The organism is Erwinia sp. ErVv1 (assembly GCF_900068895.1).
Taxonomy (GTDB): Bacteria; Pseudomonadota; Gammaproteobacteria; order Enterobacterales; family Enterobacteriaceae; genus Erwinia.
The window spans coordinates 1-57,671 of the sequence record NZ_CDPK01000014.1 but is presented as its reverse complement, the minus strand read 5'-3'; the positions used below and the strand labels follow the sequence as shown (position 1 = coordinate 57,671).

The window sequence follows — 57,671 nt, the reverse complement described above, 5'->3', positions numbered from 1 at the left end:
GCAGGCTATTTTTTATTTAATGCCAGTTATTCCTGTAATATCTGGCTTTATTATTTCTCCCTCCGCCGTAAAGTAATAGCGAAATTCTCAAAAAAAATGAGGCTATTTACTGTCACCTGAACCTCTCATACGCTGTCAGCTGAAGCCTCCTGAGGCTGCGTTCTTTCTAATCAATATGACTGAATGACTTTACTGATTCGTGTCACGAATGAGCAGTTAATAGTATTTATTTTTAGGGTAGTATATTGAAAATCAACAATAAAAGTATAGTAAGGGAGAGCGGCGCTGCGCTGGTTCCCTCTTACCCGATCCTGGGTTTATCCCTGCGATGGACACCACTGAGTTATTACCAGCGGCTATTTCTGTTGGTCACGCTGGTCAATACCTTTTTTTTAATTTACGGGGTGACCTCAGGTCACTGGTGGTCTGAAAAAGGGATACAGCTGGTCGATATCAGTAATATGGTATTGGTTAATTTGGCCATCGCCGTACTGATCCGTCAGCAATATATTATCAATTTTCTCTTTCGTCTGGTGTGGCAGGTTCCGCTGAGCTGGCCGTTATTTGTCCGACGTCGTCTGGCTAAAGTATATCATTTTGGTGGCCTGCATTCCGGCTGTGCACTCTTTGCCTGTCTGTGGCTTATCGTATTCAGTGCTGCGGTTTATTATCATCATTGCCACGCCTTGCCCAATGTCTCTGCTGCGCTGGTAACGATCAATGCCCTGCTGGCCGCGCTGCTGGCAATCATTACAATAATGGCGCATCCGGCGATCCGCAGGCGATACCACAATCTGTTTGAGCACGTACATCGGTATGTCGGCTGGGCCGCGCTGCTGCTCTCCTGGGGGCAGGCGGTCTGTTTTACCCGCGACTGCAACGGCGGCCTGTGGTCGTTACTGACGCTTGCGAAAACGCCGGCCTTCTGGACGCTTTTGGCGATTACCGGCAGTATTATTTTGCCGTGGCTGCGCCTGAGAAAAGTGCCGGTCACCATTGAGCGCCCGTCAGAACACGCCGCGATTGTGAGCTTTGATTTGCCGCGGGATCCTTTTGCCGGATCCTCTTTTGCCATCAGTCGCTCCCCGCTATCGGAGTGGCACGCTTTTGCTAATATCCCGTTCAGCGATCGTAGCGGCTGTCGTATGTTGATATCGCGGGCCGGAGACTGGACCAGCCGCTTTATCGACTCGCCTCCTTCCCATGTCTGGTTCAAAGGCCTCCCCACCCCGGGGGTCGGCAGCGTCGGGAAAATTTTTCATTCGGTAATTTATGTCGCCACCGGTAGCGGCATCGGACCACTGTTGCCCCACCTGATGACCCTTAACCGACCCCGGCGCTTAATCTGGTCGACGCGCAACCCGCGACTGACCTATGGCGACGAAATGGTGGACGAAATAATCCGGCTACAACCCGATGTGTTGATCTGGGATACCGATGCGCACGGCAAGCCGGATTTATTACAGCTGGCATTACAACTGGCAGACGAGAGCGGGGCGGAAGCGGTGATTTGCATCGCCAACCGTAAGTTAACCGATTATGTGGTAGAGGGATGTGAAGCGCATGGTGTAGCGGCCTATGGCGCAATCTGGGATTCCTGAACGGCTCACCAGATGACAGGCAAAAAAAAACCGGCTAAGCCGGTTTTTTTTTTCAAAGCCAGATAACAGCGTGGCGATTAAGCCAGTTTGTTGATCTGTGCAGCCAGGTTTGCTTTATGACGTGCAGCTTTGTTTTTGTGGATCAGGCCTTTAGCTGCCTGACGGTCCACAAGAGGCTGCATTTCATTAAATGCATTCTGCGCAGCTGCTTTATCGCCAGTAGCGATAGCCGCGTATACTTTCTTAATAAAAGTACGCATCATTGAACGACGGCTAGCGTTGTGCTTACGACGCTTCTCAGACGTTACAGCGCGTTTCTTAGCTGATTTGATATTAGCCAAGGTCCAACTCCCAAATAGTTCTATGAGGACAATTCAAAGGCCGAGGAATATGCCTCTTTCGCCCATGGTTGTCAATGGATTTGTGCAAATAAGCGCCGCTAAAAAAACGACGCCTGGTTACGTTTCGATGGCGCAAGATTCTACCAGCTTCGGCCAGATGAATACAGCTTAATCACAAGAAAAATAAGAATGACGGGCGCAGACCGCTTTGGGCAGGGAAAATGGCGGTAAGAAAGCGCTAAAGGGGCATTACCGGGTTAACCTTCATCGCTGTACAAGGTATAATCCGCCGATTTCCACCCATTTGAGTCAGCCATGAAGTTTATCCGCGGCATACATAACCTCAGGGAGCAGCATCGCGGCTGCGTACTGACTATCGGTAACTTCGATGGCGTACACCGGGGACATCAGGCATTGCTGGCACGACTCTGTGAAGAGGGGCGTCAGCGTCATCTGCCGGTGGTGGTCATGTTGTTTGAACCGCAGCCCCTGGAGCTGTTTGCGCCCGATAAAGCCCCGGCTCGCCTGACCCGGCTGCGCGAGAAGCTTCGCTACCTCAGCGAGGCGGGCGTAGACGCCGTACTGTGCGTGCGCTTCGACCCTTTGTTTGCGGGGCTGACGGCGCAGAGTTTCGTTGCCGATCTGCTGGTGAAAAAACTCGGCGTTAAATTTCTGGCGGTCGGGGATGATTTCCGCTTTGGCGCTGGTCGCCGGGGGGATTTCCTGTTATTACAGAAAGCGGGTGTCGACTATGGCTTCGATGTTGTCGGTACACAGACATTTTGTGATAACGGCAGGCGAATTAGCAGCACCGCCGTTCGACAGGCGCTGGCAGAGGATAATCTGCCGCTTGCCGCCTCACTATTGGGACATCCCTTCAGTATTTCAGGCCGGGTGGTGCACGGTGATGCGCTGGGCCGGACGATAGGCTTCCCCACGGCTAACCTGCCTCTCCGACGCTTTGTGTCGCCGGTCAAAGGGGTGTATGCCGTTGAGGTCCATGGCATCAGCGAACGACCGTTGCCTGGCGTGGCGAATATCGGCACGCGGCCTACGGTGGCAGGAGTGCGTCAGCAGCTGGAAGTTCACCTGCTGGACGTTGCAATCGACCTGTACGGGCGACATATAGATGTGGTGCTGTGCGAAAAAATACGTAACGAGCAGCGTTTTGCTTCACTTGACGCGCTGAAAGAGCAAATTGCTAACGATGTGGTGAGCGCCCGAAGGTTTTTTGGGCTGAAAACACCGGATTAACCAGAACCGAAACACGGAACCGAGAATCTGATGAGTGACTATAAATCTACCCTGAACTTGCCGGAAACGGGGTTCCCGATGCGTGGCGATCTGGCCAAACGCGAACCGGGAATGCTGCAACGCTGGTATGATGATAATTTGTACGGCATCATCCGCGAAGCCAAAAAAGGGAAAAAAACCTTTATTCTGCACGACGGCCCTCCCTATGCGAACGGCAGCATTCATATTGGTCACTCAGTCAACAAGATTCTGAAAGACATTATCGTGAAGTCCAAAGGCCTGGCGGGTTTTGATGCGCCCTACGTGCCGGGCTGGGACTGCCATGGCCTGCCCATCGAGCATAAAGTCGAGCAGATGATCGGTAAGCCCGGCGAGAAAGTTACCGCCGCGGAGTTTCGTGCCGCCTGTCGGCAGTATGCCGCTGAGCAGGTAGAAGGGCAGAAAAAAGACTTTATCCGCCTTGGCGTGCTGGGAGACTGGGATCGCCCCTATCTGACGATGGACTTCAAAACCGAAGCAAACATCATCCGTGCGCTGGGCAAAATCATTGGTAATGGCCATCTGCACAAAGGTGCGAAGCCGGTGCACTGGTGTATGGATTGCCGCTCCGCACTGGCTGAGGCTGAAGTTGAATATTACGATAAAACCTCCCCCTCCATTGACGTGCTGTTTAACGCCGTGGATGCCGATGCGGTGCAGGCCAAATTTGGTGTTAGCAGCGTAACCGGTCCCGTCTCGCTGGTTATCTGGACCACCACGCCGTGGACCATGCCTGCTAACCGCGCGATCTCTCTGCACCCTGAGTTTGACTATCAGCTGGTGCAGATCGAAGGCCGTGCGCTGATTCTGGCGAAAGAGCTGGTTGAAAGCGTCATGAAACGCATTGGCGTAGCAGAGTGGCAGGTGCTGGGCGAAGTGAAAGGTGCGGCGCTGGAGCTGATGACTTTCCAGCACCCCTTCCTGGCATTAACGTCGCCTGTGGTTCTGGGTGAGCACGTGACGGTCGAAGCCGGTACCGGGGCGGTCCATACCGCCCCAGGCCACGGCCCGGATGACTATGTGATCGGCCAGAAATACGGTATCGAAGTCGCTAACCCGGTCGGTCCGGATGGCCGCTATCTGCCGGGCACTTACCCTGGGCTGGACGGTGTTAACGTCTTCAAGGCCAACGATCTGGTGGTCGAGCTGCTACGCGAAAAGGGCGCACTGCTGCACGTCGAAAAGCTGCTGCACAGCTATCCGCACTGCTGGCGTCACAAAACGCCGATCATCTTCCGTGCAACACCGCAGTGGTTTATCAGCATGGATCAGAAAGGCCTGCGTGCGCAGTCGCTGTCTGAGATTAAAGGTGTGCAGTGGATCCCTGACTGGGGTCAGGCGCGTATCGAATCCATGGTGGCGAACCGCCCGGACTGGTGTATTTCACGTCAGCGTACCTGGGGCGTACCGATGGCGCTGTTTGTGCATAAAGATACCGAACAGCTACACCCTGACACCCTCGCGCTGATGGAGAAAGTGGCTGAACGCGTTGAGCAGGATGGCATTCAGGCCTGGTGGGATCTCGATGCGCACGAACTGATGGGCGCAGACGCCGACAGCTACGTGAAGGTGCCTGATACGCTCGACGTCTGGTTTGACTCAGGATCGACCAGCTACTCCGTTGTTGATGCGCGTCCGGAATTTGAGGGACATTCGCCTGACCTCTATCTGGAGGGATCGGATCAGCACCGCGGCTGGTTTATGTCCTCGCTGATGATCTCGACGGCGATGAAGGGCAAAGCGCCTTACCGTCAGGTACTGACTCACGGCTTTACCGTGGATGGTCAGGGCCGCAAAATGTCGAAATCCATCGGTAATACCGTGTCGCCCCAGGATGTCATGAACAAGCTGGGCGGCGATATTCTGCNCGCGTTGAGCCGGAAGAGATGGTGGTACTGGATCGCTGGGCAGTGGGACGCGCCAGAGCGGCACAGGAGGACATCATCGCCTCTTACGCGCGCTATGACTTCCACGAGGTGGTCCAGCGTCTGATGCAGTTCTGCTCCATCGAGATGGGGTCCTTCTATCTGGACATCATCAAGGACCGTCAGTACACCGCCCGGGCGGATGGCCTGGCACGTCGCAGCTGTCAGACCGCGCTGTACTATATTGCAGAGGCACTGGTGCGCTGGATGGCGCCAATCATGTCCTTTACCGCTGACGAAATCTGGAATGAGCTGCCGGGCAAGCGTGAAAAGTATGTCTTTACCGGCGAGTGGTTCAACGGGCTGTTTGGCCTCGCGGACGATGAGTCAATGAACGATAGCTTCTGGGCTGAGCTGCTGAAAGTGCGCGGCGAAGTGAACAAAGTTATCGAACAGGCGCGTGCCGACAAGCGTGTAGGCGGGTCGCTGGAGGCGAGCGTTACGCTCTATGCCGATACGGCGCTGGCTGAAAAGCTGCTGAGTCTGGAGACGGAGCTGCGCTTTGTGTTACTGACCTCCTCGGTACAGGTAGCCGATTACGCGCTGGCCCCTGAAGAGGCTCAGCAGAGCGATCTGGTAAAAGGTCTTAAAATTGCTCTGCATAAGGCGGAAGGTGAGAAATGTCAGCGCTGCTGGCACTACACTACCGATGTTGGACAAAATGCTGCCTGGCCGGAAATCTGCGGGCGCTGCGTCACTAACGTAGCCGGTGACGGCGAACAGCGTAAGTTTGCATAATGCATAAATCAATTTTCTCGACCGGACTGCGCTGGCTGTGGCTGGTGGTGGTCGTTATCGCCATCGATTTTGCCAGTAAGCAGTGGATTATGAATACGCTGATGCTGCATGAGTCGATGCATGTGATGCCATTCTTCAACTTTTTCTATGCGCATAACTACGGGGCGGCCTTTAGCTTCCTGGCCGACAAAGGGGGCTGGCAGCGCTGGTTCTTTGCCGGTATCGCCACGGCGATTGTTATTGCGCTACTGGTGATGATGTACCGTACCGCAGCCAGTAATAAGCTGAATAATATCGCTTATGCACTGATTATTGGCGGTGCGGCAGGCAATTTGTTTGACCGCGCGTATCACGGCTTTGTGGTGGATTTTATCGACTTTTATGTTGGCGACTGGCACTTTGCGACCTTCAACATTGCCGACTCCGCTATCTGTATCGGTGCCGCACTGATCGTACTGGAGGGTTTTTTCAGCCCGGCCAGCAAACGTGCTAAAAGCTAAGGGCAGGGCATGACTGATTCTGTACAGCGTGATAGCGCGGTGCTGGTGCATTTCACGTTAAAACTGGCCGACGGTTCCACCGCGGAATCCACGCGGGATAACGGAAAACCGGCGCTGTTTAGTCTGGGAGACGGTAGCCTGTCAGAGCAGCTTGAAGATGAGCTGCTCGGCCTGCACCCGGGTGATAAAAAAGCGTTCTCGCTGCAGCCTGAGGCCGCATTTGGCTCCGCCAGTCCGGATTTAATTCAGTACTTCTCCCGCCGGGATTTTACCCAGGCGGGAGAGCCTGAAGTGGGGGCGATTATGCTGTTCAGCGGGATGGACGGGAATGAGATGCCGGGTGTTATCCGCGAAATTTCCGGCGACTCGATTACCGTGGACTTTAACCATCCATTAGCCGGGCAGGTCATCCATTTTGATGTTGAGGTGCTGGAGATCAATCCGGTACGGGAGGCGACAAATGCAAATCCTGTTGGCTAATCCTCGTGGATTCTGTGCGGGCGTTGATCGCGCGATCAGTATTGTGGAGCGCGCGCTGGAGATGTATGGCGCGCCTATTTACGTGCGGCATGAGGTAGTACACAACCGCTACGTGGTGAATAGCCTGCGCGAGCGCGGGGCTATTTTCATTGAGGAGATCGGGGAAGTGCCGGACGGTTCGATTCTGATCTTCTCCGCTCATGGCGTATCCCAGGCCGTTCGCGCAGAAGCCAGGGCGCGCAGCCTGACCATGCTGTTTGACGCCACCTGTCCGCTGGTCACAAAAGTGCATATGGAAGTGGCGCGCGCCAGCCGTAAGGGGACGGAGGCGATACTGATTGGTCATGCCGGCCACCCTGAGGTGGAAGGCACGATGGGCCAGTACAGCAACCCTGAGGGCGGAATGTACCTTGTGGAATCTCCGGCGGATGTCCTGAAGCTTGAGGTGAAAAACGATCAGAATCTGTGCTTTATGACCCAGACGACGCTGTCAGTTGATGATACGTCAGAGGTGATTGATGCACTTCGCGCGCGTTTTCCGAAAATCATCGGGCCGCGTAAGGATGATATCTGCTATGCCACCACCAATCGGCAGGAAGCGGTACGCACGCTGGCAAAGGATGCCGAAGTGGTGCTGGTGGTTGGGTCACGCAACTCCTCTAACTCTAATCGTCTGGCCGAACTGGCACAGCGGGCGGGCAAGCTTGCCCGTCTTATTGATTCTGCCGATGATATACAGGAAGAGTGGATTAAAGGCGTAAGCTGCGTTGGCGTGACGGCGGGTGCCTCGGCACCGGATATTCTGGTGCAGGAGGTTATTCAGCGCCTGCGCGAGTTTGGTGGCGAAGCCGCCATTGAGCTAATTGGCCGCGAAGAAAATATTGTTTTCGAGGTGCCGAAAGAATTGCGCGTAGATATCCGGGAAGTTAACTAATATCGAACAGCTCGCTTTAATTCGCGACGTCTGAATAATTGGGCCAGAATCTGGAATAGCGGTAATGTTATCTTCCCTGGTGTGCTCAATAATGGCGTCAGAGCGCGCTACAGGGCGAGCCAGGGTGATAAGCAGAGCGTTGGCGCATGGATGCGCAAGCCGATGATCCATTCTTATAGCAGTAGCAATATATTTAAACCAGGCTCAGGCTATTATAAAACTGTTTCACTTCATTGAAGTGTCCTGCCGCTTGCGTTATGGTTATTCTGTCCCCGATAAGGGGATGGGAAAATATTGAATACACGCTTCTTTAAGGTGATTAATCACCACAGGATGATTTTAAATAAATTTAAATGGAGTTAATAATGAGAGAACTCACGCTTTCGGAAATCAATAACGTTGGGGGAGGATCATTAAGCGGCCCTGAGTTGCTGGGTATAGGCGGTGCTGGCCTGATCGTAGGAATACCCATCATCGTCGGCGGGGCAATTCTGGGCGTACCCACTCTGGGATTGGGCTTTGTAGGAATGACCGCGGGCATAGTGCTGACGGCCCTTTCCGGCGCAATGATGATAGTGGGCATCGTGAAGACTGCTATTAGTTGTAAGCCTCACCCGATCAAGCCCGAACCCGAACCTGCTGCTTTCTAATCCCAACCTAAGCTTATAAAGTTTATGGCGCGCTATAACACTTATATAGCGCGCGACGTCTTAAAGGGGTTTCACCCTTATCCTGCCAGTTAAGTCTCTGTGTGCCGGTGTTGCACCCTGTCACCCGTTTTCACGCCCTGATATTCTGATTATGCCGTTTCGGCTCTGGCTTCTGCCCCTGAGGCTGGTTAATCTGAAAGAGAGTTCAACGAATCAACCTTCGTCAGGAATGAAAAAATTATGAGTAGTGATATTCGCATTGCCGTTGTCGGCGCGTCGGGACGCATGGGGCGTCAGCTGATCCAGGCCGTGCATGAGGCTGAGGGCGCCTCCCTGGGCGCCGCACTGGTACGCAAAGGTTCATCGCTGGTAGGGAGTGACGCCGGTGAAATGGCAGGCGCAGGCACGCTGGGCGTCACTATAGTCGACGATCTTACGGCCGTGGTAGATGACTTTGACATACTTATCGATTTCACCCGGCCTGAAGCCACGCTGGAGTATCTGAAATTTTGCCGTGAGCAGCATAAGGCGATAGTGATCGGCACCACCGGATTTGACCAGGCGGGTAAGGCAGCCATCAGCGAGGCGGCTCAGGATATTGGCATTGTGTTTGCCGCCAACTTTAGCGTTGGCGTTAACCTGGTCTTAAAGCTGCTGGAAAAGGCGGCAAAAGTGATGGGCGACTATGCCGACATTGAGATTGTGGAAGCCCACCACCGGCACAAAGTGGATGCCCCATCAGGGACAGCGCTGGCGATGGGTGAGGCGATCGCCGATGCCATGGAGTGGGATTTAGACCAGCACGCCGTTTATGCCCGGGAAGGGCACACCGGAGAGCGTAAGGCTCAAACGATTGGCTTCGCCACCGTACGCGCCGGTGACATTGTAGGTGAGCATACGGCGATGTTTGCCGATATCGGCGAACGCGTGGAGATAACCCATAAGGCTTCAAGCCGGATGACCTTTGCTAAAGGCGCAGTACGTGCTTCTATCTGGTTAAGTTCGCAGAAAAATGGGCTTTTTGATATGAAAAATGTGCTTAATCTTGACGATATTTGAAGGTGTAGCTCTCATTTTTCATGATTAATGAGTGTAATATATTGATTTAAAGGAGGTAATAATGCCTCCTTTTTTTTAATGTGAAAAAAGTGTTTTTGCCAGTATTATCTCTTTAGCTGATTATTTATCTGTGTTTAGTCGTTTTTATCCTCCTCTGTAATGCTATTTTTGACCATTTGGTCCACTTTTTAGTGAAGCTAAGAGCATTCTGATCATTTCCCTCACAGGCAATCGGTTTTTTAGCCTGGATATCTGCTGTTTTCAGGCGTAACTAACGCTTTTACCCCCCAGTCGGATAAAAAACCATGAAAAATCGGGTTCCAGGGTGGACAATGGCCGGGGCGATCATTAGAATGCGCGCAATTTGCCAAAATCGGACGGTCAGACGGTTTTGCATTGATTTTAAGGTTCGTAATGAATTAATATGCAAATAATATGACTGTTTATTCCCTGGAGGGTGTTTTGATTAAGTCAGCGCTATTGGTTCTCGAAGACGGAACCCAATTCCATGGTCGTGCCATCGGGGCCACAGGATCGGCTGTGGGAGAAGTCGTTTTCAACACCTCAATGACCGGTTATCAAGAAATCCTCACTGATCCTTCCTACTCCCGCCAGATTGTTACCCTTACCTATCCTCATATCGGCAATGTCGGCACTAACGCCGCGGATGAAGAGTCCTCTAAGGTTCAGGCGCAGGGGCTGGTGATTCGCGATTTGCCGCTGATAGCGAGCAACTTTCGTAATGAAGAAGGTCTCTCTGCATACCTGAAGCGTCATAACATTGTCGCTATTGCCGATATTGATACGCGTAAGCTAACGCGGTTGCTGCGCGAGAAAGGTGCACAGAATGGCTGCATCATCGCCGGTGATGCACCGGATGCGGCGCTGGCGCTGCAAAAAGCGCAGGCGTTTCCCGGTCTGAAAGGCATGGACCTTGCGAAAGAGGTCTCTACAGCTGAAACCTATAGCTGGCAACAGGGCAGCTGGACGCTCGACGGCCTGCCAGCGGCGAAAAGCGGTGACGAACTGCCGTTCCACGTGGTCGCCTGTGACTACGGCGTTAAGCGCAGCATCCTGCGGATGCTGGTCGATCGCGGCTGTCGGCTGACGGTCGTCCCGGCCCAGACCTCTGCGGAAGAGGTGTTAAAGCTCAATCCGGACGGTATTTTCCTGGCTAACGGCCCTGGCGATCCGGAGCCATGCGATTACGCTATCGCGGCGATTACGCGCTTTCTGGAAACTGACGTGCCGGTATTCGGCATCTGTCTGGGTCACCAGCTGCTGGCGCTGGCGAGCGGGGCAAAAACGGTCAAAATGAAGCTGGGCCATCACGGTGGCAATCATCCGGTAAAAGACCTGGACAACAACAGGGTGATGATCACCGCGCAAAACCATGGTTTTGCCGTCGATGGCAGCAACCTGCCGGATAACCTGCGCGTGACCCATACCTCGCTTTTTGACCACACGGTGCAGGGGATTCATCGTACGGACAAAGCGGCCTTTAGTTTCCAGGGTCACCCTGAAGCCAGCCCGGGTCCGCATGATGCCGCCCCGCTGTTCGATCACTTTATCGAACTGATCGAAGCCTACCGTTCAAACGCGAAATAATCAGGAGCGAGAAAATGCCAAAACGTACCGACATAAAAAGTATCCTGATCCTTGGCGCAGGTCCGATCGTCATCGGACAGGCCTGTGAATTCGACTACTCAGGCGCTCAGGCCTGTAAAGCCCTGCGGGAAGAGGGCTATCGCGTTATTCTGGTCAACTCCAATCCGGCGACCATCATGACCGACCCGGATATGGCTGACGCGACCTATATTGAGCCGATCCACTGGGAAGTGGTGCGCAAAATCATTGAAAAAGAGCGCCCGGATGCGGTGCTGCCCACCATGGGTGGCCAGACGGCGCTGAACTGCGCGCTGGAGCTGGAGCGTCAGGGCGTGCTGGCTGAATTCGGCGTGACCATGATTGGCGCCACCGCCGATGCAATTGATAAGGCAGAAGATCGTCAGCGCTTCGATAAAGCAATGAAGAAGATTGGCCTTGATACGGCGCGTTCCGGCATTGCGCACACCATGGACGAGGCCCTCAGGGTAGCTGACGAGCTGGGCTTCCCGTGCATTATCCGGCCCTCGTTCACCATGGGTGGCACCGGCGGCGGTATCGCCTATAACCGTGAAGAGTTTGAAGAAATTTGCGAGCGCGGGCTGGATCTCTCTCCCACCAACGAGCTGCTGATTGATGAATCACTGATCGGCTGGAAAGAGTATGAAATGGAGGTGGTGCGCGATAAGAACGATAACTGCATTATCGTCTGCTCCATTGAAAATTTCGACGCGATGGGCATCCACACCGGCGATTCGATTACCGTCGCGCCTGCCCAGACGCTGACCGACAAAGAGTATCAAATCATGCGTAACGCCTCGATGGCGGTACTGCGTGAAATCGGCGTTGAAACCGGCGGTTCCAACGTGCAGTTCTCGGTGAACCCGGAAAATGGCCGCCTGATCATTATCGAAATGAATCCGCGCGTGTCGCGTTCTTCTGCGCTGGCCTCTAAGGCGACCGGCTTCCCGATTGCGAAAATCGCCGCCAAGCTGGCCGTCGGCTACACGCTGGACGAGCTGATGAACGATATCACCGGTGGCCTGACCCCGGCATCGTTTGAGCCGTCCATTGATTATGTCGTCACCAAAATTCCCCGCTTCAACTTTGAGAAATTCGCCGGGGCGAACGATCGCCTGACCACCCAGATGAAATCCGTCGGGGAAGTGATGGCCATTGGCCGCACCTTCCAGGAGTCGATGCAGAAAGCGCTGCGCGGGCTGGAAGTGGGTGCCAGCGGATTCGATCCTAAAGTTAGCCTCAACGATCCCGAAGCCCTGACCCACGTTCGCCGTGAGCTGAAGGATGCCGGTTCGGATCGCATCTGGTACATCGCCGACGCCTTCCGTGCCGGAATGTCCGTTGATGGCGTTTTTAACCTGACCAATATCGATCGCTGGTTCCTGGTGCAGATAGAAGAGCTGGTGCGTCTGGAAGAGAAGGTTGCCCGGGAAGGGATCAACGGCCTGACGAAAGAGTTCCTGCGGGACCTGAAGCGTAAAGGCTTTGCCGATGCGCGCCTTTGTGCGCTGGCTGGCGTAGCGGAAAGCGAGATACGCAAGCTGCGTGAGCGCTACAATCTGCACCCGGTCTACAAACGCGTGGATACCTGCGCCGCCGAGTTCTCAACGGACACCGCCTATATGTACTCCACTTACGAGGAGGAGTGCGAAGCGAACCCGTCTCAGGATCGTGAGAAAATCATGGTGCTGGGCGGCGGACCAAACCGCATCGGGCAGGGCATCGAATTTGACTACTGCTGCGTTCATGCCTCACTGGCGCTGCGGGAAGACGGTTACGAAACCATTATGGTTAACTGTAACCCGGAAACCGTTTCAACCGATTATGACACCTCCGATCGCCTCTATTTCGAACCGGTGACGCTGGAAGACGTGCTGGAAATTGTGCGCATCGAGAAGCCGAAAGGGGTGATTGTACAGTACGGTGGTCAGACGCCGCTGAAGCTGGCGCGTGAGCTGGAAGCCGCAGGCGTACCGGTTATTGGCACCAGCCCGGACGCAATTGACCGGGCGGAAGACCGCGAACGCTTTCAGCAGGCCGTGGATCGTCTGGGCCTGAAGCAGCCCGCCAATGCCACGGTGACCGCGCTGGAACAGGCCGTCGAAAAAGCGGCACAGCTGGGTTATCCGCTGGTGGTTCGTCCCTCTTACGTGCTCGGCGGCCGGGCGATGGAAATCGTCTACGACGAGGTCGATCTTAAACGCTACTTCCAGACGGCGGTTTCCGTCTCCAACGATGCGCCGGTGCTGCTGGATCGCTTCCTTGATGATGCGGTCGAAGTGGATATTGATGCCATCTGCGACGGTGAGCGGGTGCTGATTGGCGGCATTATGGAGCACATCGAGCAGGCGGGCGTCCACTCCGGTGACTCTGCCTGTTCGCTGCCCGCCTACACGCTGAGCAAAGAGATCCAGAACGTAATGCGTCAGCAGGTAGAGAAGCTGGCCTTCGAGCTTAGCGTTCGCGGTCTGATGAACGTGCAGTTTGCGGTGAAGGATAACGAAGTCTACCTGATTGAAGTGAATCCGCGCGCCGCCCGTACCGTTCCCTTTGTGTCGAAAGCCACCGGGGTGCCGCTGGCCAAGGTCGCTGCACGGGTGATGGCGGGTAAAACGCTGGCCGAACAGGGCATAACCGAAGAGGTGATTCCGCCGTACTACTCGGTGAAAGAGGTGGTGCTGCCGTTTAACAAATTCCAGGGCGTTGACCCGATCCTCGGCCCGGAAATGCGCTCTACCGGTGAGGTGATGGGCGTGGGACGTACCTTTGCCGAGGCGTTCTCGAAGGCGATGCTGGGGGCGCAAAGTAATATGAAGAAAACCGGACGCGCCCTGCTGTCGGTGCGCGAAGGGGACAAAAAGCGCATCGTCGACCTGGCCGCTAAGCTGCAAAAGCTCGGTTTTGAACTGGATGCGACACACGGCACCGCCGTGGTGCTGGGTGAGGCGGGGATCAACCCGCGTCTGGTGAACAAGGTGCACGAAGGCCGCCCGCATATTCAGGATCGTCTGAAGAACGGCGAGTATGCCTATATTGTGAATACCACCGAAGGGCGCCAGGCCATCGAGGACTCTAAACTGCTGCGTCGCAGTGCGCTTCAGTACAAGGTGCACTATGACACTACGCTGAACGGCGGATTTGCCACGGCGATGTCCCTGAACTCTGACCCCTGTGAGCAGGTGATCTCGGTGCAGGAGATGCACGCGCAGATCGACGCTCACCAGGCATAGTTCTCTGTTGCCGCTGGGGGAGCATCCCTCAGCGGCAGTGTTGGATCTGAATCCTTCCACGCCAGCCGCTATCTCCGCTAAAGGTTCCCGGTCACCTCTGCCGCCGTATCATTTTCATCCTCGCTGACCACAAACCAGGGCGTGAACAGCGTACGACGCAGCCAGCCTTTCGCCGTTTTCACCTGCCATTCACGACCGGGCGGATCGTAGTAATGGGTATCGGCATAGAGATCCTTCCGTACGCTCACGTCGCTGACGTACTTCCAGTCGTTCAGAAACCAGGGTTGAAAGGTGCGGATGGCCTGACCTTTGTTGTCATACTCGGTGCGGCCGGTTACCGCCCAGCGGAAGCGCGTTTCGGCAGCGATGGGCGCACCCTTTTTATCTACTGCAAGCACACCATCGTCGGTTCGCTGCAAGGCTTCACCGTTTGCCTGACGGGCTGCGGCCTGGAGCACACGACCAAAACCATCGCTAAACACCACCTGCTGGCGGATCTGCTGTTCCGCATCGTTGTCATAACGGTCGGTCGTCAGGGTGACCACGTGCGGAGGTAATATCTCGGCGGTTTCTTGTGTCCCAGTCTTCCAACTGTCGGCGACGTAAATCATGCACTGCGCGACGGGAAGGGGCGCTTGCAGGGCAAACGCCGCTTCAGCACTCTCCGGCGGGGTAAAGGGGGCGTCACTGTAACCAGCGGGTTGTCCGTTTTCCGTGCCGCTAAATCGCACGGTGGTGACGCGCCCCAGCGCATCCAGCGTGACAGAGCGCACGTTGTCATTGGGATCGGTGACCTGCATCGGGGTCAGGAAGCGCCAGTCATACTCTGCCGTCGTGGTCAGGCCAGCCGCGTCCCGCTGTTGCACAATGACACAGTCCCAGGGATCCCAGGTGAAGCTGGCTGCGCCGGTCAGCAGGGTTTCACGCCAGGTCTGGGGCCGCCAGTAGTGCGCGGCGGAGGCGTAAGTCGCGTAACCCTGTCGCGCCGTCCACAGTTTTTTCCCGGATTCACCCCTGCGGGCGAACAGATATCCGGCAGACAGATAGCCCGCCTCAGCCAGATGGGCGGGAGTGATGTCGGCCTTCAATGCACTGACTATCTCCTCATCCATAATGGCGGTTTCCATAAAGGCGACCCTGGGCGGCAGGGCGGGTGCATTGGTTGTCGCCCGGTTTTGACTATCGAGGTACCAGCACTGCTGTTGCCCACCAAAGACGTAAGGCTGGCTGTCCGCGATGGGGCCGCCCGCCTGTCGCAACCCTTCCAGCGTCAGCCCGTCTGAGGGGATGACATCGGCGGAGTGAATAGAGTGATCGGTCCGGGTGGCGTCGGCAATACCTAAGAGCCAGTTGCCCTCTGCCAGTGAGGTCACAACGTGCAGGCGGCTTTGCTGCAGGTCGAGGCGCAGCACCTTTTGCTGATCGTCATAGCTGCTGGCAAAGAGCGTGTCCGGCAGGGTATCCGGCCAGGGACTTTGTGCCGGCTGGCTGCGGCGCGGATAGCTGATATTCACCTCACGCAGAGGTTGTCCATACTCATCGCTGGTCAGCAAAACCTGCTGGCTGCACTGCGGATCGCTGCTGACCCGCTCGTAAGTATATGTACGGCTTTCCGCCAGGGCGGACCAGACCACCGGATAGCGCCCCGCAGGCTCGACCAGCCGCACCTGAGGACGGTTTTCCTTGACGCTATAAGGGATCCCGGCCTGGCTGCTGCCGTCTGCGCCATAAAGCTCACTGCGCAGCAGCAGGCCTTTTAGCCCCCGGTTCAGCCAGAAGGCGGTTTCATCCTGTGGCCTGGAGGCTTGTTCATCTTCGCCGCTTCCGGTGGTGAAACGGGGCGTGAAGCCGGGCCAGGCGGCTTTGTCGCCCTGCCAGAACTCTTCTGCCAGGCGGTTATCCACGGCGGGCAGGCCAGTGGCATACCAGCTGCGGCCGATCGCAGGTATACCGATCTCTGCTGCTGTTCCCTGGCTGGTCGAGGTGTCAGAGTCCGTCACTTCAACAAAGCCAAAGCCACGAAACTCGCGCTCCTGCCCGTCCCATACGCCGTGCCGATAGTTTATTTTGCTGGCCAGCCGATTACCGGTAATGTCATCGGTCACCTCTGTGCGCCAGAGCGTATGCAGCGCAAAGGGCAGATAGCAGGGCAGGGCAGGGTTACCCGTCGCCGCCTTTTCATCCAGCCAGAACTGTGCCGAACTGCGGTAATAAAGTTTGTGCCGTGCGCCGAGGTGGTTGTCCATTTGGCTCAGTAGCCAGGGCTTCTCGGATGAGAGGTGGCACACCCAGTGCTGCGGTACCGGGTGGGTGAGGGTCAGGATCAGGCTGGCGATGCCCAGCCCCTGGATATCTGCCACCTGCAGGCTACAGGTGCGGTCAAAACGCACCCCCTGCGGTAGCGGTATGTTTAGCGGTTCAGCAAAGCGGTTACCACTCTGATTCCGGTAAAGCTCCAGCCGGTCACTGTGGGCATAGATCAGATCGCCAGTACCCGATCCATCCGTATCCGCCAGGAAGAGCTGGTTCGGATTAAAGGTTTCGGCAGGCTGGCTGAAGCCGGGCAGGCCGATCGGGTGACCAAAGCGACCGTGGCCCAGATTTGGCCAGTAGCGCACCCCGCTGGCCTGCACCTCAACCAGATGCTGTTGCCCGCTGCCGGGCAGGTCGCTGAAGGCGACCAGCACGCGTGCATCCGCGTCGGGCACGGCAAGGGTAATGTCCTCTGCCTGCCACACCGTCCGTGCTTTCTCCCACCCCTTACCGTTCCCGCTGTACAGGCGTACGCTGCGCGGACCAATCAGCACGAGGTCGGTCATGCCAGCACCGATAATATCGGTCAGCTGCGCACGCGGATGGGCATATTCCACCGGCAGAGCTGAGAGCGGCGTAAAATGCTGCCAGTTACCCTGCGGCGTGCGCTGATAGCTGCCTGCCACGCCGGGCGCCGTCACGACCCATTCCAGCTGACCATCCCCATTCAGGTCGATTAACAGACCACCGCGCTGCAGCGAGGGCGTCTGCGGTAGCGGCCTGGGCGCTCCCCATGTTATTGCGTCGGCATCCGTCCCCGGCTGGCGTTCCGGCTGACGATACCACCAGGCTCCCTGGTCCTGATAGAGGATCCCGCACAGCCCCTCACCATTAAGATCGATAAGCTGGTAGGGATGCAGCAGGTTAAAGCTGGCCATATCCTCCCGCCGGTGCCAGTTGAACGGCGTAAGCGAAGAGGAGGTAAAGGTCTGCCATTCATATTCCAGCGGCGGCGCCAGGGAAAGACTTTTTCCGTCAGGTTCATAGGCGAGATGCCGGACGGTTTTTAGCAGACTGAGTGACGGCGTCTGGTCATAGTTTAGCTGCATACGAGCGATAAGCGTGGGCGCTTCACTCTCCTCCTGTGCCCCTGCCAGGGTACGCAGCCGGTGAAACAGCAGCACCTGGCGACAGAGGCGTCGGGTGCGCAGGTCGAATCCATAAGCGAAATCGGAAAAACAGTCCGGGCGGCAGGACCAGCTACCCATGCCGGGCATCTGCCAGCTGGGAATATCATAATCACCCTGGGCGCGTTCACCGTAGTCCAGCGTCACCGCAAACAGCCACGCATAGTCGGGCGGCGCAGTGACCAGGGCGGGAAGGGTACGCCCGGGGTTTTTGTTACCATAGCGTATCGCGACCAGGTAACGCTGTGCACCGCTGGCCGGATGTGCCGCGCGTTCCATTTGATCGCAGCCCGTGTCATCTTCGCCCCGGTACTGGTAGTAAATCTGCTCCCCGGTGAGCGTCACCGACGATTCCAGTAGCCATACCGCCGTATGGGCTGGGTTTTCCGGGTGGCTGATGCGGGCCTGTGCATTTCTGCCCAATAGCAGGACTTCGCCATTTGGGCTGTACAGCACCCAGAAATCACTTTCGCTGGCCTGATCCGGTCGCCAGCGTTCGAGGCGACTGAAACTGCTTTCGCTGCGTGAGCGGTAAGTGTGAACGCTGAAATTCCCGCCTGGCGCGACGCCCAACAGGCGACTGGCCCGCCGCGTTTCTGGTACGCCTGCGGCTGACAGTAGCGGTACCAGCACCTCACCGTCCGGGCCAGTGAATTCATCCGTCTCATCCCAGGCGGGGACACCTTTACGGGTACGCCGCTGTACCCCAGGCAGATTGAGGTTCCAGCCCATACCAAACGGGCTGTTTCCACTCCGACTGTGGTAGCTGAGTGCAATAGTGGGGGCATAACCGCGCCCGGCGCTGACCGGCAGAGGGATGCTGAGCGTAGCGGCCCCGTCAGGGCCGGCCGCAGGCATATCACCTTTTAAACCGTTAATCGTCCCACCCCCGCTGGGCAGAGAGGGCGGCGACAGCTGCAGTTGTTCATTGGATTGCATGATAAGTCTCCCTGACAGGCTCCCGCAGGGAGCCTGAAACAGTTAAAGGTGTTTGCCGGTGATGGTGTAGCGGATATGCAAAATAATGTCGCTCAGACTGAGTAACAGCGCTTTCTGCCTGCTGTTTGCATCCGGGAAGCTCAGGGTTAGCGTCCCGGCATCACTGACCGGAATCCCCTCAAACGGCAGCCAGCGGCCGTCATTAAAGTCCAGCTGGAACTGACCGCTGTCATTCATCCCATGGGAGACTGCCAGCGTTTTACACCCCTGCGGCATGGCCAGGCTGCCGCTATAGTTGAGTACGGCCCTGACATCCTGGTAGGGGCCAATCAGTGCGGGAAGCGTCACGCTGATTTGATTGATCCGCCGCAGACTGCCCAGCGAGTCCGGATAATCCTTCTCTATGGCCAGGTCGGAGAGCTTTATCGTCGCCTGAAGCTGTTGACTGGTGACTTTAATGCCATTTTCATCCGTCCCCGCGCTGCCTTTCGCGGCTGTCACCAGTTCAGTCACTTTTTCCGCCAGCGCGAAAGCGCTTCCTTTGAGGCTTGCATAGAACTCAGAGAGACAGACCGTGCGCGTGACCTCCCTTCTCCGCTGATCGTGTTTCAGGTAGCTGTGCTCCATGCGGGCCAGATTAAGCTGCAGCGTTTCTCCAGCCATCATCCCCCCCCAGGAACCCTGCCAGGCGCCGGGCTTAATAAAGTTAGCGGCGCGCTCATTACGTTCATATTTATAGGCCTCCTGCGCCATGAGGCAGCGGGAAACGGCGAGGTCATAAAACTGGTAGTAAATCGCTGCCAGCTTGCCGCGCAGCCAGTTGTAAAGCGCCTTATTACTGAATTTGTTCTGCAGAAAGGTGATTTGTGCCTGCGTCTGGAGCTGCTGAGTTTGCAGGTAATTTTTTTGCAGCACCGCCGCTTCATGGCGTATGGCGTAGGTTTCCAACTGGGCCTTTATTTGATTAACGTCGGATTCGGCGGCATTACGCTGGATGGCCCACTCTTCACGACGGCGACGATAGGATTCGGAGAGGCTTATCCGGTCAGCAGCGGTGCGGGTGCTGCCCGCCGCGATCTCAATGCCATAACCGACGGCCCGAGCGATGCTGCCGTAGTGTGCGCCGCCGACCGCCATACCGTAAATATTGGGCACGGCATCCAGTGCGGCGCCGGTCATATATGAGGCGTAGGCCGTGCTGGAGAGTACCGACGCGGAGAGATAGAGGTCCATGGCCTGGCCTTCACCGGTATTTATACCCTCATCATACAGGCGGCTGTAGCTGGTCAGGCGCGACTGCGCACCGTTCAGGCTCTGCTGCAGCGCCTGGCGATCTGCGGCAATTTCAACAATGCTGGCATCCTGCAGGGCAATGCTCTGCCGGACCAGCTCCACGCCCTGGGTCTGAAGCAATCCTGAGAGAGCCTCTGCATCCTGACGCTCACTGATGCTGAGCAGGGTGCTGCCAAACTGACTGAGCTGGCTGACCATGCTACGGGCGCTTTCCAGCATGACTGGGAAGCGGTACACCGGCATCTCAGCCACGGGCAGACGACTGCCGCCCTGAGAGGCATTGACGGCGGCGCTGAGCAGGGCGGCCGGATCGGCCGGCGGCGTATAAATCGGCAGGGAGAGTGGCTGACCGTCAATGGAGAGAAGATGACGCAGGTTATAGAGGCGCTGCGTCAGCGTCTGCCTGTAGGCCTGGAGCTTCTCGTTCTGCTGCGGCAGGAACAACGCGGTCAGGGAGTTTGCAGTGCGAGGCTCTCCCTTATCCGGAGCGGGTTCCTGCTTCGGGTTTTCCCGGACGGTCTGCTGTCGCACGGCCTGCATAGCCTGGCGGGTGCGAAGCAGCTGGGTTTTATCGGCGGCAGCATCCAGCCGCGGTGCGGACCAGTTCGCCTCCGGCAGCCAGGCTTCCTCACCCAGGGTGGTTAACGCCTGCAGATACCACATTTTTGCTTCGTTAAGCGTATCCCGCTCCAGCAGCCGGTAAGCCGTATCGCCCCGGGCGATGAGCAGATCCAGCATCGCCATAAAAGTGGCGACTTTGTAATGCATCGGGTCGGCCTGCGCCACCGCGTCCGGATCCAGCGTATCCAGTGGGTTGGCATTCCAGGCGGTGTCCTCCTCCAGCGGTCGCACGTTCCACTGCCACGAGGCCGGCTGGCCATTTACCAGATACCCTTCCGGACTCCAGATATATTTTATCCAGCGCGTCGCCTCATCAAACTTCTGTTCCTGTAGCAGACGGCGGAATACCATCATGGGGACGTAGTAAAACATCTCCCAGAAGTAGAGCGCGTTGGCACCGTTAAAGTCCATGGGTTCGGTATAATCTTGCAGAATAACCAGGGTAAATGCAGGTTTTGAGGCTGGAGAAAACTGGCTAAGGCTAATGCCACCTTTGACAGAGTAATTAACCAAAAGCGTACCTGCTTCCAGCCTGCCTTTATAACAGGTCAGGTAAACTTCCAGGCCCGACGTAGTTGAATAAGGAAAGTTGATAATGTCATAGAAAGGCTTTTCCACCCTGCTCAGGGGCACAAACAGCGTCACCGTCTGTTCAGTATCGGTTAGCGAACCCTGCCAGAAATCGAAGTAATCCTGATCCCGACCACGATAAAGGGTAATCCTCGCCCCTCGCGAACCCCCATGAACCGCCGCATCATAGCGGGGCAGAACCACCTGAATATAGCCGCCCTGTCCCATCGCGGGTTCGGGAAGAAACTGGGAGTCCATGGATAATACGCTCCTCAGTCCCTGATTCGCGCGTGCTACCAGCTGCTGGGCAAAGAGTGTGTTAACCCTGATGCGATAAGGACCATATTGCAGATACTGGGCGTTATCCGCGCTGTGCTTAAGGGAGATCAGCGGAAGATTACTGCTAACGACCCGGGTTACTATTGTACGGAGGGTTTCACTGCCCAGGAAGCGGCCATCAGGGGCAGTGGCCTGAAAAGTAAAATCCAGGGCAAGTGTATTATTGGTAAAAGCCTCAGGCGGAAGCGCTATTTCTGTATCACCGAAAGCAAAGGTTGATTCAGCAAGCGTATATTTTCTGCACGAAGAGGCAGTTACTAAGTCCAGAGTGGAATGGCTTCCCAACGCGACAGAAAGCTTTACGTGCCTTAGATTGATTGCGGTGTCTATATAAAGCTCATTCGCAAAATAAGTTGAATAACTGTTTAAGGTTTTCCTTCCTACTACGTAATATTCTATATTTAGAGGGTCAATGTCTTTTATAAAGGAATAAATATCATCCTTAAAACGGCTAAATATAAAATCAAACGTCGCATAGGGCTTTGTTCTTCCATACATCATTATATCTGTGTAGGGTGTTTTGACGAAGAAATGAGTAAGACTTTCTTTTCTTGCTATAAATTCAACTTCACTTATGTCGGCATAAACATCCTTTTCCCGATAGACGTTGAATTTATCATTTATCACTCCGCACTTTCGAATCAGATCCATTATCTCGTTCGCTCTTGTTCCCCATTTACCGTAACACTGAATATTGGCCACCGGTGTACATCGTAAGCTCGCCTCATCTGAGGCATCAGAAATACTGATATTCGAAACTGCGCTTAGATATAAATTTGTTAAATCCTCGACACCCCACACCTCCTTAACGCGTATCGGGGATGACGCTGAATACGTCGTGCTGCCGCCCCCATAGGGGGTGTTGAGTTTAAGTTCGGTTAGCGAATCCGCCTGCTTAGCAATATAACTAAACTGCGTAGTGGCCTGTGTGGAATTTATTTCTTCCATGCCCCCATCGGCGCGTATCTGTACGCCGGATACGCCTGTGTAACTTGCAGGGTAATCCTGACTTTTCTTATAGAATAAAACTTCGATCCGTTCAGTGTTGATATTCCTTGCGCAGTACATGCCCATATCAGCAATATCGCTCCCGGCGGGAGGGAATGTACCGCTTTGCCGGGTAAATGAGAGCGGAACGCTCCATGAACCATTGTGTAAAATATGCGCATATTTCAGCAGGTATTCCGTGGCTTCGCGGGTGCTGCTCTCGCCAATTTTTTCCGCTACCTGACGGCTTTCTGTCCAGACCAGGTAGAGTCTTGACTGGAAGATCACCGGGCGAACCAGATTGGTCACCGCAGCAACGGGTGCCGTGATTTTTTGCCATTCACTCCAGGCGTTGGCGGGCAGTTTACCGGCGGAGATTTTGCCAATATCTGCCGTCCGCCAGTAGTACTCTCCGCTGGCCGACCGTCCTAAGAGATAAGTGGTGCCCTGTTTTTCGCTCACGTCATCATGATAACCGCTAACGATTTCCAGGTTGGCGATCTCCTCAAAGCGGGTCATATAGGTTTTAAAGGCGTCCTCAACCGTGTCGCTGGTTAGCTGGCTCTGGCTGAGGGATTGCAGCATCTCATTCATCATTCCGGTCTGACCGATCCGCAGGGTGGGGTCAAGGTAATTTTCCGGGTAGTAGACCAGTTGGGAAACGCCGGCCCAGCTGCTGTAGCGTTTGTTATACCTGTCCCAGTCGGTAAAGAACGGACGTACTTTTACAGCGCTATTCTCACCCTGTTCCTGGCCGCTGAGCGTCCGATTGATGTACAGCTGGATGCTGGCAATTGCCTCCGCCAGCCGGGTGGTTTTGACCTCAGCGGAAACCTTATTATCAATCAGCAGCCAGCTGTAGAGTGCCTCACGATCGCTGACCCACGCAGGGGTGATATTTTCTATAATAAAGGTGCTGACGGCGGCGCTGGTCCTTTCATCAAGATACGCCTGCAGACGTGCAGCCTGACGGCTGTCCAGCCCGGCCTGTAATGACGCGCTGATTGCTACCCACTCGCGGTAGGAGGGGGTATTATCGGTATGCGTATAATCCAGCGTTATTAGCACGGCGATGCCCGCAGGGGTGATACCGAGCGTGGTGGCCATGTCCACCCACTGTAAGGTGGCATCTACCGCTGACCAGCTGCTGAACGTCGTGGTATCGCTGCTTTGGGCCAGCCCCTGAACCACCATCTGTTCATCCAAATCCAGCGCCAGCGCCAGCTGGGCCGGGGTAAGGGTCTGTTCGCCCAGCGCCTGCAGTATCCCGCTCGCAGCGGTACCGCACTGCTGCAGAAAGCGATGAAAACGTGCCAGTCCGAACAGGATGGCGATAGTCTGCGGCAGCAGGGTTGCGTCACTCTGGAAAGCCTGCGGCTGTGCCACCGCCAGCGACAGTTCGCCGGCAGTCAGTGCCAGCTTCTGTACAATCAGCACCAGCTGCCCCAGCACCTGACAGTAGATAACCAGCTTTTTTGTCTCAGTATTGGTAAGGTTATCTCGGGCAGCCAGCGTCAGGAAGGCTTTAACCGTCATCCCCTGCGGTTTTAACTGCTCCAGCCACATAAGAATGGCCAGGGCGAGTTCCCCGGACTCAAGCTGGGTCGCGGCGGCGATAAGCGGCGCGATGTCGCTCAGCAACCTGTCGTCATTATCACCCTGACTGGCGAGGCCATTATTCAGGTTCTCAATCAGGCTGGCGATTTCCGGCGTCATGCTGTCGCTGACCTGCGGGGTGGTCATCAGGAACAGCTCACCCGGGGTTAAATCCTGCGTATTCATCCACCCGGCGTAGCGGTCGACAAAGCTGAGCAGCTCACTAAACTCGCTGGCAGCGAGCTCACCGGGTTTACGACCTGACCAGGGCGAAACGGCTATCAGCGTGGCCAGCCCGCTCACGCTCAGGCCATTCACCCCGGCCAGCAGCGCTATCCGGTAGAGCAGGGATACATTCTCAATTGTGCAGGTGAAGGTGGGGGGCGCGGCGCTGCCGCTGGCCAGCGACCACAGCTGATAAAGACCGCTATCGTTAACCTGGAAGGCACGTTTCATTACGCCAGTGCGAAAGGCATCGCTGCTATTGGCGGGGGAAAGATTGACCTCGCTGCCGTCGGCACTAAACAGCTGGCCGTTTAGCGGAGGGGTATTAAACAGCGTCGTAAAGGCACTGGGCCTGTTGCCTGAATCTTCCTGACTGACGGTGCCGCCGGAAAGTACCAGCGCCTCAGAAAGGGTGATGGCATAGCGTTGCATCGTATCCTGCGCCCAGAAAAGTTTGCCCAGCGTCTGTGGCGTTACGCCCTGATAGATACCTGACTTTTCACTGACTGAATAAATTTCAGTCGGGGTAAACCCGGTGGCCTTGCTCAGGCGGATCAGTTTGTTAAGTTCCAGCAGCAGGGGAGCGAAACCTGTATTTTCTGAAAGGGTGAAATCTGCATAACAATTTACCGTACTGGAAGATGTACGATAGGAGTAGGCATTAAGCCTAAACGTGCCTTTTAGGTCATTATCAATCAGAGTGAAAGGAGTCGATCTATAATCCATACCAGACGTAAGTTCATTATAACCTGTTAAATAAGCACCTCTGGGGGATTCTATTCTCAGGCTCGATTTTATAAAGTGGATTTTGGTATTGAGATGCGCATAAAAAATGTTTTTATCTGTTCTTCTCAGATCAAGATAATTAATATTATCATCATAACCGCTGGCAGGTGCTCTGCGAAGCGTATATGTCTCAATAGCACCATCTGTGATACTAAAACCCGTTGTAATATGGTTTGTGTAGGGCCTTTGCTTCAGCACGCTGATAAACTCATCCAGCTCATCAGGTTTCAAATCATAAAAGGCTGCGAGCCGACTCAGGTTTTTAAATTTTTCGATATCCGTTGTACCAAAATTCCTCTCTATCAGCTTTTCAGCGTTACTTTCGGTAATCTCCTCGGTAAGCAGGCTATATAACTCCGGCGAGATATCGGATTTTATCCCCAGCAGCGAGGAGGGATCGATGCGTTTTACCACCTCCGGATTGCGCCGAAAGGCTGAAAAATCCTCATCCTGCAGAATAATGGCCTGACGGGCCGCTTCATAAGGCCGGTGAAAAGGCCCAGCACCGCCAGCGCGATAGGTGGAAAGCCGTTCAAATACCCCGTCCTCATCTTTATCTAACCAGGATCCAATTTTATCCAGAATGATTGCATTAGAGAGGGACAGGGTGGAGATCTCGTCGTCCATGTTTTCCTGTGACAGGCTGAGAGAGGCCAAATCGCCGCGGCGCTTAGCCAGATTGAAATCAGAATTAGCGGGATGCAGACCTCTGGCTTCGCGGTACAGTTCCGTCAGGTAGCCTGCCGGAGAGAACATGGAGGCAACCGCTCCCGGTTTAACGAACTGGCTGGCGCGATTGCCAAAGAGATCGTTATAGCTCCTCTGCTGCGCAGACTGACGGATACCCAGACGAATGGCATTTGCCAACTGGGGGTTCGCCCGGGTCAGAATGCGCGCTTCCTCCAGCTTGTTCTCTTTCAGCTCTTGATCGGCCTGCTGATGCAGGAACTCCATCTCACCCCATGTCAGCGTATTCCCGGACAGATTACGTATTTCAGGTAATGAGCGGCCCATCATATCAGCCAGGGTCCAGGGCGCGCTCTGAATACGTTTGGATTCAATTTCAGACTCGTCGTCTTCAGACGCGTCGTCAATAGTGTTTAGTTTTTTCAGTATATTATCAGTACTGTACATGCAGCTTTACCTCTTATTAACTGGAAATAATGGCTAACAGCCAACGCAGCGCAGTAAGCCCTGTGTGTATTATTTTGGAGCGGGCAGTGCCTTTGCCAAATATTGAAGATCATCAGTAACGGCTAAGCGGCCTGTTACTGATGTGAGTTTTGAAAAAAATAATTATGGTCGTGGCTTTTTTTCAGGTTTCAGGCTAATTCGCATTTTTTCTCTAGCATAGCTTAATGTTAAGAAGAGGTGGATGAATGTTAATAAAAAGGAGGGGGTCACAGTACGGTTTAGGTATAAATCATTATATTTCAGTTGGGTAGATTTGTTTTTTTTATGAAGTATACTGATTTTTTTTGATTGGCTTATTATTTGATGGCTAATCGTCAATATAAGATTTCATTAATAAACTAATAAAACATTAATGCTCCAAATAAATGTAATATTTCCAACGCGGTGTGATTTCTGTGAGGCGTTTACCAGAATCAAATCCTTACCTTTTGTATTCTGGCTAACCAGATAAGCCTGTCGCAGATGGGCGGCAGATAATGAAATACTGTTGAGTAATTCAGGGAGATAAGATGAAGAGAGTCCTGTTAGCCACGCTGATTTGTGCCGGCACTATACCCGCTACTTTTGCGGCAAAAGATGTGACCACCCAACCCGATGTGTACTTTTTGAAAGAGGCACAGTCCCCTGACAGCCTGGCCTTACTGCCTCCTCCTCCGGCGATGGACAGCATTGATTTTCTCAACGACAAGGCGCAGTACGATGTGGGGAAAATGCTGAGAAATACCCCGAGGGGTAAACAGGCATGGCAGGATGCGCACGTCTCGGGCGATGGCGTCCCCGAGGCGCTGTCGCCCGCTTTTGGCGAACCCATTACCAAAGAAAAAACGCCTGAGCTTTTCCGGCTGGTTATGAAAATGCGTGAGGATGCGGGCGATCTGGCGACGCGCAGCGCAAAAGAACACTATATGCGCATCCGGCCTTTCGCCTTTTACAACGAACCGACCTGCCGTGCGGATGAGGAGAGCACGCTCTCTAAAAATGGCTCTTATCCCTCCGGGCATACCACGATTGGCTGGGCAACGGCATTGGTACTGGCCGAGGTCAATCCGGCCCGACAGGGGGAGATTCTAAAAAGGGGCTATGAGATGGGGCAGAGCCGGGTGATCTGCGGATACCACTGGCAGAGCGATGTGACCGCTGCCCGAATCGTTGCTGCCGCCATTGTTGCGCGGCTGCATGCCGATCCGGCCTTTAGCCAGCAGTTACAGAAGGCGAAGGACGAATTTAAGAAAGCGCGACCTTAATACCCAGCGCAATCAGTACGCCGCCCAGCAGTTTGTCGATAAGCTTCTGGGCTTTCGCCAGTGCACGGCGCACCGGGGCGCTCTGGATAATCACCACCAGTAGCGGCCACCACAGGGATGAGAGCATCAGGATAATGCTGGCGTACCAGATTTTTTCGCCAAAGCTGGAGTGAACGTTAAGCACCTGCGTAAATATCGACAGGAAGAACAGCGTCGCTTTCGGGTTGAGCAGGTTGCACAGATAGCCCTGCAGAAAGGCTTTCCTCAGCGAGGTGGTCTCCGGGGTCACATTGCTGAGGTCCATTTTGCTGCTGCCGCGTGACAGTAGCGCCTGGACGCCGATAAAGATCAGGTATGCCGCACCAACGTATTTCAGCAGCATAAACAGCCAGGGGGTGGTAGTGATCACCACGGCCAGCCCGGCCACGCAGTAAATCATATGTGTGGCGACTGCGCAGTTCACCCCGAGCGCGGTAAACATCGCTGCCGTACGCGGATAGCGGGCGGCATTTTTAATAATAAGGAAGAAGTCAGGACCGGGGGAAAGCATTCCCAGGGCCGCAATAGTGAAAATAATCAGGCTGGTTTCTAACATGGTCGTATCCTGGAGTTGGGGCACGGATTTTAGCACGTTCTCCGGCCTTTTGAGCAATCAGCCAGTGGCCTTTCAGGGTAAATATCACCCTTAAAAACCTTTACGTAAAACCCGCCCGTTGGGTATCGACGAAAGTTTCACCTTTCCGTATGATGGCGCCAAATTTACTGCCTGTTGAGTATCAATAATGATAAGCCTGATTGCGGCCATGGCGGCCGACCGCGTAATTGGAATGGAAAACGCCATGCCGTGGCATATTCCAGCCGATCTGGCGTGGTTTAAACGTAATACGCTGGGTAAGCCAGTTATCATGGGGCGCCGGACCTGGGAATCGATCGGGCGTCCGCTGCCGGGCCGTTTAAACATAGTTATCAGCCGCCAGCCCGGCGATGCAGAAGGTGCAACCTGGGTAACCTCTATTGAGGAAGCGCTTAAGGCCGCTGGCGATGCAGAAGAAGTGATGGTGATTGGCGGCGGTAAGATTTACGAGCAGCTACTGGCCCGCGCAGACCGACTCTACCTGACCCATATTGATGCCGAAGTGGAAGGGGATACGACTTTCCCGGACTATGAGCCGGATCAGTGGCAGTCGACGTTTAGCGAATTCCACGACGCCGATGAAAATAACTCCCACAGCTATTGCTGGGAAATTCTCGATCGTCGTTAACGAAGCGCGCCCCACATCATGGGGCGCACAGGCAGAAAATATCGTTACGGCATTCAGGGCGCTTAAGAGCATAAATACCGTCAGGCAACCGGGATGCGCTTGCGGTTTCAGGCCTCTGCTGCCCGCTTCCGGTTAGAGGGTTGCACAAATACTGCCTTATCCTCCCAGCGTAGCATCGTCAGCACACCGCCCCAGCAGCAGCCGGTATCCAGACCGATAATCCCTTCCGGGGTGCCCTGACCCTCCAGCGAAGCCCAGTGACCAAACACAATGGTATAGGCTTTAGATACCGGTCCCGGGATGGTGAACCAGGGCTTTAACGGTGGTGGAGCGGATTCCGGCGTGTCTTTACAGATCATATCCAGCTGGCCGTTGGGAAAGCAGAAACGCATTCGCGTCAGCGCATTGGTGGTGAAACGCAGCCGGGCAAGGCCGGTAAGCTCCGGTGACCAGTTGTTTGGCATATCGCCATACATCGCATCCAGGAACAGTGGATAGGTATCGCTGGAGAGTACGGCCTCCACCTCTCTGGCGCAGGCCTTCGCCGTGTCGATATCCCACTGCGGCGTAATACCCGCATGTCCCATGACCAGCTTTTTCTCTTCATCGACCTGTAGCAGCGGCTGGCGTCGCAGCCAGTTAATCAGCGTGTCGGCATCCTCTGCTTCCAGTAACGCGGCCAGCCGATCCTTAGGCTTATTGCGACTGATCCCGGCATAGACGGCAAGCAGATGCAGATCGTGATTACCCAATACCAGACGCGCGGCATCCCCCAGCGATCGGACAAACCGCAGTACGTCGAGTGAGCCGGGACCGCGAGCCACCAGGTCGCCGGTCAGCCAGAGCGTATCCTGAGCAGGATCGAAGCTGACCTGCTGTAGCAGGGATTGAAGTTCATCATAGCAACCGTGAACGTCACCAATTAGATAAGTGCTCATTAAATCGCCCCAGGCGTTTACGATGAAGGTCACCGGCACCGATTATTGCTGCCCGTTAAGGCCGCACGGTGCCGGGCGAAAATTAGTGGATCTGCGTGGGAATGGCCAGCCGGAACACCGGGATTTCAACGCGAAAGGCATCGCCCTCTGCATCAACCATCTCATAGTGTCCCTGCATGGTGCCTATCGGCGTCTCCAGGACTGCACCGCTGGTATACTGAAATTCGCCCCCGGCCGCGATAACCGGCTGTTCGCCGATCACACCTTCGCCCTGTACTTCGGTTTCATGACCGTTGCCATTGGTGATAAGCCAGTAGCGTCCGAGCAGCTGCACGGCGGCATGGCCCAGATTACGAATGGTGATGGTATAAGCGAAAACGTAGCGCTCATCATCAGGCACGGACTGCGAAGGAATATACGCACTCTGCACCTGGACGCTAACGCGGGGCCGTTCAGTCATAAAATCAGTTCTCCTGCGGCGCCTGTGGATGCGCGGTCAGCCAGTTAGCCAGCTGGCAGTACTGTGCTACCGAGATGTTTTCCGCCCGCAGCGTGGGGTCAATATTCATCTCCTGCAACACCTCTAACGAAAACAGATGACCCAGGCTGTTGCGCAGGGTTTTACGCCGCTTACCAAATGCCTCGGTGGTGATTCTGCTTAACGCGCGAATATCCTCCACCGGGTAGGGGATTTTCGCATAGGGCACCAGCCGTACCACGGCTGAGTCCACTTTAGGCGCCGGAGTAAAGGATTCCGGCGGCACTTCCAGTACCGGGATCACCTGGCAATAGTACTGCGCCATCACGGTAAGACGGCCATAGGCTTTGCTGCCAGGCCCGGCAACCAAACGGTTGACCACCTCTTTTTGCAGCATAAAGTGCATATCCCGAATCGCATCAGTATAGCTGAAGAGATGGAACATCAGCGGCGTAGAGATGTTGTAGGGCAGGTTACCAAATACGCGCAGGGACTGGCCCTGTTGACGCGCATAGTCGGCAAAGTCAAAGGCCATCGCATCCTGCTGGAAAATAGTCAGCTTCGGGCCAAGGAACGGATGGGTTTGCAGACGGGCCGCCAGATCGCGGTCAAGCTCGATCACCGTCATGGCATCCAGCCGTTCGCCAACCGGCTCGGTTAATGCGCCCAGCCCCGGGCCTATCTCAACGACGGCCTCACCTGGCATTGGGTGGATAGCGGAGACAATGCTGTCGATAATATAAGGATCGTTCAGGAAGTTCTGTCCGAAACGTTTGCGGGCGAAATGGCCCTGATGGACGCGATTATTCATTACTGCTCTTAATCATGGTGATGGCGAGGTTAAGCGCCGTAATAAAGCTGCCCGCATCGGCGCTCCCCTGGCCTGCCAGTTCAAGGGCGGTACCATGGTCAACGGACGTGCGGATAAAGGGCAGGCCGAGGGTGATATTCACCGCTCTCCCAAATCCCTGGAATTTTAGCACCGGCAGGCCCTGGTCGTGATACATCGCCAGAACCGCATCGGCATGCTGTAGGTATTTCGGCTGGAACAGCGTATCCGCCGGCAGTGGCCCGGTCAGCTGAATACCCTGCTGGCGCAGCGCATCCAGGGCAGGAATAATCACGTCGATCTCTTCCCGTCCCATATGACCGCCTTCGCCCGCGTGGGGATTCAGCCCGCAAACAAAGATATGCGGTGAGGCAAGGCCAAACTTTTTCTGTAGATCAGCATGCAGGATGTGGATCACCTCATGCAGACTTTGACGCGTGATAGCGGCAGAGACGTCCTTAAGCGGCAGATGCGTTGTGGCCAGCGCCACGCGAAGCTCTTCAGTCGCCAGCATCATCACTACGCGTGCGCAGCGGGCGCGTTCGGCAAAGAACTCGGTATGCCCGCTGAACGGGATCCCGGCGTCGTTGATCGCGCCTTTGTGCACCGGACCGGTAACCAGCGCGGCGAATTCACCGCTCAGGCAGCCGTCGCAGGCGCGGGCCAGGGTCTCAAGGACGTAGTGGCTGTTATCGGTGCAAAGTTCTCCCGCCTTGACCGGCTGCGCGGTGTGTACCGGCAGTACGGTCAGCGTACCCGCCCGCTGAGGCACGGGCTGGCCCGGCTGGTATTCCCGCAGGGTCAGCGGCAGCCCCAGCGTGGCGGCACGCTGGCGCAGCAGGTGCGGGTCGGCACAGACCACCAGCTCAACCGGCCAGTCGCGCTGGGCCAGCTGAAGGGTGACGTCAGGGCCAATCCCGGCGGGTTCGCCGGGAGTGATAACTACGCGGCTGTTACTGAGCATTAGCGTCCAGAATTTTTACGTAGGCCGAAGCACGCTGTTCCTGCATCCAGGTCTGTGCTTCTTCTGCAAACTTGCGGTTGAACAGCAGGCGGTAGGCTCGCTCTTTCTGCGCCGCATCGGTTTTATCAACCTGGCGGGTATCAAGCAGCTGGATCAGGTGCCAGCCAAAGGAGGAGTGCACCGGGGCGCTCATTTGGCCTTTTTTCAGCTTCAGCAGCGCGTCGCGGAACGCCGGGTCATACATCTCCGGCGAGCTCCAGCCGAGATCGCCACCCTGGTTGGCTGAGCCTGGATCCTGTGAAAGCTGCTTAGCCGCATCGGCAAAGGTGGTTTTGCCGCTGTGAATATCGGCAGCAACCTGGGTCAGCTTCTCACGAGCCTGCGCGTCGGTCATAATTGGCGAAGGTTTAAGCAGGATATGGCGGGCATGCACTTCGGTCACGGAAACGTTCTGCTTGTCGCCGCGAACGTCGTTAACCTTCAGGATGTGAAAGCCAACGCCTGAGCGGATTGGGCCGATGATATCGCCTTTTTTCGCGGTTGCCAGCGCCTGGGCAAACAGGGAAGGGAGCTCCTGAATCCGGCCCCAGCCCATGTTACCGCCTTTCAGCGCCTGAGGGTCGGCTGAATAGGTGATGGCCAGCTTGCCAAAATCGCCGCCGTTTTTGCTTTCGCTAACCAGCTGCTTCGCCAGCTTTTCCTGATCGTCAACCTGTTGCTGAGTCGGATTTTCCGGCAGCGGCAGCAGGATGTGGCTGAGGTTCAGCTCGGTCCCGGCATCGTTGGTGGTAGCAACCTGCTTCGCCAGCGAGTCGACTTCCTGCGGCAGAATGGTCACGCGACGACGCACTTCATTATTGCGTACTTCCGCAATGGTCATCTCTTTGCGGATCTGCTCGCGGTAGGTGGCATAGTTCATGCCATCATAGGCCAGGCGGCTGCGCAGCTGATCGAGACTCATTTTGTTTTGCGCGGCAATATTGCCAATGGCCTGATCCAGCTGCGCGTCTGAGATCTGGATCCCAGCCTGTTTACCCATCTGTAGCAGGATGTTGTCCATAACCAGACGCTCAACGATCTGATGGCGCAGGGTTTTATCATCAGGCAGCTGCTGACCCGCCTGCTGGGCCTGACCTTTCACCGACTGCATCATACCGTCGACGTCACTTTCCAGTACCACGCCGTTATTCACAACGGCGGCAACTTTATCAACAACCTGCGGGGCTGCAAACGCGGTGCTGGCTGACAGCGCTGCACCGAGGATCAGCATTCTCCAGTTCTTCATACTTTTTCCATTCTTCTATCCGCACTGCGGGTTGGCATAGTAATTATTACAACATCAGAAAGAGCGCTGATAAGGCAGTATGCCCTGACGCAGCATTTGACCGGTGCCCAGGCTATACGAAGGACTCAGGCCACGAAGCTCAATGTTGAATGAGATTTTATTGTCGTACTTACTGCTATCGTTTTCCCAACTGGTAATTTTACGCTCGTAGCCCAGACGGATTGCATAGCAGCAGGAGCTGTACTGCACACCCAGCAGCTGATCGGCAGGCTGGCGGGCTTTAGTATCGTAATACCATGCGCCTACCACTGACCAGGCATCGGCCACCGGCCAGCTGGCCGTTGCCCCAACCTGCGATATGCCCTGCTGATAACCCGGGTTGGTTATCTGACTTAGCGTCTGCTCGATGTATTCCGGGCTGGTGTAGCGATAGTTCAGCTGCACCATCCGGTCTGCATCCTGGCGGTACTCCAGTACGGCGTTCCCCTGGGAAACGTTATCGAGGTGGGTGTCATACTGCACGCCACCGCGCGCGCCCCAGCGGTCGCTGATCTTCCAGTAGGTATCACCTGCCCAGACCAGACTGCCGCGATCGTCGCTGTCCGCCGTCTCAAGACCGGTACGAGATGGGGTAAACGAGTAAATTTGACCTATAGAAGCGTTAAAACGTTCAACCAAATCGTTATCAAAAATTCGCGTGGTGATGCCGCTGGTCATTTGGTTGGCAGACGCGATGCGATCCAGGCCGCTGTAGGTGCGGTCACGGAACAGGCCGGTATAGTCACTTTGCAGCAGCGTGGAGTCGTAGGCGCGAATATCGCTCTGGTCGCGGTACGGGATATAGAGGTACTGAAGGCGCGGTTCCAGGGTCTGGGTATAGCCCGGAGACCAGTCCATATCGCGATCGAATACCATTTTGCCGTCAACCTTAAACTGCGGCATGGTGCGATTGACGCTGCTTTTAAGCTGGTTGACTTTGGTGGTATCAACATTCTTGTTGTAGTAGTCAATGCCATCCTGCTCGTAGTGGGTCGCCAGCAGTTTCGCTTCGGTATTCAGGCTGCCCCAACCGTTCGACAGTGGCAGGTTGATCGTCGGTTCAAGGTGCAGACGCGTAGCGTCAGGGTAGTTTTCGTTGACGTTAGTGAACTTCACCGCCTGGGCGTAGAGATGCGTATCGAACGGGCCGACATCGTTCTGATAATAGTTGTAGTCGAACTGCGGTTCAGCGCGATAGACATCGTTATTAGCGTTGGTGGAGAAAATCTGGAACTGTTTGGTCGACAGGGTGGCATCCCAGTTTTTCTCGGCGTAGCCGACGCTAAACTTCTGCGTCACGTAGCCGTCGGTGGAGCTACCGTAGGTCGAATCCAGATCGGTAAAGTAGTAGGGATCGCTGACCTTGGTGTAGTCAACGTTAAAGCGCCAGTTCTGATCGTAAACGCCGGAGTGCTTCCAGAAGAAGAGCCAGCGATTAGAGTCTTTATCATCAGAGATATTGCGCGATGCGGCATCCCGGTTGTACTGGTCGTCGGTGGGCAGGTAGTCGAACTCCATCAGGCCTGCACCGGCTTTGGTCAGATAGCGGAACTCATTCTGCCACTGCATGCCACGCTTGCTCATGTAGTGCGGCGTGATGGTCGCATCCGCCTGGGGCGCGATGTTCCAGTAGTAGGGGAGAATAAATTCAAAGCCGTTTGAACTGCCGTACTTCGCATTAGGGATCAGGAAGCCGGAGCGGCGGCGGTCACCAATAGGCAGTTGCAGATAGGGGCTATAGAGTACCGGCACTGCGCCAATTTTGAAGCGGGCGTTCCAGATCTCCGCCACCTGTTCTTCGCGATCCTCAATCACCTCGGTTCCCGCTACGCTCCAGCTGTTATCGCCGGGCAGACAGGAGGTGAAGGTGCCGTTTTCAAGGATGGTATAGCGGTTTTGTCCGCGAAGCTTCATCTGATCGCCGCTGCCGCGGCCCTGACGACCCACCATCTGATAGGTCCCATTCCAGACGTTGGTGTCTTTGGTATTCAGGTTGGACCAGGCTTTCGGACCTTTCAGGATGACCTGATTGTCGTCGTAGTGCACATTACCCAGTGCGTCCACGGTGCGAACGGGCGTCGGCTGGCCCGGCTGCGGTTTCTGATGCAGCTGTACCTCATCAGACAGCATGCGGCTGTTGCCCTGCCTGATGTCAACATTGCCGTTGAATACCGCGTTATCCGGGTAGTTACCTTTCGCGTTATCCGCGTTAATGGTGACCGGCAGCGCGTTGGTATCCTTCCCCTGCACCAGCGGGCGGTTGTAGCTGGGCACGCCCAGCATACACTGGGAAGCGAGGTCATCGGCCAGGCCTTGCTGGCTGTAAAGCGCTGTGCCGATTAGCGTGGCCAGCAAAGTAGGTAGTCGTTTTTTCATACGCGGTATCAAAATTCCGTGATAGCTGACATCTTGCCGAAAAACGCTCAGAGACTAACGTACTCAACTGCGTTGCGCTAGTGTTAATCCTGGTTGTTTGACCGCGTTGCCGTTAGGCTCTTGAGTAAATGACGGGTATGATAATGCAATTTTTAACCTTCGGCATGGCGAATTGAGGAGTATATGCGCTATTGGGGAAAAGTAATGGGTCTTGTGCTGGGTTTGTTAAGCGGCACCGGCTTTTGGGGACTGGCAATCGGACTGCTTATCGGCCACCTGGTTGATAAAGTACGAAGTGTACAGGGGCAGGGCTACTTCACCAATCAGCAGACCCGGCAGACGCTGTTTTTCCGTACCACCTTTCAGGTGATGGGGCATTTGACCAAATCCAAAGGGCGCGTCACCGATGCGGATATCCAGATGGCCTCGCTGCTGATGGACAGAATGCAGCTGCACGGCGAGGCGCGAACCTCGGCCCAGCGCGCGTTTCGCGAAGGCAAAGAGGGCAACTACCCCTTGCGGGATAAGCTCCGCGAGCTGCGCAGCGCCTGCTTCGGGCGTTTTGACCTCATCAGGATGTTCCTTGAAATCCAGATTCAGGCCGCCTTTGCCGATGGGTCACTGCATCCGAACGAGCGTCAGGTGCTGTACGTCATCGCCGAAGAGCTGGGGATTTCCCGCAGCCAGTTCGATCAGTTCCTGCGCATGATGGCCGGTGGACAGCAGTTTGGCGGCGGCAGCTATTCTGCCGGGGGCGCGGGTGCTCAGGGTGGTTTCAATCCCGGGCAGCGCGGGCCGACGCTGGAAGATGCCTGTAGCGTGCTGGGTGTAAAAAGCAGCGACGATGCCGCCACCATTAAGCGCGCCTACCGTAAGCAGATGAGCGAACACCATCCGGATAAGCTGGTCGCGAAGGGGCTGCCGCCGCAGATGATGGAGATGGCCAAGCAGAAAGCGCAGGAAATTCAGGCCGCTTACGACCTGATTAAACGGGAAAAGGGCTTCCGCTAACCCTTCTGCTCAGGTTTCACGCCTGCCGCGCTTAAAAATCAGCGGGCTGCCGGAAGGTCATAGGCGAAAGGTATTTAGGGTGAGTGATGGTCAGCATTTCCGCATGCAGCTGCAGGCGCGAGGCCATCGCTCTCGCCTCGTCATGGGCGTAAAAATTATCCCCTAAAATCGGATGGCCCAGCGCCAGCATATGGACCCGCAGCTGGTGTGAGCGGCCGGTGACCGGTTTCAGCTGCACCCGGGCGCTGTTATCCGCCGCGTACTCCAACACCTGGTACAGGGTTTGCGCCGCCTTCCCGGTCTCAAAACAGACCTTCTGCTTAGGGCGGTTTGGCCAGTCGCAGATCAGCGGTAAATCAACCACGCCTTCTTCCGGCTGCGGATGCCCCCAGACGCGCGCCACATAGGTTTTCTGCGGCTCACGCTCGCGAAACTGCCTTTTCAGCTCACGTTCGGCCTGCTTGGTCATTGCCACCACCATTACGCCGCTGGTGGCCATATCCAGCCGGTGAACCGACTCTGCCGACGGATAATCACGCTGAATACGCGTCATGATGCTGTCACGGTGTTCCGGCTGGCGACCCGGCACGGAGAGCAGTCCGCTGGGCTTGTTGACCACCATAATAAAGTCATCCTGATACAGGACGTGTAGCCAGGGCTCTTGCGGGGGATTGTAGGGTTCCATTCTGCTGCCTTAGCGGGGCGACCTGCGCCGCCCCATGCGTAATTACTGATGCGTGACGACGATCAGGCGCAGCGCATCCAGGCGCCAGCCAGCTTCACCCAGCGCCGACAGAACCTGCTCGCGGTTGCTCTCCAGCGCGTCAATCTCATCCTGACGGATGTTTGGATTGACGGCGCGCAGGGCATCCAGGCGCGACAGCTCCGCACTCAGCTTCTCGTCGGCTTCCCGGCGGGCAATATCAATCAGCGCGCGGGCTTCTGCGGCCGCCTGATCTTCCGCCAGCTTGAGGATCGCATGCACATCCTGCTGCACCGCATTAACCAGCTTGCTGCCGTTATGACGGTTGATGGCGTTCAGCTGGCGGTTAAAGCTTTCAAACTCCACCTTGCCCGCCAGGTTGGTGCCTTTGCGGTCAACCAGCATGCGTACCGGCGTCGGCGGCAGGAAGCGGGTCAGTTGCAGATGCTTCGGCGCCTGCGCTTCCACCACGTAAATCAGCTCAACCAGTAGCGTTCCCACCGGCAGCGCCTTATTTTTCAGCAGCGACAGCGCGCAGCTGCCGGTATCGCCGGAGAGGATCAAATCCAGACCGTTGCGCACGATTGGATGCTCCCAGGTGACGTACTGCGCATCTTCACGCGACAGCGCCTGATTGCGATCGAAGGTGATAGTGCAGCCATCCTCCGGCAGTCCAGGGAAATCCGGCACCAGCATATGGTCGCCCGGCGTCAGGACGATCAGATTATCACTGCGATCTTCCTGATTGATGCCGACGATATCGAACAGATTGAGTGCAAAGTTAACCAGCTCAATATCATCATCCTGCGCGCTGATCGCCCCGGCCAGCGCCTGAGCCTGCTCGCCGCCGTTGGAGTTCAGCTCCAGCAGGCGGTCGCGGCCCTGTTCCAGCTGGGATTTCAGCGCATCGTGCTGGCTGCGGCAGTCGGCGATAAACGCATCCAGCCCTTCGGTGTTATCCGGCGTGGCAAGAAATTCGATCAGCCGTGAATAGACGCTGTCATAGATGGCGCGGCCGGTCGGGCAGGTGTGCTCGAACGCATCCAGCCCTTCGTTGTACCAGCGTACCAGCACCGCCTGAGCGGTTTTTTCCAGCCACGGCACGTGGATCTGAATATCATGCGCCTGCCCGATACGGTCCAGGCGGCCAATACGCTGCTCCAGAAGGTCCGGGTTAAACGGCAGATCGAACATCACCATCTGGCTGGCAAACTGGAAGTTACGTCCTTCAGAGCCAATCTCCGAGCAGAGAAGTACCTGCGCACCCTCTTCCTCAGAAGCAAACCACGCGGCGGCGCGGTCGCGTTCAATGATTGACAACCCCTCATGGAATACCGCCGCCTTAATGCCTTCGCGCTCGCGCAGTACCTGCTCAAGCTGAAGCGCCGTGGCGGCCTTGGCGCAGATCACCAGCACTTTGTGCTCGCGATGGCTGGTCAGGAAGCCCATCAGCCACTCCACGCGCGGATCGAAATTCCACCAGGTGCCGCTGTCGCCCTCGAACTCCTGATAAATTTGCTCGGGATAGAGCATATCGCGAGCGCGTTCATCGGCCGTTTTCCGCGCGGCCATAATGCCGGAAACCTTGATGGCGGTCTGATACTGCGTCGGCAGCGGCAGACGGATCTGATGCAGCTCGCGCTTCGGAAAGCCTTTCACCCCGTTACGGGTGTTACGGAACAGCACGCGGCTGGTACCGTGGCGATCCATCAGCATGCTGATCAGCTCTTTGCGCGCCTCCAGCTTGCCTTCGCCGTCGCTGTTGGCGGTTTGCAGCAGCGGCTCGATATCCTGTTCGCCCATCAGATCGTTCAGCATGTTCATCTCCTGCTGGCTGATGGACTTATCGGCCAGCAGGCCGGTCACCGCGTCGGCGATGGGGCGGAAATGCTGCTGCTCCTCAACAAAGGCGTCAAAGTCGTGGAAGCGATCGGGGTCCAGCAGGCGCAGGCGGGCAAAGTGGCTTTCCATACCCAGCTGTTCTGGCGTGGCGGTCAGCAGCAGTACGCCGGGGATCTGCTCGGCAAGCTGCTCGATCACCTGATATTCACGGCTCGGCTGCCCATCTTCCCAGGCCAGGTGGTGGGCCTCATCGACAATCAGCAAATCCCACTCGGCGTCTGCCAGCATCGCCAGACGCTGTTTGTTGCGGCGGACGAAGTCGAGCGAGCAGATCACCAGCTGCTCGGTTTCAAAGGCGTTGTCGCTGTCCTGCTGGGCCTGGGTGTAGCGTTCGTCGTCAAACAGGGCAAAGCGCAGATTGAAGCGACGGAGCATCTCCACCAGCCACTGGTGTTGCAGCGTTTCCGGCACCACGATTAACACGCGCTCGGCGCGGCCCGCCAGCAGCTGCTGGTGGATAATCATCCCGGCTTCGATGGTCTTGCCGAGTCCTACCTCATCCGCCAGCAGCACGCGTGGCGCATGGCGTCGGCCCACATCGTGAGCGATATGCAACTGGTGAGGGATCAGGCTGGTGCGCATACCGCGCAGGCCGCTGACCGGCAGGCGGTACTGCTCGCTCTGATATTTACGGGCGCGAAAGCGCAGGGCGAAACGATCCATGCGGTCGAGCTGGCCGGCAAACAGGCGATCCTGCGGCTTGCTGAACACCAGCTTGCTGTCGAGCATCACCTCGCGCAGCAGCACGCCGGTTTCGCCCGTGTCCAGCCGCGTCCCGATATAGTCCATCAGCCCGTTTTCGCTGAGGACTTCTTCCACCTCAAGCTGCCAGCCTTCATGGCTGGTAATGGTGTCACCCGGATTGAACATCACGCGGGTGATAGGAGAATCATTTTTTGCATAAAGACGGTTTTCACCGGTGGCGGAGAAAAGCACAGTCACCATGCGCGTATCGACCGCGACGATAGTTCCCAGTCCCAGTTCGCTTTCCGTATCGCTGATCCAGCGTTGACCAAGTGTAAAAGGCATAGATATTCGGCTCGATTCTCGTAGTGATAATTTCAGGCAATAGCACGACCGCCCGGCAGAGTCTGCCCGGCAGAAAAATTCAGATAATCAGGAAGGGCGCTATGGTACTGGAAGGTGGCGCGTTCGTCACCTGTCAAAACAAACCCAACTGACCTGTTACCAGTGTAGCAAAGTCATCCTGAAGGAAAGGAAGGATGCCGTCGGCAACCGGCTGCAGCTGACGGGAGAGATAGTGCTCATAGTCCAGCGGCGTGATACGGGCTTCCAGCGGCTCGGGGCCGGAGGTCGCCATCACGTAGCGGATGCGTCCACCGTTCTGATAGAGCAGCGGCCGACCCAGCTTCTGATTCTGCTCATCGGCGATCCGCGCCGCGCGCACGTGGGGCGGGACGTTGCGCTGGTAATCGTTAAGTGGGCGACGCAGGCGTTTGCTGTAGGTGAGCTGTTCATCCAGCTCGCCCTCCAGCAGCTGGCGGACGGTTTCGCGGATATAATCCTGGTAGGGTTCGCCCTTGAAAATTTTCAGATAAAGCGCCTGCTGAAAGCGCTGAGCCAGCGGCGTCCAGTCGGTGCGGACCGTCTCCAGCCCCTTAAAGACCATGCGCTCTTCCCGATCGGTGCGGATCAGCCCGGCATAGCGCTTTTTGCTTCCCTGTTCGGCTCCGCGAATGGTCGGCATCAGGAAGCGGCTGAAGTGCGTCTCATATTCCAGCTCCAGCGCGCTGTCCAGATTGAACGTCTGCCGCAGATGGTCGCGCCACCAGCCGTTGATATTTTCCACCAGGCGCTGACCAATGGCGGCGGCGCTGGCTTCATCATGGGGCGTTTTCAGCCAGACGAAAGTTGAGTCGGTATCGCCATAAATTACGGTGTAGCCTTCGGCCTCCACCCGCTCCCGGGTCAGACGCATAATTTCGTGGCCGCGCAGGGTGATCGACGAGGCGAGGCGGGGGTCGAAAAATCGGCAGGCGCTGGTACCGAGTACGCCATAGAAGGCGTTCATAATGATTTTTAGCGCCTGAGAAAGCGGTTTGTTACCCGCTTTTTTAGCGGCTTCACGCCCCAGCCAGATCTGCCTGACGATTTCCGGCAGGCAGTGGTTGGTGCGGGAAAAGCGCGCCTCGCGAAAGCCGCTCACCGAGTCTGCCTCATCGGGATGCGCCAGACCCTCTACCAGCCCCACCGGATCGATCAGGAAGGTGCGGATAATCGACGGGTACAGGCTCTTGTAATCCAGCACCAGCACCGAGTCATACAGACCCGGGCGGGAGTCCATCACGTAGCCGCCAGGGCTGGCTTCCGGTGCCACCTCGCCCATGCCGGGGGCAACAAAGCCCGCCCGGTGCATGCGGGGCAGGTAGAGATGGCTGAAGGCGGCCACGGAGCCGCCGTGCCTGTCTACCGGCAGACCGTTGACGGTGGCGCGCTCCAGCAGGAACGGCATCAGCTCGGTATGCTGGAAGATGCGCGTGACCAGTTCGCAGTCCTTCAGGTTATAGTGCGCCAGCGCAGGTTTATCCTCGGCAAAACGCCGGTTGATCTCCTGCATCCGGTCCCAGGGATTATCAATCGCTTTGCCTTCTCCCAGCAGCTCGCGGGAAACGGACTCCAGGCTGAATGAGCTGAAGTTCCAGAAGGCGGATTTCAGCGCGTCAATTCCGTCGATCACCAGCCGTCCGCTCATCTGCGCAAAAAATATCCCCGGCTTAAAGCCGTGCTCGCGCCACTCCAGCGCCTCGCCGTTGCGCCCCAGCCGCAGGGGAATCCCGTAGCGATCGGCGTGTTTTTGCAGCACGCGGAGATCGAACTGCACCACGTTCCAGCCGATCAGCACGTCCGGGTCGTGCCGGGCAAACCACGCATTGAGCTTTTCCAACAGCTGAGGGCGGCTGGAGACGTATTCCAGCGTAAAGTCCAGCGCGCTGGCATCGCCATTTTCTGGCCCCAGCATATAGACAACCCGCTCGCCGCAGCCCTCCAGGCCGATGCAGTACAGCTCGCCCTGGCGGGTGGTTTCAATATCCAGCGAAACCCATTTAAGCGGTGGACGGTAGTCAGGGTGCGGCTTAAGGCGGGCGTTGACCAGGCTGTCGCCAGCCGGTTCGCCGCTAAACCAGACCGGGGAGGTAATAAAGCGCTCCATTAAAAAGCGTTCGGGCGGGCGAATATCCGCCTCATACAGGGTGATGCCGTTTTCACGCAGCAGCTTTTCCAGCCTCTGAAGCTGACGATACTGTGTGCAATAGAGCCCGAAAACCGGGCGCTGGTGAAAATCTTTTAGCGTCAGTGAGGCCAGCCGAAAATGTCGCTCCTGCTTGAGCAGGGTTTCAACCCGCGAGCGGTATTCCAGCGGAATAAAGGCGACCGATTCCTGTGGCGGTAGCACCACGCGCTGCGGACCCTCGTCCGTGGCCAGCCAAAATACCACCTCCGTACCGGCCGACGTATCCCGCCAGTGGCGGGTGAGCAAGAAACCTGCGCGTGCGTTGTTCACCGGAACCCTTATTATTGCTTTGATGGCTAATAATAGCATGTTCAGGCATCACAACAGATAGTCAGTCCGGGTTAACGGGTGGGGAGAGTCCGCGAACGTTTGCGGCTAAAGTAAAGGCTGGTAGGTCCGTAAATTACTAAAACGTAAATAAAAAATAAATTTTGATAACTCTGTAATAATCATAATGCCTGCGCCTGAATATGTCTCACCCGCCTCTCTCAGGAGAATCACCATGAAGATGAGTCCCCGCTACTTATTCATGCTGTTTGCTTTCTCGCCGGGCGCTTTTGCCCATGTGAAATGGTTTGTGCAGTTTGACACCACTAAAGAACCTGAGTCGATTATTGACCTGCTCAGCGAACCGCAGATAGGGGTGCTGTTGTTACTGTCGGTGGCGGCTATTTTTGTCACCTCCTGGCTGGATCGCCGCTGGCCGTCGCCGGTTGACGTTCCTCGCTGGCAAAACCGACTAACGGCACTGGAAAGGATGGCGCCCTATATCATGCGTTACGGTACCGGCCTTTTCTTTCTGACGCTGACGCTGCTGTTCCCCTACATTATGCTGACGCCAGAGTTGGTGACGGATAATCCGGCGCTGCGCTACGTGCATTTTCTGATCGCGCTCACCGCCTTTCACCGCAGAACCAGTATTATTGCCGGTCTGGGCATACTTTTTCTCTACAGCTATGCCGTGCAGCTGTACGGGACGTTCCACATGCTGGATTATCTGGTGTTCGTTGGAACGGCGGTCTACCTGATTATGCAGAGTTTTCGTCAGCCCGGGCAGCAGGGGGGAGAAATTGAGCTGCTGCGTCTGACGCTCTGTTACTCCTTCCTGTGGGGGGCCATAGAAAAGTTTATGCAGCCCGCGCTGTTCGACCAGTTGCTTACCGGACACCCCTATCTGACCATGGGTATCGACTGGGAATTTTTTGTTCGCGCCGCCGGATTCGTAGAGTTCTGTCTGGCCTGGCATATCCTGACCGGCAGGCTGGCGGGTTATATTTCGCTGGGCGCACTGGCCGTGCTGGTGCTGGCCGCTATCATCCCGTTTGGTACGGTTGATTTTATCGGGCACTTTTTGTTTGTCGTGCCGCTGATAGCCGTTGCCTTTACCCCCAGACGGCAGCCGGTATTTGCCACACCCCTGACCAATACCCTCGGATTCCTGGCCACGCTGGTGCTGCTGTTCGCCTTTGCCTATATAAGCTATTACATCCTTCATTACTCTCTGCATCCGCATCTGTTCCATTAAGCGTATCCGACGGGGGGCCATGCCGGCGGGCGAAGGGGGCCCGCCCGTCGGCATCCGCATCCGCATTCGCATACAAAACAGCTCTTGACGGATCGGGAGAGGCTCAGGACAATCCGTCCTCAATTAAACAGAACGTGAGTTGTATGGAAGCCTGGCTGCAACACCTTGTTACGCAATCACTGGCCTTTTCGCTATTGGCTATTGGGGTGATCACCTTTTTCGAGTCGCTGGCGCTGGTCGGCCTGCTGCTACCCGGCACGGTCCTGATGGCTTCCTTTGGCGCGCTGATTGGCAGCGGACAGATTGGGCTGTATCCCGCCTGGGCGGTCGGCACGTTGGGCTGCCTGATTGGCGACTGGATTTCGTATCTGATTGGCTGGCAGTTTAAGGGGCCGCTGCATCGCTGGTCGTTTATCAAAAGACATCAGAAAATGATGGATAAAACCGAACATGCGCTGCATCAGCACAGTATGTTCACCATCATTGTGGGGCGCTTCGTGGGGCCGACGCGGCCGCTGATCCCGCTGGTGGCCGGCATGCTTGAACTGCCGGTTAAGAAGTTTATCCCGCCGAATATCATTGGCTGCGTGCTGTGGCCGCCGCTCTATCTGCTGCCGGGTATCCTCGCGGGGGTGGCGATTGACGTTCCTAAAGACGCCAGCAGCGGCAGCTTTAAATGGCTGCTGCTGGCGGTTGCAGTGGTGGTCTGGCTGGGCTGCTGGCTGGGATGGCGCTGGATGCGATCGAAAAAGCAGTCCGACTGGGCAACGCCCTGGCTGCCCGCATCCCGCCTGCGCTGGCTGGCACCGCTGATGCTGCTGCTTGCCGTCGCCAGCTTTACCGCTATCCAGTTCCACCCGATGATGCCGGTTTTCCGCCATCTGCTGTGGCACGTGTTTATCGGCGGCTGAAGGTAATACCGCTGCGGCAGGGCGTTATTAGTGGCTGAGGGAGATGTCGGCTTTTCCGGCATCCCGTCAGCGCAGAGCGATCCCTAACACCGCCGCCTCGGCGACCTCGCCGTTGAGCAGCGCACGGGTGCTGCCATCCCAGTAGATTTTCCCGTCCACCACCAGCACGCTGCGGGGGGCGATGCGCGCGGCGTCCCCGACGCTGTGCGACACCATCAGCAGGGTAATATTACGCTCAAGGCAAACCTCGTCCACCAGCTGGAGCATCTCTTTGCGCAGCGCCGGATCCAGCGCTGAAAAAGGCTCATCCAGCAGCAGCACCGGCTGCTGACGCACCAGGCACCGCGCCAGCGCCGCACGCTGACGCTGACCGCCGGAAAGCTCGCCGGGCAGACGTTGCAAATAATCCTGCAAACCGACGCGCTGCGCGATGTTGCGCAGCGTCTGCTTTTGCTGCTCATTCAGCCTCAGCCCCGGATGCAGCCCCAGCCCGATATTCTGCGCCACCGTCAGGTGGGGAAACAGATTATTTTCCTGAAACAGCATCGAAACCGGGCGTTTCGCGGGGGGCGCAAGGCGCTGTTCCTCGCCGTTAATCAGCAGGCTGCCTCCGTCCACCTTAAGAAAACCGGCGATCAGGCTGAGCAGGGTACTTTTGCCCGCGCCACTGGGGCCAAGCACCGCCAGCCTTTCGCCCGCTTTCATGCTGAACGTGAAGCGCATCGGGAGGTGGTCATAGAGATAGGTCAAATCAGTCAGCGTCAGCATGGCGTCCCGGCAGTTTTTCAATCAGGGTGAACAGCAAAAAGCACAGCATCAGCAGGAGCAGGGCGGTAACCGCGCCGTCTGCGCTACGGTAAGCGCCAATTTGCTGATAGAGGTAGAACGGCAGGGTGCGGAAATCGTCGTTGCCAAACAGCGCCACCACGCCAAAATCACCGACGGAGAGTACGCAGGCAAAGGCTAGAGCCTGCGCCAGCGGCACCCTTAGCGCGCGCAGCTCAATGAGCCGCAGACGATTCCAGCCGCGAATATCCAGCGACAGGCACAGACGGTTATAGCGTTCAGCGATATCGCGCAGCGGGTTTTCCAACACCTTCATCGCATAGGGGATCGCCATCAGCGCGTTAGTGAAGATAATAATGCCGTCAGCCTGCTGGGGCAGCCCGACCGTTTGGTTCAGCAGCAGAAAAAAGCCGGTCGCCAGCACGATCCCCGGCATAGCCAGAATCAGCATTCCGCTCAGTTCGAGTGACTCGCCCCATCCCGGATGCTGACGCAGCCGTAGCTCGCGGCTGCTCCACAGCAGCATCACCGTCAGGATCACGCTAAGCATGCCCGCGCCCAGCGCAATACGTACCGAGGTCAGGGTTGCCAGCCACAGCGGCCTTTGCCGGAGCACGGTCAGCAGGCCGGCGTTCAGCCCGTCCGCCACGATCGCCAGCAGCGGCGGAAGCAGCAGCAGCAGCGCCAGCCCGATAGCCAGCCCGTCGCCCAGCTTTGCCAGCAGGCTGTCCTCGGGATTGCGCCAGCCCGCAATGCTGTTGCTGCCGGAGGGCAGTGCTTTGCTCAACCGCTGGCTGAGTATCACCAGCCCCAGGCAGCAGACCATCTGAATCATCGCCAGCAGCGCCGCCCGGCCAGGATCGTAATCGAAGCTCAGCGCCTGAAAGATCGCCAGCTCGATGGTGGTCGCTTTTGGCCCGCCGCCCAGCGACAGTACGGTGGCAAAGCTGGCGAAGCAGAGCATAAAAATCAGCGCACCCGCAGGAAGGATCTGCCGACGCAGCCAGTACCACTCCACGCGATAAAAATGGTTCCAGCCGCGCAGCCCAAGCTGCGCCGCCAGCTGTCGCTGCTCGCCGGGGATAAGCTCCAGCGTTTGTAAAAACAGACGGGCTGCCAGCGGCAGGTTGAAGAAGACGTGCGCCAGCAGGATGCCCTGCAGGCCATAGGGGGAGAAGTGGTAATTAATGCCAAGCAGGGCGCAGAGCTGGGCCAGCCAGCCCGTTCTGCCGTAGACGCTGAGAATGCCAAATACCGCGACCAGGACCGGCAGAACCAGCGTCATGGCGCAAAGGCGCAGCAGCGTACGTCTGCCGGTAAAGCGGCGGCGGTAGAGCGCACGGGCAAGGGGGATGGCGGGGATAACCGACAGCGCCGCCGACAGTAGCGCCTGCCCGAAGGAGAAGCGCAGGACGTGCCAGAGATAGTCATCATCCCAGATGTCACGCCAGTTTATCGCCGGAGCATTCTGCCAGAGCGCGGTAAAGGCCAGCAGCGCCGCTGCAACCAGCAGCGTGGCGGCCACACCGCCAGGCACCATCCAGCCGGTAATCAGCGGCTGACGGCGCGTTGCCATTCACTTATCCACTGGCTGCGCTGGCTGGCGACCTCTTCCGGCGTGAACGTCAGGGTCTTCGCCGGGATGGTCAGCGTATCAAATCCGGCGGGTAGGGCGGTTTTCACTACCGGATACATCCAGTTGCCGGTGGGAATGCTCTGCTGGAAAGGTTTATCCAGCATAAACTGCATAAATTTCTGCGCCAGTTCTGGCTGCCTGCTCGACTTTAGCTGCCCGGCCACTTCGACCTGAAGGTAGTGCCCCTCCTGAAAGTTCGCCGCCGCGTACTGGCTCTTTTTCTCTTCGATCAGATGATAAGCCGGGGAGGTGGTGTAGCTCAGCACCATATCGCCTTCTCCCTTCAGGAACAGGCCATAGGCTTCGCTCCAGCCTTTGGTGACGGTGACGGTTTTTTGCGCCAGTTTCTGCCATGCCTGCGGCGCGCTGTCGCCATAGACCTTTTTCATCCACAGCAGCAGCCCGAGGCCCGGCGTACTGGTGCGCGGATCTTCATAGATGACCCTAAGCGGACGATCGCTGTCGACCAGTTCCCTGAGGCTTTTCGGTGGGTTTTGCAGCCGGGTCTTGTCATACACGAAGGCAAACCAGCCGTAGTCGTAGGGCACAAAGGTGCTGTTATGCCAGCCGCCAGGCAGGGTTATGCTATGGGTATCGACCCTGGCGGGCGCAAACAGGCCGGTTTTCTGCGCGGCATCCAGCAGGTTGTTATCCAGCCCGAGCACCACGTCGGCCTTGCTGTTTTTGCCTTCCATCCGCAGTCGGTTGAGCAGCGAGACGCCATCTTCCAGCGCAACATATTTCAGTTCGCAGCCGCAGCGCGCTTCGAAGGCTTTTTTAATCGCCGGGCCAGGGCCCCATTCGGCGGAAAAAGAGTCGTAGGTATAGACCGTTAGCTGGGGCTTTGCCGCAAGCGCAGGGAGGGAGATCAGGACCAGCAGGGGCAGCACTTTTTTTAACACTTTGCGTTCCTTAACAGGTTAGGGGGTCGCAAAGGATCTGAGCGGGAGAATACTCTCAAATCCCTACGCCGGTACAAGCCGGATCAGGTTCGACGGGTCTGTCTCAGCGAAAAAAAACGGCTGCGCGAGCAGCGTGATAAGAGCGTGGTTTTTCGCACCCCGTTGAGAACGGACTATTCTAGTGATTTCCCCGCCCGGGCGAAAGCGTCATGATTCCGGCGGTGCAAACCAGGCAGATTTGAAGTCGAACCAGCCCAGCGTATTCATCCGTACGCCGCGCATACTGCGCTGGCCTTCCAGCAGCAGCCAGTGGTGAAAAAGGGGGTGCAAATAACCGCTTGCAAGCAGCTGCTGGCTCCATTCGGCCAGCGGCAGGCTGTTTTCTCGCCAGCGCCGGACATCCTGCTGCCAGTTAATGGAGATACAGTGGTGCACCAGCGGGATCTCATACAGCAGGGCGAAAACCGAGAACGCCAGCGGCAGGGTGAAATTAGCACTGCCCAGCCAGATGTCGCTTTCGGCGTCTCCCCGGTGCCAGGTGTCGTAATCGACCTGGCGGGTCAGCAGTTCAACGCCCTGTGCTGCCAGCAGCGGGGCCAGCGTGTTAGCGATGCCCTGGTGCTCAATGTGATCGTTGTACCAGGTGAGCGTCAGTGAGGTCAGCCCATCGGGCTTTGCCAGCGGTGCCATGTCGCGGCGATGATGCCAGCGTGGCAGCAGGCCGTAAGCCGGAAACCAGTAGCGCTGGTAGCCCGGCTCCGATCCGTTGAGCAGGGCGATCGGGTTTAGCACACTGCTCACCCAGCGACGGATCTGCTCATCGCGGCCGTTCGCTGAACGCTGATCGAACAGCAGGAAGTAGCAGCCCTCCTCGAGGCGGCTCTCCTCAGATTTTTCGTCAAGCGTCGAACCCTGAAGCTTGACCCCTGAGTAGACCAGCTCCTCGCTGATTTCCGGCAGTACCCAGATACTGACTTCATCAATCAGCGCCCGGTAGCCAAAGTAGTCGTCAAAGGCCTTAATGCGCAGCCGGGTCTGCTGATTGCCCACCACGGCATAGGGGCCGGTGCCGACCGGCTGGCGGGAAAAATGGGGCAGGGTGGGCCACTCGTTCGGCAGGATCATGGTACTGACGCTGCCCAGCAGCCAGGGGAGCCAGCTGTCGGGATAGGCCAGATGGAGATCGAGCGTCCAGGGCGTAGATGATTCAATCCGCAGGATATGCGAGTAGAGCGGCTGCGGCTGTACCCGTTGCAGGGTGCCGATCACGTCCGCCATCTCCAGTTCCCGTCCGTGATGAAAGCGGATGGCGGGACGCAGGAAGAAGCGCCAGTGGGTTGGGGATACCTGTTGCCAGTGATGGGCGATATCCGGTTCGATTTCCCCATTTTCCTCATTTATCCGCGTCAGGCTGCTGAAGATCTGTCTTGCAAGGTGCGTTTCAGAACGACGCAGCGGCGTACCCGGCAATAAATTCAGCAGGGAGCGGTAATAGAGCACGCGCAGGATGTGTTTTCCCTGACGAAAGCTGCGGCCAAGGTGAGAGACAAGCATCTGCCGCACGGTGTCTTTGTCGCCAACCAGCTGGACAAGCTGGTCGATACGATCCTGCTCCAGCAGCTCTTCTGCCCGCTGCCGCTGAAGCATCAGACCGGTATAGAGAAAACTCAGGCGGGCGCGTTTTCCCCGTCCCGGCTCCGCCTGCCAGGCCAGCCAGCCCGCCTGCTGCATTGCATTCAGCAGGTTACGCATATGCCGGCGTGAACAGCTCAGCTGCTCCGCCAGTTCGCCGAGGGTGGTCGACTGCGGCTGTCCATCGCAGCTCTGCCACAGACGAATAAACTGCTGCTGTAAGCGGGGTGAAGACATAAAAGGGGAACTCTCGCCTGAAAGCTGTCTGTTTTTCGTGCCCTATATTAAAGCGATAATGGTAAAAGATGGAAGAGCGGGAGGCATTCTCTGAATGGCGCTCGACCATCTGTGAAATTTGAATCTGAGTATGGTGCAATTTCACCAGCCAGCGGGCTTTTAAAGCCGCTGGCTTTTTTCATTAGTGCCACTTTTAACCTATGCTTCCTGTTTGTCTGACGCGTGCCGCGTCGACCTTTAGTTGTTGAAGGACCAGGTATGAAATCGCTTCTCACGCGTCGTCGCGGTGTTAACCCCGTTTATCTCGCCTTTATGGCCGTCTCTTTTATGGTGGGGGTGGCGGGCGCGCTACAGGCACCGACGCTCAGCCTGTTTCTGAGTCGGGAAGTCCACGTCAGCCCGCTGTGGGTTGGCCTGTTTTATACCATCAATGCCGTGGCCGGTATTGCCGTCAGCCTGCTGCTGGCTAAACGCTCGGACAATCGCGGCGATCGGCGCAGGCTAATTATGTTCTGCTGCCTGATGGCGGTGGGGAACGCGCTGCTGTTCGCGTTTAACCGCCACTATCTGACGCTGGTCACCTGCGGCGTGCTGCTGTCGGCGATCGCCAGCGTCTCGATGCCGCAGATTTTTGCTCTCGCCCGCGAGTACGCTGACAGTTCGGCGCGGGAAGTGGTGATGTTCAGCTCGGTAATGCGTGCGCAGCTGTCGCTGGCATGGGTCGTTGGGCCGCCGCTCTCCTTTGCCCTGGCGCTTAACTATGGCTTTACCACCATGTTTATCATCGCCGCCGGGCTGTTTGTGCTTTGCCTGGCGCTGATCGCATTTACGCTGCCCTCCGTCCCACGCGTTGAGCAGCCCGCAGAGGTGCCGATCACCCAAACTGGCGGCTGGAAGAATCTGGATATCAGGCTGTTGTTTATCGCCTCGCTGCTGATGTGGACCAGCAACACTATGTATATCATTGATATGCCGCTTTATATCAGCAGCGTGCTGGGGCTGCCGGATCGACTTGCGGGACTGCTGATGGGCGTCGCGGCCGGACTGGAGATCCCGGCGATGCTGCTGGCGGGATATTACGTTAAGCGCTTCGGTAAGCGGAAGATGATGCTGTTTGCGCTGGTGGCCGGTATTGTTTTTTATGGCGGCATGGTGCTGTTTCAGTCGCGCACGGCGCTACTGGTGCTACAGCTGTTCAACGCGATATTTATTGGCATCGTGGCCGGGATAGGCATGCTCTGGTTCCAGGACCTGATGCCCGGCAGGCCGGGTGCCGCAACCACGCTGTTTACCAACAGTATCTCTACCGGGGTGATTATGGCCGGGGTGCTCCAGGGCGTCATGGCCGAAAACTTTGGCCACTACTCGGTCTACTGGGCGGCGCTTGCCCTGCTGCTGGCGTCGCTGGTGATGTCTGCCAGGGTGAAAGACGTGTAGCGCGGCCGGGTGCGCAGAAGCGTACCCGGCTGCGTCATGCGCCAGTGAGTACGGCTATTTAGCGCAGAAAGGCCGGCTGCTGAGCTTCATAAGCTGAAATTTCCGCGTCGTGCTGTAGCGTCAGGCCAATATTATCCAGCCCGTTGAGCAGGCAGTGGCGGCGGAAGCCGTCAATGCTGAAGGCATACTGCTGCTCCCCGGCAACCACCTGCTGCCGTTCAAGGTCAACGGTAAAGCGGATGCCGGGCTGAGCGGCAACCTGCTGGAACAGCGCGTCAACCTCTTCTTCCCTGAGCGAAACCAGCAGTAGCTGATTGTTGAAGGCGTTATTAGCGAAAATGTCCGCGAAGTCGCTGCCGATAATCGCCCGAATGCCATAGTCCGCCAGCGCCCAGGGGGCGTGTTCCCGCGACGAGCCGCAGCCAAAGTTTTCACGGGTTAGCATAATACTGGCACCGGCAAACTCGGGCTTGTTCAGCACGAAGTCCGGATTGGGGATCTGCCCGGCGGCATCCGTATAGCGCCAGTCGTAGAAAAGATTACGCCCAAACCCGGTCCGGGTGACCATTTGCAGAAACTGCTTAGGGATAATGGCATCGGTATCGACATTGGCGATATCGATCGGCACCACGACGCCGGTATGCCGGGTAAATTGAGTGGCCACTGCGCTTCTCCTTAAGGTAATAACTGCATTGGGATGGTAGCGGTTGCCGCAGAGCCGGGCAGGTCGCGAATATCGGCAAAGTGACCCGCTACCGCTGCCGCTGCCGCCATGGCCGGACTCAGGAGGTGCGTCCGCCCCCCGCGGCCCTGACGCCCTTCGAAGTTACGATTGCTGGTAGAGGCGCAGCGTTCGCCGGGGCTGAGGCGGTCGTTATTCATCGCCAGACACATCGAACAGCCGGGCAGGCGCCACTCGAAACCGGCAGCCAGAAAAATTTTATCCAGTCCCTCGGCCTCGGCCCGTTCCTTCACCGGTCCGGATCCGGGGACGACATAGCCCTGTACGCCCGGCGCAATTTTATGACCTTTCACCACCGCGGCCGCCGCGCGCAGATCCTCAATACGAGAATTGGTGCAGGAACCGATAAAAACCTTATCAATACGCACGTCGCTCAGGCGGATGCCGGGCTTGAGGTCCATATAGGCCAGCGCTTTTTCCGCCGATGCGCGCTCGATGGGATCGCTAAACGTCGCCGGATCCGGGATGCATTCATTTACGGCAATCACCTGGCCCGGATTGGTTCCCCATGTTACCTGGGGGGCGATATCCGCCGCGTTGATCGTGACCACCTTGTCGAACGCCACGCCCGGGTCGCTTTTCAGCGTGCGCCAGTAGCTGACGGCCGCGTCCCACTGCTGTTCATCCGGCGCAAACTGGCGCCCTTTGACGTAGCGAAAGGTGGTTTCATCCGGTGCGACCAGGCCTGCTTTAGCACCCAGCTCAATAGCCATATTACACAGCGTCATACGGCCTTCCATGCTGAGCCGCTCAACCGCCTCACCGCAGAACTCCACCACGTGTCCGTTACCGCCGCCGCTGCCGGTTTTGCCAATAATGGCCAGCGCAATATCCTTCGCGGTAATGCCCGGCGGCGTCTCACCGATCACTTCAATTTTCATTGTCCTGGCGCGCGCCTGCTTCAGCGTTTGCGTCGCCAGTACATGCTCGACTTCCGAGGTGCCAATACCAAATGCCAGCGCGCCAAAGGCCCCGTGCGTCGAAGTGTGCGAGTCGCCGCAGACAATGGTCATACCCGGCAGAGACATGCCCTGTTCAGGCCCGATAACGTGAACGATGCCCTGGAAGGGGTGATTCAGGTCGTACAGCCGGACGCCAAATTCATTACAGTTTTTGACCAGCATCGACATCTGAATACGGGCCATTTCGCCGCTGGCATTAATGTCCCGCGTCTGGGTGGAGACATTATGATCCATTGTCGCAAACGTTTTTGTTGGCTGGCGGACGGGCCGGCCATGGGCGCGCAGCCCATCAAAGGCCTGCGCGGACGTCACCTCATGCACAAGATGGCGATCAATATAGAGCAGCGGCGTTTCATCAGGCGCGTCGTACACAACGTGCGCATCAAACAGCTTTTCATAGAGTGTTTTCATCGTCAGGTTCCGCTGATAAACCGGGCAATAAGGGTGCCCATTTCATCGGTGCCAATCGAATCGCCGTTCCCGGCTAAGTCTCCGGTGCGATAGCCTTCTGCCAGTGCGTGGCTTACCGCCTGTTCAATCGCATCCGCCGCGTCCCCGGCGTCCAGGCTGTAGCGCAGCAGCAGTGCCAGCGACAAAATCTGCGCAACAGGGTTGGCGATGTTTTTACCGGCGATATCCGGGGCTGAACCGCCTGCCGGTTCAAACAGGCCAAAACCCTTTTCATTAAGGCTCGCCGACGGCAGCATCCCCATCGAACCGGTTATCATGGCGCACTCGTCGGAAAGGATGTCACCAAACAGGTTTGAGCAGAGCACCACATCAAACTGCGACGGTGCTTTAATCAGCTGCATAGTCGCGTTGTCGATATACATGTGGCTGAGCGCAACGTCCGGGTAATCCTTCGCCACATCGCTGACCACTTCCCGCCAGAGGATAGAGGATTGCAGCACGTTGGCCTTGTCTATCGAGGTCACTTTATTACGACGCTTGCGGGCAGACTCAAAGGCGATGCGGGCGATGCGCTCAATTTCAAAGCGGTGATAGACTTCGGTATCCCAGGCCTTTTCGTGTGGTCCCTGTCCTTCGCGTCCTTTTGGCTGGCCAAAGTAGATGCCACCGGTCAGTTCGCGCACCACCAGAATATCAAAGCCCTGGGCGGCGATATCGGCACGCAGCGGGCAAAAGGCTTCCAGACCGCTGTGCAGGCTGGCCGGACGCAGGTTGCTAAACAGTCTGAAATGCTTACGCAGGGGCAGCAGTGCGCCGCGCTCCGGCTGTTCAGCGGGAGGTAAATGCTCCCACTTAGGGCCGCCCACCGATCCAAACAGGATCGCATCCGCCTGTTCGCAGCCGGTCACCGTGACCTGCGGAAGCGGCTCGCCGTGACGATCAATCGCAATGCCGCCGACGTCATATTCGCTGGTGGTAATGCGCATCCCGAAGCGCTGGCGAACGGCGTCCAGCACCTTTGATGCCTGCGCCATCACTTCCGGGCCGATGCCATCACCGGGCAGAACTGCAATATGGTAGCTCCTGGACATTACACCGCTTCCTTCTGGTCGTTAGTTTGAGATTTACGCAGCAGTTCCTGCTCCACCTGACGTGAGCGCCAGATATTGTTCAGCGCGTTGATCATCGCTTTGGCAGAGGATTCGACGATATCCGTTGCCAGCCCGATGCCGTGGAATTTCCGCCCGTTGTAGTTGACGACGATATCCACCTGGCCCAGCGCGTCTTTACCGTGACCCTGCGCGGTGAGCTGGTAGTTGACCAGTTCTGCGTCGAACTCGGTAATACGGTTGATGGCCTGGTATACCGCATCGACCGGACCGTTTCCGGTCGCGGCTTCGGTTTTCTGCTGGTCGCCGCAGCGCAGCTGGACGGTCGCCGTGGCAATCACGCTGGATCCGGACTGAACGTTAAAGGTATCCAGTGAAAAGTATTCCGGCTCCTCTGACTGTTTATTGATAAACGCCAGGGCTTCCAGGTCGTAATCAAATACCTGGCCTTTTTTGTCTGCCAGGGCTTTGAATGCCTCGTACAGCGAGTCCATGTTGTAATCGGTATCGGCGTAGCCCATCTCTTCCATACGGTGCTTCACGGCCGCGCGACCGGAGCGGGAGGTCAGATTCAGCTGCACCTGCTTCAGCCCGATGGATTCCGGGGTCAGAATTTCGTAGTTTTCGCGATTCTTCAGTACGCCATCCTGATGGATGCCAGAGGAGTGTGCGAACGCGTTAGAACCGATAATCGCTTTGTGCGCCGGGATGGGCATATTGCAGATTTTACTGACGGTCTGGCAGGTACGGTAGATTTCCTGATGATTGATGCGGGTGTGAACATTCATCAGCTGGCTACGGGTTTTAATCGCCATAATGGTCTCTTCCAGCGCACAGTTACCGGCACGCTCGCCCAGACCATTCATTGCGCCTTCAATCTGACGGGCGCCCGCGTTGACCGCTGCCAGTGCATTGCCGACTGCCATACCCAGGTCGTCATGGGTATGTACCGACAGGATAGCTTTATCAATATTTGGGACGCGCTCGCGCAGTGCGCTGAAGATGCTGGCGTATTCCCATGGCAGGGTGTAGCCCACGGTGTCCGGGATGTTGATAGTGGTTGCGCCGGCGTTGATCGCCGCCTCAACCACCCGGCACAGGTCGTCAACCGGCGTACGCCCGCCGTCCTCGCAGGAGAATTCGACATCGTCGGTGTAGTTACGTGCTCGCCTGACCATTTTCACTGCACGTTCAATCACCTCGGGCAGGGTGCTGCGCAGTTTGGTGGCGATATGCATGGGCGAAGTGGCCAGGAAGGTATGAATGCGAAAGGCGTCGGCTACGCGCAGGGCTTCGTAAGCGGCATCAATATCTTTTTCCACGCAGCGGGCCAGTGCGCAAACGCGACTGTTTTTGATCTGACGGGCGATGGTTTGAACGGATTCAAAGTCGCCCGGTGAAGAGACAGGAAAACCGACTTCCATGACGTCAACGCCCATTTTTTCCAGCGCCAGGGCAATTTGCAATTTTTCTTTCACACTCAGGCTGGCCTGTAATGCCTGTTCGCCATCGCGCAGAGTGGTATCGAAAATAATGACTTGTTGGCTCATCGGATAATTCCTTGTCGAATTTGTTTTGCCGTTACTGCGGGCATAAAAAAACCCGCGCTGCGGCGCGGGTTTTTTAAGTCTGAAGTGTGAATCAGTGATTGATTCCGCCCACCAGGCTACCGCGCAATAAGGATGCGTTTAGTAGTAGACCGAGTAGGCGGGTTGAATAAATCATTGAATCAGACCTCAATAAATTGTGCTGTTGCTTTATTGATACTTGATCGGCGGGGGAGATGTCAACCCGGGATCTGAAATAACAGCGTAAAGGCTGGGGGGAAATATTCTGTCTGCGAGGATATTCGCAGAATAAATGGCAAACTGGTGAAACGCGGTATCTGCGGTGTCGGTGGACAATCCCTGCGGTTGTCGGTTGGTTGTTAGGGCTGCCATAGCTGCGGTGTCGGAGGATAATCCCAGCGGTTGCCGGTTAGTTGTTAGGGCTGCCATATCTGCGGTATCGGTGGACAATCCCTGCGGTTGTCGGTTGGTTGTTTGGGCTGCCATAGCTGCGGTGTCGGAGGATAATCCCAGCGTTTGCCGGTTAGTTGTTAGGGCTGCCATAGCTGCGGTATCGGTGGACAATCCCAGCGTTTGCCGGGCGTCCTCGCGCCAGGCTCTGCCTGGTGCCTTTGGCTCCGACTCCGGGCCGGACGGCCCGGTCGCGAGCGGGCATCCCTGCCCGCCGCTCCCTGAGTGCAACATCCCTGCAGCCCTCGCCTGGCCCTCCGTCTGCGCCGCAGCGCTGCGGAATGCCCGTCAACCGCAGGGATTGTCCCCCTCTCGGGCTTCTCAGTTGCTTTCAGTGAACCCGTTTATCTGGCCGCAGCTATCTGATCGACTTCCAGTTAAGCGCTGTTCGTGCGCAGGCTTTTGAGCCGCTTTAAGTTAACAACGTTGATTTTTGGTGCCACCCATTAGCGCCCTGCTATGTGGCTGGCGAGCCGCAATATCCGTTATTTCGCGGACAATCCCAGCGTTTGCCGGGCGTCCTGCCCGCCGCTCCCTGAGTGCAGCATCCCTGCTGCCCTTGCCGGGCCTTCCGTCTTCACCGCAGCGCTGCGGAATGCCCGTTAACCGCTGGGATTATCCACCTCTCTGGCTTTTAAGTTGCTTTTACCGCAGCCAGCACAATGCAATAAGCAGGCGGGTGGGGCCCGGTGACAGGCATTCCGCAGCGCTG

General features: G+C 56.7%; 38 protein-coding genes and 1 riboswitch. Of the genes, 17 read left to right on the top strand and 21 right to left on the bottom strand.

The genetic code is table 11. The annotated features are described in order from the left end of the window. Positions 1–245 precede the first annotated feature (245 nt). Positions 246–1,601: a ferredoxin reductase domain-containing protein gene (locus A1830_RS17205; protein WP_197473362.1), complete on the top strand. Its 1,356-nt coding sequence runs from the start codon at positions 246–248 to the stop codon at positions 1,599–1,601. A 77-nt stretch (positions 1,602–1,678) separates the two neighbouring features. Here A1830_RS17205 and rpsT read toward each other — a convergent pair whose 3' ends face one another. Then, positions 1,679–1,942, bottom strand: coding sequence for a 30S ribosomal protein S20 (gene rpsT / locus A1830_RS17200; protein WP_067709112.1), 264 nt, complete (start codon positions 1,940–1,942; stop codon positions 1,679–1,681). Between the two features lie 315 nt (positions 1,943–2,257). Between rpsT and ribF the strand changes: the two genes are divergently transcribed. The 10 genes from ribF (at position 2,258) to carB (ending at position 14,377) form a co-directional block, all read left to right on the top strand. Continuing rightward, complete coding sequence (gene ribF, locus A1830_RS17195; protein ID WP_067709111.1) at positions 2,258–3,196, top strand: bifunctional riboflavin kinase/FAD synthetase; 939 nt, start codon at positions 2,258–2,260, stop codon at positions 3,194–3,196. Positions 3,197–3,226: 30 nt separating this feature from the next. Beyond that, the gene (ileS, locus tag A1830_RS17190; protein ID WP_231877661.1) at positions 3,227–5,227 is read left to right on the top strand and encodes an isoleucine--tRNA ligase; all 2,001 of its coding nucleotides are present in this window, start codon (positions 3,227–3,229) and stop codon (positions 5,225–5,227) included. Then, entirely contained in the window at positions 5,122–5,898 is a 777-nt protein-coding gene (locus A1830_RS23470) for a class I tRNA ligase family protein (protein ID WP_231877660.1), read from the top strand. The genes ileS and A1830_RS23470 overlap by 106 nt, the downstream gene beginning before the upstream one ends. Further along, positions 5,898–6,398, top strand: a complete 501-nt coding sequence (lspA, locus tag A1830_RS17185) for a signal peptidase II (RefSeq protein ID WP_197473361.1) — start codon at positions 5,898–5,900, stop codon at positions 6,396–6,398. The genes A1830_RS23470 and lspA overlap by 1 nt, the downstream gene beginning before the upstream one ends. A 9-nt stretch (positions 6,399–6,407) precedes the next feature. After that, positions 6,408–6,878 (top strand): FKBP-type peptidyl-prolyl cis-trans isomerase, encoded by a 471-nt coding sequence (fkpB, locus tag A1830_RS17180; RefSeq protein ID WP_067709107.1) that lies wholly within the window; start codon positions 6,408–6,410, stop codon positions 6,876–6,878. Beyond that, the gene (ispH, locus tag A1830_RS17175) at positions 6,859–7,812 is read left to right on the top strand and encodes a 4-hydroxy-3-methylbut-2-enyl diphosphate reductase (protein ID WP_067709104.1); all 954 of its coding nucleotides are present in this window, start codon (positions 6,859–6,861) and stop codon (positions 7,810–7,812) included. Before fkpB ends, ispH begins: the two co-directional genes overlap by 20 nt. 365 nt (positions 7,813–8,177) lie before the next feature. After that, complete coding sequence (locus A1830_RS17170) at positions 8,178–8,462, top strand: hypothetical protein (RefSeq protein ID WP_067709101.1); 285 nt, start codon at positions 8,178–8,180, stop codon at positions 8,460–8,462. Positions 8,463–8,702: 240 nt separating this feature from the next. Further along, a complete protein-coding gene (gene dapB, locus A1830_RS17165) occupies positions 8,703–9,521 on the top strand; it encodes a 4-hydroxy-tetrahydrodipicolinate reductase (protein WP_369815720.1) in 819 nt (272 codons plus the stop codon). A 462-nt stretch (positions 9,522–9,983) separates the two neighbouring features. Continuing rightward, entirely contained in the window at positions 9,984–11,129 is a 1,146-nt protein-coding gene (gene carA, locus A1830_RS17160) for a glutamine-hydrolyzing carbamoyl-phosphate synthase small subunit (protein ID WP_197473360.1), read from the top strand. A 14-nt stretch (positions 11,130–11,143) separates the two neighbouring features. Further along, a complete protein-coding gene (gene carB / locus A1830_RS17155; RefSeq protein WP_067709095.1) occupies positions 11,144–14,377 on the top strand; it encodes a carbamoyl-phosphate synthase large subunit in 3,234 nt (1,077 codons plus the stop codon). 77 nt (positions 14,378–14,454) lie between these two features. Here the strand turns inward: carB and A1830_RS17150 are convergent, their stop codons facing one another. Then, the gene (locus A1830_RS17150; RefSeq protein WP_067709092.1) at positions 14,455–18,756 is read right to left on the bottom strand and encodes a SpvB/TcaC N-terminal domain-containing protein; all 4,302 of its coding nucleotides are present in this window, start codon (positions 18,754–18,756) and stop codon (positions 14,455–14,457) included. A gap of 42 nt (positions 18,757–18,798) precedes the next feature. Continuing rightward, positions 18,799–26,307 carry a Tc toxin subunit A-related protein gene (locus A1830_RS17145; protein ID WP_082804203.1) on the bottom strand — a complete coding sequence of 2,503 codons (7,509 nt, stop codon included), beginning with the start codon at positions 26,305–26,307 and terminating at the stop codon, positions 18,799–18,801. A 569-nt stretch (positions 26,308–26,876) separates the two neighbouring features. Here A1830_RS17145 and A1830_RS17140 point away from each other — a divergent pair. Beyond that, positions 26,877–27,611: an acid phosphatase gene (locus tag A1830_RS17140; protein ID WP_067709090.1), complete on the top strand. Its 735-nt coding sequence runs from the start codon at positions 26,877–26,879 to the stop codon at positions 27,609–27,611. On the opposite strand, the gene A1830_RS17135 is transcribed toward A1830_RS17140, so the two are convergent. Continuing rightward, on the bottom strand, positions 27,592–28,206 hold the full coding sequence (locus A1830_RS17135) for a LysE family translocator (protein WP_067709088.1): 615 nt from the start codon (positions 28,204–28,206) through the stop codon (positions 27,592–27,594). The two genes, A1830_RS17140 and A1830_RS17135, sit on opposite strands and share 20 nt — an antisense overlap. Before the next feature lie 187 nt (positions 28,207–28,393). Between A1830_RS17135 and folA the strand changes: the two genes are divergently transcribed. Then, entirely contained in the window at positions 28,394–28,873 is a 480-nt protein-coding gene (folA, locus tag A1830_RS17130; RefSeq protein ID WP_067709086.1) for a type 3 dihydrofolate reductase, read from the top strand. A gap of 107 nt (positions 28,874–28,980) precedes the next feature. On the opposite strand, the gene apaH is transcribed toward folA, so the two are convergent. The 6 genes from apaH to lptD all read right to left on the bottom strand — a co-directional run bounded on the left by apaH (position 28,981) and on the right by lptD (position 35,782). Beyond that, positions 28,981–29,811, bottom strand: coding sequence for a bis(5'-nucleosyl)-tetraphosphatase (symmetrical) ApaH (gene apaH, locus A1830_RS17125; RefSeq protein WP_067709179.1), 831 nt, complete (start codon positions 29,809–29,811; stop codon positions 28,981–28,983). Positions 29,812–29,893: 82 nt separating this feature from the next. Then, complete coding sequence (apaG, locus tag A1830_RS17120) at positions 29,894–30,271, bottom strand: Co2+/Mg2+ efflux protein ApaG (protein WP_067709084.1); 378 nt, start codon at positions 30,269–30,271, stop codon at positions 29,894–29,896. A 4-nt stretch (positions 30,272–30,275) separates the two neighbouring features. Further along, positions 30,276–31,100, bottom strand: a complete 825-nt coding sequence (gene rsmA / locus A1830_RS17115) for a 16S rRNA (adenine(1518)-N(6)/adenine(1519)-N(6))-dimethyltransferase RsmA (RefSeq protein ID WP_067709082.1) — start codon at positions 31,098–31,100, stop codon at positions 30,276–30,278. Continuing rightward, positions 31,093–32,082 (bottom strand): 4-hydroxythreonine-4-phosphate dehydrogenase PdxA, encoded by a 990-nt coding sequence (gene pdxA, locus A1830_RS17110; RefSeq protein WP_067709080.1) that lies wholly within the window; start codon positions 32,080–32,082, stop codon positions 31,093–31,095. The genes rsmA and pdxA overlap by 8 nt, the downstream gene beginning before the upstream one ends. After that, entirely contained in the window at positions 32,072–33,367 is a 1,296-nt protein-coding gene (gene surA / locus A1830_RS17105) for a peptidylprolyl isomerase SurA (RefSeq protein WP_067709077.1), read from the bottom strand. Before surA ends, pdxA begins: the two co-directional genes overlap by 11 nt. A 54-nt stretch (positions 33,368–33,421) precedes the next feature. After that, positions 33,422–35,782, bottom strand: a complete 2,361-nt coding sequence (lptD, locus tag A1830_RS17100; RefSeq protein WP_067709075.1) for an LPS assembly protein LptD — start codon at positions 35,780–35,782, stop codon at positions 33,422–33,424. A 183-nt stretch (positions 35,783–35,965) separates the two neighbouring features. Here lptD and djlA point away from each other — a divergent pair, with 183 nt between their 5' ends. Then, complete coding sequence (gene djlA, locus A1830_RS17095) at positions 35,966–36,793, top strand: co-chaperone DjlA (RefSeq protein WP_067709073.1); 828 nt, start codon at positions 35,966–35,968, stop codon at positions 36,791–36,793. Positions 36,794–36,824: 31 nt separating this feature from the next. On the opposite strand, the gene rluA is transcribed toward djlA, so the two are convergent. The 3 genes from rluA to polB form a co-directional block, all read right to left on the bottom strand. Further along, positions 36,825–37,478, bottom strand: a complete 654-nt coding sequence (rluA, locus tag A1830_RS17090; RefSeq protein ID WP_067709071.1) for a bifunctional tRNA pseudouridine(32) synthase/23S rRNA pseudouridine(746) synthase RluA — start codon at positions 37,476–37,478, stop codon at positions 36,825–36,827. Between the two features lie 42 nt (positions 37,479–37,520). Then, on the bottom strand, positions 37,521–40,427 hold the full coding sequence (gene rapA, locus A1830_RS17085) for an RNA polymerase-associated protein RapA (protein WP_067709069.1): 2,907 nt from the start codon (positions 40,425–40,427) through the stop codon (positions 37,521–37,523). Positions 40,428–40,560: 133 nt separating this feature from the next. Next, the gene (polB, locus tag A1830_RS17080) at positions 40,561–42,921 is read right to left on the bottom strand and encodes a DNA polymerase II (protein WP_067709067.1); all 2,361 of its coding nucleotides are present in this window, start codon (positions 42,919–42,921) and stop codon (positions 40,561–40,563) included. A 232-nt stretch (positions 42,922–43,153) separates the two neighbouring features. On the opposite strand from polB, the gene A1830_RS17075 reads away from it, so the two are divergent. Then, complete coding sequence (locus A1830_RS17075) at positions 43,154–44,176, top strand: hypothetical protein (RefSeq protein ID WP_231877659.1); 1,023 nt, start codon at positions 43,154–43,156, stop codon at positions 44,174–44,176. A 143-nt stretch (positions 44,177–44,319) separates the two neighbouring features. Continuing rightward, positions 44,320–45,087 carry a DedA family protein gene (locus A1830_RS17070; protein ID WP_067709063.1) on the top strand — a complete coding sequence of 256 codons (768 nt, stop codon included), beginning with the start codon at positions 44,320–44,322 and terminating at the stop codon, positions 45,085–45,087. Between the two features lie 66 nt (positions 45,088–45,153). Here the strand turns inward: A1830_RS17070 and thiQ are convergent, their stop codons facing one another. From thiQ to sgrR, 4 genes are all read right to left on the bottom strand, one after another. Then, positions 45,154–45,855 carry a thiamine ABC transporter ATP-binding protein ThiQ gene (thiQ, locus tag A1830_RS17065; RefSeq protein ID WP_067709061.1) on the bottom strand — a complete coding sequence of 234 codons (702 nt, stop codon included), beginning with the start codon at positions 45,853–45,855 and terminating at the stop codon, positions 45,154–45,156. Next, complete coding sequence (gene thiP / locus A1830_RS17060; RefSeq protein WP_067709059.1) at positions 45,839–47,449, bottom strand: thiamine/thiamine pyrophosphate ABC transporter permease ThiP; 1,611 nt, start codon at positions 47,447–47,449, stop codon at positions 45,839–45,841. Before thiP ends, thiQ begins: the two co-directional genes overlap by 17 nt. Then, positions 47,425–48,411 (bottom strand): thiamine ABC transporter substrate binding subunit, encoded by a 987-nt coding sequence (gene thiB, locus A1830_RS17055; protein ID WP_067709056.1) that lies wholly within the window; start codon positions 48,409–48,411, stop codon positions 47,425–47,427. Before thiB ends, thiP begins: the two co-directional genes overlap by 25 nt. Positions 48,412–48,453: 42 nt before the next feature. Continuing rightward, positions 48,454–48,583: riboswitch (TPP riboswitch) on the bottom strand. Between the two features lie 35 nt (positions 48,584–48,618). Further along, positions 48,619–50,280: an HTH-type transcriptional regulator SgrR gene (gene sgrR, locus A1830_RS17050; RefSeq protein WP_067709054.1), complete on the bottom strand. Its 1,662-nt coding sequence runs from the start codon at positions 50,278–50,280 to the stop codon at positions 48,619–48,621. Between the two features lie 258 nt (positions 50,281–50,538). On the opposite strand from sgrR, the gene A1830_RS17045 reads away from it, so the two are divergent. Beyond that, a complete protein-coding gene (locus A1830_RS17045) occupies positions 50,539–51,717 on the top strand; it encodes a sugar efflux transporter (RefSeq protein ID WP_067709052.1) in 1,179 nt (392 codons plus the stop codon). Between the two features lie 58 nt (positions 51,718–51,775). On the opposite strand, the gene leuD is transcribed toward A1830_RS17045, so the two are convergent. Genes leuD through leuA form a run of 4 tightly spaced genes read right to left on the bottom strand, consistent with a single transcriptional unit; the run spans position 51,776 to position 56,491 of the window. Next, entirely contained in the window at positions 51,776–52,381 is a 606-nt protein-coding gene (gene leuD / locus A1830_RS17040) for a 3-isopropylmalate dehydratase small subunit (protein WP_067709050.1), read from the bottom strand. 11 nt (positions 52,382–52,392) lie between these two features. Then, positions 52,393–53,832 (bottom strand): 3-isopropylmalate dehydratase large subunit, encoded by a 1,440-nt coding sequence (gene leuC, locus A1830_RS17035; protein ID WP_067709048.1) that lies wholly within the window; start codon positions 53,830–53,832, stop codon positions 52,393–52,395. 2 nt (positions 53,833–53,834) lie between these two features. Further along, entirely contained in the window at positions 53,835–54,923 is a 1,089-nt protein-coding gene (gene leuB, locus A1830_RS17030) for a 3-isopropylmalate dehydrogenase (RefSeq protein WP_067709046.1), read from the bottom strand. Then, the gene (gene leuA, locus A1830_RS17025; protein WP_067709044.1) at positions 54,923–56,491 is read right to left on the bottom strand and encodes a 2-isopropylmalate synthase; all 1,569 of its coding nucleotides are present in this window, start codon (positions 56,489–56,491) and stop codon (positions 54,923–54,925) included. The genes leuB and leuA overlap by 1 nt, the downstream gene beginning before the upstream one ends. Positions 56,492–57,671: the final 1,180 nt, after the last annotated feature.

Bases quoted from the DNA above. Each gene is read 5' to 3' on its own strand.
- ribF (WP_067709111.1), top strand. From the start codon at position 2,258: ATGAAGTTTATCCGCGGCATACATAACCTCAGGGAGCAGCATCGCGGC.
- A1830_RS23470 (WP_231877660.1), top strand. From the start codon at position 5,122: ATGGTGGTACTGGATCGCTGGGCAGTGGGACGCGCCAGAGCGGCACAG.
- lspA (WP_197473361.1), top strand. From the start codon at position 5,898: ATGCATAAATCAATTTTCTCGACCGGACTGCGCTGGCTGTGGCTGGTG.
- fkpB (WP_067709107.1), top strand. From the start codon at position 6,408: ATGACTGATTCTGTACAGCGTGATAGCGCGGTGCTGGTGCATTTCACG.
- ispH (WP_067709104.1), top strand. From the start codon at position 6,859: ATGCAAATCCTGTTGGCTAATCCTCGTGGATTCTGTGCGGGCGTTGAT.
- A1830_RS17170 (WP_067709101.1), top strand. From the start codon at position 8,178: ATGAGAGAACTCACGCTTTCGGAAATCAATAACGTTGGGGGAGGATCA.
- dapB (WP_369815720.1), top strand. From the start codon at position 8,703: ATGAGTAGTGATATTCGCATTGCCGTTGTCGGCGCGTCGGGACGCATG.
- carB (WP_067709095.1), top strand. From the start codon at position 11,144: ATGCCAAAACGTACCGACATAAAAAGTATCCTGATCCTTGGCGCAGGT.
- A1830_RS17150 (WP_067709092.1), bottom strand. From the start codon at position 18,756: ATGCAATCCAATGAACAACTGCAGCTGTCGCCGCCCTCTCTGCCCAGC.
- A1830_RS17145 (WP_082804203.1), bottom strand. From the start codon at position 26,307: ATGTACAGTACTGATAATATACTGAAAAAACTAAACACTATTGACGAC.
- A1830_RS17140 (WP_067709090.1), top strand. From the start codon at position 26,877: ATGAAGAGAGTCCTGTTAGCCACGCTGATTTGTGCCGGCACTATACCC.
- A1830_RS17135 (WP_067709088.1), bottom strand. From the start codon at position 28,206: ATGTTAGAAACCAGCCTGATTATTTTCACTATTGCGGCCCTGGGAATG.
- folA (WP_067709086.1), top strand. From the start codon at position 28,394: ATGATAAGCCTGATTGCGGCCATGGCGGCCGACCGCGTAATTGGAATG.
- apaH (WP_067709179.1), bottom strand. From the start codon at position 29,811: ATGAGCACTTATCTAATTGGTGACGTTCACGGTTGCTATGATGAACTT.
- apaG (WP_067709084.1), bottom strand. From the start codon at position 30,271: ATGACTGAACGGCCCCGCGTTAGCGTCCAGGTGCAGAGTGCGTATATT.
- rsmA (WP_067709082.1), bottom strand. From the start codon at position 31,100: ATGAATAATCGCGTCCATCAGGGCCATTTCGCCCGCAAACGTTTCGGA.
- pdxA (WP_067709080.1), bottom strand. From the start codon at position 32,082: ATGCTCAGTAACAGCCGCGTAGTTATCACTCCCGGCGAACCCGCCGGG.
- surA (WP_067709077.1), bottom strand. From the start codon at position 33,367: ATGAAGAACTGGAGAATGCTGATCCTCGGTGCAGCGCTGTCAGCCAGC.
- lptD (WP_067709075.1), bottom strand. From the start codon at position 35,782: ATGAAAAAACGACTACCTACTTTGCTGGCCACGCTAATCGGCACAGCG.
- djlA (WP_067709073.1), top strand. From the start codon at position 35,966: ATGCGCTATTGGGGAAAAGTAATGGGTCTTGTGCTGGGTTTGTTAAGC.
- rluA (WP_067709071.1), bottom strand. From the start codon at position 37,478: ATGGAACCCTACAATCCCCCGCAAGAGCCCTGGCTACACGTCCTGTAT.
- rapA (WP_067709069.1), bottom strand. From the start codon at position 40,427: ATGCCTTTTACACTTGGTCAACGCTGGATCAGCGATACGGAAAGCGAA.
- A1830_RS17075 (WP_231877659.1), top strand. From the start codon at position 43,154: ATGAAGATGAGTCCCCGCTACTTATTCATGCTGTTTGCTTTCTCGCCG.
- A1830_RS17070 (WP_067709063.1), top strand. From the start codon at position 44,320: ATGGAAGCCTGGCTGCAACACCTTGTTACGCAATCACTGGCCTTTTCG.
- thiQ (WP_067709061.1), bottom strand. From the start codon at position 45,855: ATGCTGACGCTGACTGATTTGACCTATCTCTATGACCACCTCCCGATG.
- thiP (WP_067709059.1), bottom strand. From the start codon at position 47,449: ATGGCAACGCGCCGTCAGCCGCTGATTACCGGCTGGATGGTGCCTGGC.
- sgrR (WP_067709054.1), bottom strand. From the start codon at position 50,280: ATGTCTTCACCCCGCTTACAGCAGCAGTTTATTCGTCTGTGGCAGAGC.
- A1830_RS17045 (WP_067709052.1), top strand. From the start codon at position 50,539: ATGAAATCGCTTCTCACGCGTCGTCGCGGTGTTAACCCCGTTTATCTC.
- leuC (WP_067709048.1), bottom strand. From the start codon at position 53,832: ATGAAAACACTCTATGAAAAGCTGTTTGATGCGCACGTTGTGTACGAC.
- leuB (WP_067709046.1), bottom strand. From the start codon at position 54,923: ATGTCCAGGAGCTACCATATTGCAGTTCTGCCCGGTGATGGCATCGGC.
- leuA (WP_067709044.1), bottom strand. From the start codon at position 56,491: ATGAGCCAACAAGTCATTATTTTCGATACCACTCTGCGCGATGGCGAA.